Here is a 57082-nt window from a genome sequence, read left to right on the forward strand (position 1 = left end):
GGGGATCCTGATCCTCATCACGGCGCTGGGCCTGCCGCTGCTGGTGCTGCTGTATGTGATCGGGGGGCTGCGCAACAGTCTGGACAATCGGTTCCGCAGGCGCATCATGTGGCTGCGTTGGGAGGTCGAGGCCGCCCGGCGCCGGTCGTGATCGCGCAGGCTGATCGCGGAGCGTGATCCAGCAGGCAGGATCCAGCAGGCGGTGATCCAGGCCCAGGGTGCCGAGCACGGATCGGTGGGCGGGGCGACCAGACCCCGCCCGCCGGGCCCGCGGTTCTTTCAGGGACCTACTTCACTGCCACCTGCACCGGCGTGGCCAACTGATCGGCCACCGTCTGCCAGTTCTCGCGGAACGGTCCGTACGCCGTCTTGATCGGCACGCCGGTGGGCAGCTCCGGGCATTCGTTCTCACCGTTGGAGCCCCAGTTGACCCATCCGGACTGCTTGCGCTGGACGATCTGGAAGGCTCCCGACGGCAGGCCGGTCCACCAGATCATGGCACGGTCCTTGATGGTGTGGAACTCCACCGACTTCTGCACGGCGCCGGTGAAGATCGTCTCGTCGGTGACTGAGGACACATCGACCGGTTCCGCGTCGATCGTCCACGGGCGGTCCGGCAGATCCGCCAGGACATGGGCCGATGCCCTCACCCCGGCCAGACGGGCCTCGATCTCCTCGCGCGGCAGGGCCTGCTCCCAGGCGCTGAACAACCGCCAGTACAGGTCCCAGTGGGCCGATTCCATGCCGGCCAGCAACTGGGTGCGGAAGTCCTCGAACTTCTCCGAGCGTTCCGCGCTGCGCTCACTGGCCGAAATGGTCTGTTCGACCTGCTCGGCCAGTTTCATGGCGTAGGGGTCGCCGGCCCGGTACCTGGTGCCCGCCTGTGAGGCGAACCGGTCGAAGACCAGCTCACCAGGGCCACCCTCGAACTCGTCGCCGACGGTGATCTTGTTGGTGATCGACCGCCCGTTGATGACCGTCTGGAAGTCATCGACGACATAGCGGCGCTCGAAATACGGCGTCCCGAGGGTGAACACCCAGTCGATGGTGTAGCTCTTGCCGCACAACTCGTCGAGCAGCCCGTCGGGAATCCTCCCGTGCAGCCGGTAGTGGTGCAGCACGGGCCCGGCCTCCACGGTCTCCACCGAGACCACCGAGTGCTCGGGTGGGTTGATCAGGCCGTTCTCCGGGGTGAAGAATGGGCCGTAGAAGCCGCCGATGGCGTTGTTTCCCGACGGCAGCAGATCGACCCCCTCGTAGTGAGCGCTGAAGTGCCGCAGGCCCCATTTGGAGGCGCCGGTTCCCTGCCCGGTGCCACAGCACAGTTCCAGGTCGAAGTAGCCGGTGTCCAGCCGGGCCACCGCGTCCTTCTCGACCGGATTCAGTGTCCGGATACCTCGGGCCTCCTCGCTGTCGGGATCCACCGCCTCGCCGAGCTCCAGTGCCAGGTCACCGTCAAGGTCGACGACCGCGACGAAGGTGGCTGACGACTCGTCCGAGGATGCCTCGAGCCGTTGGCAGAGCAACTGTCTCCCATCTCCTGTTCTCGCCCAGTACAAGGGTGCGGGAAAACTCCCGTCGACGGTGAATCGCACCGGTTCAGCACTGCGGCTTCCCGTCAGTGGGTCGGTGATCACGATGTGAGTGGTCATGGGCTCTCTCATTCTCTGAGAAATGTCAGTGTGTCAGGGCTCAGGGTTGCAGGGCTCAGGCCGCGATCTTGGAGGCCTTGCGACGGAAGGTGAATCTCCGCTGTTTGAGGCTGTCGATCGACACGGCGATGATGATCACGATGCCCTTGACGAGCAGCTGGGTGAAGAAGGGCACGTTCATCAGGATCAGCCCGGTGGACAGCACGCCGAGGATCAGCGCACCGATGAAGGTGCCGATGATGCGTCCCTTTCCGCCTGCCAGGCTGGTGCCGCCGAGCACGACCGCGGCGATGGCGTCGAGCTCGTAGCCGTTGCCGGCGGTCGGCTGTGCGGAGACGACGCGTCCGGCGAAGATGACGCCGGCCAGGCCGGCGCAGGCTCCGGCGATCACGTAGACGGAGGTGAGGATGCCCTTGACATTGACGCCGGCCAGGTGCGCCGCCTCAGGGTTCCCGCCGACCGCATAGACGTGGCGACCGTAACGGGTGCGCTCCAGCAGAAACCAGGCGAGGACGTAGACGATCAGCATGCAGATCACCGGCGCCGGGACACCCAGGAGGTTGCCGTTGCCCAGCCCGCGGAAGCTGAGGTTGCCGTCGACGATCGGCTGGCCGCCGGTCATGGTGTAGGCCAGTCCGCGCAGGAAGGTCATCGACGCAAGGGTGACGATGAACGCGGCCAGCTTCATATAGGCGGTCAGGACGCCGTTGATGGCCCCCGCCGCTGCGCCGGCCAGCACGCCGATCAGGACGGCCAGTGGAGCCGGGACGCCGGCCATGGCCACCAGAACACTGACGACGCCGGCGACCGCCACCGTCGAGCCGACGGACAGGTCGATTCCCGCGGTGATAATGACGAATGTCATGCCGGCCGCCAAGATCGCGTTGATCGAGATGGACCGGGCGATGTTCCAGATGTTGTCGACCGACGCGAAGTTCGGCGCGATAGCGGCCATCACCAGGACCAGGGCCACCAGGACCAGCAGGATTCCCCAGCGGTCCCACCAGTGGGCGAAGTCGAAGGGCTGGCGCTCTTTGCTGGTCCGGGTTGCTGTTGCGGTACTCATTTTTCTTCCTCTCGCGTGGCGGCGGTGCCAGTGGCGTGGAGCATGACGTCTTCTTCGGTGGTGGTGGCAGAGTCGAGTTCGGCGACGATATGGCCGTGGCGCATCACCAGGACGCGGTCACTGATGCCGATGGCCTCGGGAAGATCCGAGGAGACCACGAGAATCGCCTTGCCGGCCTCGACTAGTGCGTTGATGGCGTCGTAGATCTCGCGTTTCGCGCCGATATCGACGCCGCGGGTCGGCTCGTCGAGAATCAGGACGTCGGAGTCGGCCATCAGCCAGCGGGCCAGCACGGCCTTCTGCTGATTTCCGCCCGACAGAGCTCGGACGGGCAGGTCGATCGCGTTCTCCCTCAGGTTCAGATTCTTCATCTCCTGCCGGGCGGCGGCCCGGGCCTTGTGCGCCTGCATGACGCCACCGGGGGAATAGGCCGGAAGGGTGCTGATGGAGATATTGCGCTCCACCGACTGGTCGGGGAACAGCGCCTGTTCCTTGCGGCTCTCCGGGAGCATCGCGATACCCCGACCGATGGCCTCTGAGGGGCGGCGCGGGGGAGTGGTTCTTCCTGCGACCGTGACCGTCCCGGCGGTAGCGCGGTCGGCCCCGAAGATCATCCGGACCAGCTCGGTACGGCCTGAACCGATGAGCCCGGCCATCGCGACCACCTCACCGGCGCGGACCGTCAGGCTTGCCGGGCCGGCTGCGGTTCCCTCGAGATCCTTGACCTCGAGCAGTATCTCGCCCGGTGTGCGATCCGGATGCCCGTAGAGATCGACGACGTCGCGACCGACCATCATGCGCACGACGTCGGCCGGCTCGATGGCCTCCTTGTCGCGGGTGCCAACCAGCGTCCCGTCACGGAAGACGGTGACCCGATCGGAGAGCATCCACACCTCCTCCATCCGGTGAGAGATGTAGATCAGCGCCACTCCCCGATCGCGCATCTGGCCGATCAACGCATAGAGCTGCTCCGACTCGGTGCGCGACAAGGCCGCAGTGGGCTCATCCAGGACGAGGATGCGGGCGTTCTCGCTGATGGCGCGGGCGATCTCGACCATCTGCTGGCGTCCGACAGTCAGGCGGCCCAAAGTGGTCCGGGGATCGATGTCCGAACCGATCAGCGACAGCTTCTGGCGGGCATCGGTGAGCATCCGCCTGCGGTCCAGGGTTCCCAGCGAGGCGCGCGGTTCGCGGCCGAGTGCGAGGTTCTCGGCGACGGTCATGTCGGGCACCGTGTTGAGTTCTTGGTGGATGATCGCGATGCCGTGGGCGACGGCGTCGGAGGGCGAGGAGATGGAGACGTTCTGGCCGTCGATGAGGATGCTGCCGGAGTCCATGGACTCATTGCCGGCCAGGATCTTCATCAGGGTCGACTTGCCGGCACCGTTCTCGCCCATGAGGGCATGGACCTCGCCGGGGTAGGCGTCGAAGTCGACGGCATTGAGCGCCTGGGTTGCGCCGTACCGTTTGGAAATGCCCTTCAGCTGGAGCAGAGGAACGGGTGTCCGGGGTTCGGCTGTGATTTCTGAATTGTTCTGTGAAGACATGATGGTCACCACCCTGGGTAGGTGTTAATGGTGTCCTTGGTGTACAGCTTGCTGGGAATCAGGATCTGGGAATTCTTCGGAGGTTTTCCGGCGATGATCCCCTGGGCAGCCTTGACTCCTTGACGCACCATTTCGGCCGGATTCTGTGTGGCGAAGCCGATGAAGGGACTGTTCTTCTGCTTCAACTCGGTGACTCCCTCGGGGCTGCCGTCGATTCCGGTGACGATGATCTTGTCCTGCAGGCCCGCCTGTTGGACGGCGAGGGTGGCGCCGAGCGCAGAGGGGTCATTCATCGCCCAGATGCCCGTCACGTCGCGTGCCGAGGTGAGCATGTCGGTGGTCACCGTGAGGCTCGAGGCGCGGTCGTTGTTGGACGATTGGTGGCCGGCCACCTCGATCTTCGGGTATTTCTTGAGGACGTTGTTGCAGCCCTTGACCCGGTCGCGGATGGTCTGCAGAGGGGTGCCGTCGACGATGAGGATCCGGCCCTCTCCGCCCATCTGGTCGAAGAGGTACTTGGCCGATATCTCGCCGGCCTCCACGGCATTGGTCATGACCATGGCATCGGCTCCCTCGGCCGCCGAGTCGACGGCGATGACGATCATGCCGTTGTTCTTGGCCTTCTGGACGGCGGGTGCGATGCCCTCGGAGTCGATCGCGCTGATGATGACTAGGTCGATGCCCTGGAGCACGAAGGCGTCGATCTGCGAGTACTGCTCGGCCAGGTCGAGCCGAGCATCCTGAACGTTTAGGTCGGCGCCGAGCTGAGCCGCGGCCTGCTTGGCGCCCTTCTCCATGGCGGCGAAGAACGGGTTCGACATGTCCTGCACCATGAGGCCGATGGATTCGATCTTCTTGGTGCGGGGTTTGACGGCCTCATCGCCCGTCGAGCATGCGGAAAACAGTGGTATCGAGCCGAACAGTGTGGCGGTGGCGCCGAGCATGGCGCGTCTGGATATGTTCATGACTTCCTTGTCATAGTGGTGATGCGGGCTATCGTGCCGGACGGCAGCCGCAGGATTCCCGTATGTGCAGATTCGCCTGGGTCACTATGTGGTCCGCAGGGGTGTAGATGGAATTGCCGGCACCTCCTTCCGGTCGTGATGCCGCCATCTGCCGATCGATGAGTTCGAGGGCCATGGCGGCGGCGCGGTGGCCGATGGTGGTGGCATCCTCGTCGACCACCGTCATCGGGGGATTGAGGAGAGGAGCCCACGCGAAGTCGTCGAAGGCGACCAACGCCGTATCGGTGGGGACGTGGAGACCGTTGTCTGTGAGGGCTTTCATGACGCCCTGGAGGATCGGCGCATTGCCGGCGATCAGGGCTTCGGGGAGAGGCCGGCGCTCCAGATGGGCATTGAGCGTGGCAGCGGCGGACTTCGCGTCGTTGTCGGCCTCCAGGACGGTGAGCTCGGCACCGGCGCGGTGAGCCGCGGTGCGCAGGCCGAGTTCTCGCGGCTCTCGGGTGGTCCAGCGGTCCGGATACATGAGGGCCGTCCAGGACGTGTATCCATGGCCGGCCAGATGAGCGCCGAGGTCCTCGCTGGCTCGCGCGTTGTCGGTGGTGACGCTGGCGGCGTCACGGAATCCGGGTGGGGGTGGCGAGTCGACGAAGACAACCGGAACGTCCCAGTGGCCCAGCAGTTCGAGATTGTCCTTCGACAGTGGCAGGGCGGAGATGACGGCGGCTGGGCGGGTGGCCAGGATGCTCTGGACGGTGAGGTCCTCCGCGGCTTGGGTGACTCGCCCCTCGGCGGCGATGTCGGTGACCATTCCGGTGTGCCGAGAGCCGCGGAGCTCGGCGTGGATGCCTTGGACCATATCGATGTAGTAGGCGTTGACGGTGCTGGCGGTGATGACCGAGATCCCGCTTCGGTGCGTGCGTTTGAGGTCGGCGGCGGCCTTGTTGACGACATAGCCCAGGCTGCGCGCGACCTGCTGCACCGCGGTGCGCGTGCTGTCGGCGACGCCAGGCTTGTCATTGAGCACCTGTGAGACCGTCCACAGGCTCATGCCGCTCTCACGGCTGACGTCGGCCATCGTGGGCTTCCTCATCGAAACCACCTCCCTAAGCGTTTAGGTTGAGATCAAAGGTAGGCGAGTGGAGGGGCGGCGTCAAGGGGTCGGTGCGATGAGCCCCGGCTCCAGTCGCGGTGTGTCGGGTTCGTGTCCAATGACGGACACGAACCCGACAAGTGCTCAATGCGGTGCGCCGCTGGTCCGGGGCTCGTGAGACGGGGGTTACTTGATCCAGGAGTTGATGGTCGACTCGTGGGCCGCCACCCAGTCCTTGGCGATCGTCTCGGGGGTGGCGTCGGTGTTCTGCTGGTCGGCCAGGAGCTTCTCGACGTCGGGCAGGCTGATGGTGAACTTCTGCAGCATCGCGTAGTACTTGGGTGCGCGCTCCTTGAGGTCCTTACGGGTCCCGACATAGGCGCTCAGTGTCGGGATGGCGCAGTCATTCTTGCTGCCCTGGAAGCACCCGGCCTGGTACGGGTTGGGTTCGGTGAGCTGGACCAGGTCGTACTTCTGGAAGACCCAGTGCGGATGGTAGAGGTAGGCCAGTACGGGCTCCTTGCGCTGGTAGGCGCGCTGGATCTGGGCCAGTACCGCGGCTTCGCTGGAGGGTTTGTGGGTGATGGCCAGGCCGAACCCCTTGATGCGCTTGTCGTTCTGCTGGGTGGTGACCCAGCCGGCGTCGGCGTCGTAGAGCTGGCCGCCGACGGCCTGGGCCCATTTCTTGTCCTTGAGCTGGGTGATGCTGGTCAGGCCCTGGGCCGCCCCGCCCTGGCTGACCAGGTAGCGGGGCACGAACCAGCCCTGGGTGGCCCCGCCGTAGGTCTTGGAGACCAGGGTGGTCTCGTTCTTGGCCTTGTCGGCGAAGGGTTGCTGGTTGGGCAGGTTGACCTCGGGCATGACGTCGATGTCGCCCTTCTGCATGCCGATCCAGCCCGGGGCCGGGTCCAGCTGGGTGGTCTTCACCGAGCCCACGCCCAGTTCTGGGTGTTGTTCGGCGATGAGTTTGAGGATCTGGGTCTGGACCGCGGCCGCGGTCCAGGAGAACTGGCCGATGGTGATGGAGACCCCCTTGCCGGACCCGCCGCTCGAGGATGCCTCAGAGTTGGAGTTGGAGGCCCCGCAGGCCGAGGTGACCACGAGCAGTAGGGCGCAGAGGAGAGCCGGGGCACCCCGGAGAGCCCTGGATGTGAGTGACATGGGTGGAGTCCTTCTTTCGACTGTTCGCCCGGTTCAGATGGGGCATGAAGGTGGATATCGCCCGTGGGTGAAACGCATGAGACCGGAGGCAGGACGTCCTCGCAGAGACCAAGGTCGGTGCGAACATCGGGATGGGTCCTGTCAATTCAGGGAAACTGCGGTCTCTTCGACGACCGTTCAGGCTCGAATCCGCCGGGGGATGATCACGCTGCGATCAACAACACGACAGCACCGGCACAGCGATACCCACGCGAATGGTGGATTGCCTCGGGCTGGCCATGCCGGCGCATATAGCCGTCGGCGACTCCGGGAGTCAATGGCTGGGTCGTGTCGGCGGGGAAAGCAGGACCGGCCCGGGGGGTGGAGCCGGCGCGCGGACTCATCAGTCGACGCCGGGGTAGCGCACCCCGATCTGGCGTCGGATCTCGTCCAGGGCGCCCATGACGGCGACCGTCTCGTCGATCGGTTCGAGCTCGCTGGAGGTGCGGCCCTCACGCAGATACTGCTCGGCGGCGATGGCCTCGTACTGCATGCCGCGTCCGGCGATCGGCGTGTCGTAGGACTCGATGACCTGGCCGTCGCGGCCGACCAGACGGAAGGTCGTGGCGGTGTACCAGACGGGGTCGAGGTCGATGCGCGCCACGGTGCCCAGGATGTGCGCCTCGTTGGGGCCGGCCGTCCGGGATGAGGAGATGCTGGTGGAGACTGCGCCGCCCCGATGAGTCATGGTGACGACGACCTCGGTGTCGGCGCCCGTATCGCCGAGGCGCCCGGTGGCAGTCACGGTCTGCGCCGGCCCGAGGATGTCCCATGCGAAGGAGACCGGGTAGACGCCGAGATCCAACAGTGCCCCGCCACCCAGCTCCAGGGAGTTCAACCGGTGAGAGGGATCAGTGGGGAGGGTCTGGGTGTGGTCGGCGGTGACCGCGCGGATCTCGCCCAGGGCTCCGGAGGCGACGAGCTCGCGGACCCGGATCATGTTCGGGAGGTACCGGGTCCACATCGCCTCCATGAGGAGGAGGTTCTCGGCGGCGGCAAGGTCGCGGAGACTCGCGGCCTGCGCCGCAGTGAGGGTGAAGGCCTTCTCCACCAGCACGTGCTTACCGGCCTTCAGGGCGAGCGCGGCGTGCTCGGCGTGAAAGGCGTGCGGGCTGGCGACGTAGACGATGTCGACGTCGGGATCGGCGACCAGCTCGTCGTAGGACCCGTAGGCCGCGGCGATCTCGAAGTCGCGGGCGAAGGCGTCGGCCGAGGTCTGGGACCGCGATCCGACCCCGGCGACGTCCAGGCCCGCGGTCCGCAGGTCGGAGGTGAACATGTGGGCGATGCCGCCCGTGGCCAGGATTCCCCACCTGATGTCGTTCATCCGGCAAGTGTGCCGCAGGACCTGAGTGGCGGGAGACATTGTCGAGTTGATGCCCGTCATTCCACTCACGTCGACATCGTCATCAGATAGGGCGACGACGCCGCGGGCCGGCCTCGATCCGCTATTGGGATTTTCCCAACTGTCTCGTAGGCTTGATGCATGAACGAGCAGCTGAAGGAGATCGGGAGCCGGATCCGCAGCGCAATGCCCGCCGGGATGAGTCAGGGCGAACTGGCACGTCAGGTTGACATGCCCCCCGATGCTCTGTCGCGGGCGATGAACGCGAAGCGGGGCTTCTCCGCCGCCGAGCTCACGGGCATCGGTGGCCTGCTCGGGGTGAGCCTTCACTGGCTGATCACCGGGCAGCCCGATCCGTTCGCGTTGAGGGTCGCGGCGCGTCATGCCTACGACCCGGCGACCAGACAACGGTCCAACCGCGGCGCGCGTGATGATGAACCGATCGTCGCTCTGGTGGCCCGGTGCTTCGAGGAGGCCTTCCCCGGCGGGATCCCGGCGAGCCCTGAACTGCCGGCCGGCCCTGCTGGGATCCGCGACCTGCTGGGAGAGGGGTTCGTGCGGGAGTTCTCCAAGCGCATCGAGATCAAGCTGGGCATCGACGTCGTCAGGGTCCCGCGCCTGACAACGGACTACTCGCTGACGATCGGCCCACGCAAGGTGGTCGTCCTCGCCGCCGGCCAGTGGTGGTTCCGCAGCAACTGGTCGCTGGCCCACGAGCTCGGTCATCTGGTTCTGAGCCACGACCTCGACGACGCCGCGGCGCGCGAAGAGCAGGAGAAGGAGCAGGAGGACGCCGCTGACGCATTCGCCGCCGATCTGCTGCTGCCCAGGGACGTGGTACTCAAGATGGCGTCGGAGGCCACGAGCGTCGAGGGTCTCGCACGGTTCGTCTGGGAGACCGGTGTGTCGACTCCCGCGCTGAGGAACCGTCTCGCCTATCTTCACCAGGACGTGTCGCCGGATATCCAGGAAGCGCTGGAGCTCTCGACACCGAAGCTCCTTCGGGCCGGGGCGCAAGCCATCGGTGACGGATTCGCCGGGGCCTCGGCGATCAGCGAGCGCCAGCAGGAGGCCGCGGTACGCCGCTGGCCGGCATCACTGGTGGCGGCCCTGACGGATCAGGTGGAGGCCGGGAATGCCGATCCGCAGCTTCTGGCCGACGTCCTGGATGTCGATGTCTCCGAGATCGACTACCCGGACCCGCCGAGCGAGGAAGAGGCGGCCGCGCACTATGCCGAGATGATCTCTGGCAGTCTGTGAGTGGGGCTGGGGGAGAGCGGCTTCGGGGGAAGGACGTGTCTGTGAGTGGCGTCGATGTGGTGCGGAGCCTGGTTGTCGATCGGCGGGACCTCCGCTGCCTCCAGAGCTTCTGCTGCACGACGGGCTATCCGCACGCTCCGTCGGGGCGCAGGCTCAGGCATCCCAGGCCCTGGGAGATCGAGGTCCAGTCCTACCTGCGGAACAGCCCCAAGCTGCTGGAAGGTCAGATGGTGCTGCTCGGGTGTCGTGGTGAGGAGGTCGTCGCCGTCGCGCGCCTTGATGTGAGCGACGGCGACGATGCCTGCGAGGTGTTCATCGCCTGTGCGGCGATCGCTCTGGGGTACCGGCGTAAGGACGGGAGCCTGGCCGATGCCCTGATGTGCCAGATCCGCGAGACGGCGGTGGAGATGTGTCGCGAGTCCGGGAAGTCGGAGATCCTTCTGGATGGGAAGATCCATCCGGGGAATCTGCCCAGCCAGGCAATGGTGACGCGCGCAGGGTTCGAGCCGCTGGAGGCTCCCGGTCTCAACAGCTATGAGATGTGGGGCGTCCGCTTCACGGTGGAGTGATAGCGCGAATGATGCCGGACCTGCTGAGGGCCATGCCGGGCGCCGTCATCTGAAGGTGCCCGGTCGAGCATTGTCGGATCGGTGCTCGTCTACGAGCACCGATCCGACAATGCTCCGAGGCGTCCCCGGGATGCTGCTCAACTCTTCCTGAAGGTGATGGCCTTGAAGTCCTCGGTCTGCTTCTTGATGCCGGTCTCGGCGGGGAACCGCTCGATCGACGAGGCGCCGTAGAAGCCGACGATGCCGTCGGTGTGGTCGAGCACGTACTGGGCATCCTCGGGGTTGGCGATCGGCCCGCCGTGACACAGGCACAGGATGTCCGGATTCACCGACTTGGCGGCGTCGGCCAGCTCCTGCACCTTGACCGCGGCTTCCTCGATGGTCAGCGCCGTCTGTGCGCCGATGGTGCCCGACGTCGTCAGGCCCATGTGCGGCACCAGGATGTCGGCCCCGGCACGGGCCATGTCCTTGGCCTGATCGGTGTCGAAGACGTACGGAGAGGTGAGCAGATCCAGCTCCCGGGCCGCCCTGATCATGTCGATCTCCAGGCCGTATCCCATCCCGGTCTCCTCCAGGTTCGCCCTGAAGACGCCGTCGATCAGCCCGACGGTGGGGAAGTTCTGCACCCCGGCGAATCCGGCGTCCTTGACCTGAGTCAGGAACCGCGGCATGTCGCGGAACGGATCGGTGCCGTTCACGCCGGCCAGCACGGGGGTGTGATTGACGACCGGAAGCACCTCGCGCGCCATGTCCATGACGATCTCGTTGGCGTCGCCGTAGGCCAGCAGGCCGGACAGGGACCCGCGCCCGGCCATCCGGAAGCGCCCCGAGTTGTAGATGACCAGCAGGTCGATCCCGCCGGCCTCAGCGGACTTCGCCGTGATACCGGTGCCGGCGCCGCCGCCGACGATCGGCGTCCCGGCGGCCACCTGGGCGCGGAAACGATCGAGAATCTCTTGACGTGACATTGCATTTCTCCTTGTCAGTTGGATTGAGAATCAGTTTCCCGTGATCTGCCGATGTGAGATCTCGGTGTGAAGGGCCTCGGCCATCGCCCGCCCGAATCCGGGGTCGTTGACGGCCAGATCGATCTCGGTGATCACGACCGGGCTTTCGGCCAGCCCTTCGCGCAACGCGGCGAACAGGGCCTCGTCGGCCTGCCCGTCGCGGAACGGCTGACCGTCGACGTCGATGCCGCTCACCCCGCGCAGCGGGATGAACAGCTGCGCCGGCCCGCGTGCCGCTCTCAGCTTGCGGGCGATCCGGTGGCCGAGTTCAGCCATCTCCTCGGGAGTGGTGCGCATCAGGGTGACCGTGGGGTTGTGGACATAGAGGTTCCGGCTGTCGAACTTCTCGGGCACGGTCTCACGCGGCCCGAAATTCACCATGTCGAGAGCGCCGACGCTGACCACCTGGGGGACGCCTCTGGCTCCGGCGGCCTCCATCCGGTGGGGTCCGGCGGTCAGCACGCCGCCGACCAGATCATCGGCCAGCTCGGTGGTGGTGAGGTCGCAGACGCCGGCCAGCAGGTCGGAGTCCACCAGCTTCTCCATCGCCAGGCCGCCGGCACCGGTGGCGTGGAAGACCAGCACCTCGTAGCCCAGCTCACTCAGTGTCCTGCGCGCCTCGTCGGCGGCAGGCGTCGTCAGACCGAACATCGTCACCCCGACCAGTGGCTTGTGATCGGCCTCGTCGGCGGCCAGGCGGGCCTCGTAGGACCTGGCCATGCCGGTGATCGCCGCCGCGGCGTTCCCGAGCACCATGGTGGAGATCGAGTTGATCCCGGCGACGTCGACCACCGAGTACATGATGGCGACGTCGGACTCTCCGACGTAGGGCTTCACATCTCCCGAGGCCATCGTGGAGACCAGAAGCTTCGGGAAGCCGACCGGTACGGCCTGCATGGCCGGGGCCGCCACGGACGAACCACCGGACCCGCCGATGGACATGAAGCCGTGGATTCTCCCGGAGTCGGCGAGGTCTCCGACGATGGCTGCCGCGCCGTGTCCCATCACCGCCATCATCTCGCCGCGGTCACGGCGCCGACGCAGTTGTGAGGCGTCGGCCCCGGCGGCGGCGATCACCTGATCGGATGTGACGTCGGCGAGCGGGCTCGTCGAGAAGGAGCCGACGTCGATGAGGACGACGTCCACCCCGTCGTCACGGAGCCGGTCGCTCAGCCACCTGAATTCATCCCCCTTCGTGTCAAGAGTCCCCAGCAGGGCAACAGTGGTCATGGCGCACTCCTTCGTGGTCGTTGAGCCGACCGTAGAAGCGGACGCGCGGATGTACTGGGCCAATTCGGCACAAGTGGCCCGGTCAGGGGCTGTTGTCGGCAATACTCGACGTCATGCCCGCGAAGATGGACGCCGCCGAGCTCAGCCGGATGCTCGGCGACTGGGCTCAGCCCGGGCGGTTGCTGCCCGAGGCGCTGGCCGCCGGGCTGCTGGAACTGATCGACGCCGGCTTCGCCCCGGCCGGCAGCGTCCTGCCCGCCCAGCGGGACTGCGCTGCGGCGCTCGGGGTCTCGCGCGGCACGGTGGGGGCCGCCTTCGCAGATCTGGAGGCACGCGGCTATCTGGCGTCGACGGTGGGATCGGGGACGCGGGTGCGCTCCGGGCGCGCGGCAGCCGCCACGGACGGACGGCTGTTCTCCTTCACCCACTCGGCCCCCGGCGTCATCGACCTGTCGACGGGTGCGCTCCCGGCCTCCGAGGTGGCCAGGCAGGTGCTGACTGCCGGAGTGTCGGGGCTGGATGCCTATCTGGACACTGACGGCTATTTCCCGGCCGGACTGCCGGTGCTGCGCCAGGCGATCGCCGACCGGCTCACCCGTGACGGGGTCCGCACCGTTCCGCAGCAGGTACTGGTCACCAACGGGGCCCAGCAGGCCACGTATCTGGCGCTGCGCGCCCTGGTCTGTCCGGGTGACCTGGCGATCGTCGAGGACCCGACCTATCGCGGGGGTCTGGAGGCGCTGCGGCTGCTCGGGGCCAGAGTGCAGGGTGTGCCCGTCGGCCCCGGTGGAATGGATCTGAACCTGCTCGGGCATGCGCTGGACCAGCGACCCGCGGTGCTGTACTGCCAGACCGGTATCCACAATCCGACCGGAACCACGACGGACCACGACCACCGGGCCGAGATCGGCGCGCGTGCGGTGGAGGCGGAGGTGCCGGTGATCGAGGACTGCTGCTCCTACGACCTCACCAGGGGCGGGGGAGTGGCACGGACCCTGGCAGGGCACGTCGACGACGACCTCCTGGTGATGATCGGTTCCCTGTCGAAGTTGTTCTGGGGCGGTCTGCGAGTCGGTTGGATCCGGGCCGGGCGGAGCCGGATCCGGGGGATCCTGGAGCTGCGCAAGGCCGAGGACCTGGCGACCTCGGTGATGAGCCAGCTGCTGGCCACACGGCTCCTGGGACGGGCCGAGGAGGCGCGCAAGGAGCGGCGCCGCATGCTCGCATCGCGGCTGAGCAGCACGGTGAGGGTCGTGCGAGAGGTCTTCCCGGGATGGAGATGGGAGTCGGTGCGCGGCGGTACCGGGTTGTGGATCGACTCCGGGGGAGACGTCCTGGCCCTGGCGGAGGCGGCGAAACGCGCGAAGGTGAGGCTGGCGCCCGGACCGAGCTTCTCACCCCACGACGGTCAGCGCACGATGCTGCGGCTTCCGCTGTGGCACGAGCCGGACGTGCTGGAAGAGGCGCTGGGGAGGATCAGCGCTCACGAGTGAGCCGCTCGGCTCAGTTCGCGAAGTTGGTGATCACCTTGATGCCCAGGGTGTTGAACGAGGTCATGGCGTCCAGCGGCTCGTTGACCCTCGACAGCGGGATTTCCCCGGTCACCAGCGCTCCCGGACTGAGCTTTCCGGCGGCCACCTGGGCCAGGAGCTTCGGGAATTCGACGGCGGGCATGCCCCACGAGCCCTTGAGGCTGATCTCGTTGATGATGAGCGGGTCGACGGTCAGCGGCACCTCTCCCTCGGGGCCCTGGGACAGCATGCCGATCTGGACGTGGGTGCCGCCGGGACGCAGCGAGTTGATGCCGTTGAGCATGGTCTCGCGGGCGCCCACGGCGTCGACCGTCAGATCGGCGCCGCCACCGGTGACCTCCTTGACGGCCTCCACCGGGTTGGTCCTCGTGCCGTTGATCACCGCTGCCGCGCCGACCTTGCGGGCCAGCTCGAGCTTGTCGTCATGCCTTGCGACGACCACGGGCAGCGCCCCGACACCGGCGGCGATCTGCACCGCCGCGAGCCCGATGCCGCCGGCTCCGTAGACCGCGACCCAGTCGCCGGGGCGCACCTGACCCACCTGCACCAGGCCGTGGTATGACGTCATGTACCGGCAGCCTACGCCGGCTAGGTGTAATCGCCGGACAGGTTAGGTACGCGGTCGGCGGGTGATTTGCCTTTGAGCGCGGTGTGTCCGCGGTGGTGATTGTAGTGGTGCAGCCAGCCGGGGAGTTCGGCCAGGCGGTCGGTCTCGCTGGCGTAGGGCCGTGCGTAGGCCCACTCGGCGACCAGGGTCCTGTTGAACCGCTCGACCTTGCCGTTGGTCTTGGGCGTGTAGGGCCGGGTGTACTTGTGCGTGATGTGGGTGTCTTTGAGTGCCTTGTTGAAGGCTTTGGACCGGTAGCAGGAGCCGTTGTCGGTCAGGACCCGCTTGACGGTGATGGCCTGGCTGGCGAACCAGGCCTGGGCCCTGGTCCACAACCCGGCGGCGGTGTCCTTGCGCTCATCGCTGAGGACCTCGACGTAGGCCAGGCGGGAGTGGTCGTCGACGGCGTTGTGGATGTAGTGATACCCACCCCCGCTGGCGGATCGGCCACGGTTGCGTACTCCTTGGGCGCGTCCGACCATGCGGTGGCCGCCGCCGTCGGGGATCCGGCCCAGCTTCTTGATGTCGAGGTGGACCAGTGAACCGGGGGTGTCGTGTTCGTAGCGGACGGGTGTGGGTTGGGCGCGTAGCCGGGCGCCGGTGGCCTTGTCGATCCAGGTCAGGGGTGGGCATCCGTAGCGTTGCAGGATCTTGCCGACGGTCGAGACGCTGAGGTGTTGGTGGCGTAGGTGGTAGGCGATGCGTGCTGGGCCCCACTGGTGGGTGATGCGCAATCCCACCACCCGTCGTTGCGTGCGACGGCAGACCCGTCGGGGCTGGTGGTGGGGTCGGCTGGAGTGATCACGCATTCCGGCCGGCCCGTGGGCGCGGTAGCGCTGTGCCCAGCGTTGGGCCGTGGTGACGCTGACGTTGAAGCGTTCGGCGGCCCGACGCAGGGGCCAGCCATCCTCGACGATGCAGCAGGCCAGGCGCAAACGTCCGGTTTCGGACAACGGGGCATTACGGTGGGTCATGAGGGCCTCTTGGGAGTCGTGCTTTGTGTGGTAGCAACACACTTCACCCAGAGGCCCTCGCCCGTGTCCAGCCAGAGCTGTCTCTGACCAGCCCGATGTACCTAACCTGTGTGGTGGTTACACCTAGGCTCGATTCATTCAATGAACGTCGCCTGGGTGAGGAGGGGCCATGGCAGGTGTTGATGTCGCCGGGTCTGTCCTCGAGTGGGCCGAGCGTCGGAGTGGGCGTGATGGGGAAAGCCGAAAGAAGTTCTCCCACTGGGATGACTGGGTCGCCCAACGCACCAAACCGACCGTCGCTCAAGTGGAGACGATCGCCAATTTCACCCGCGTCCCATTTGGATACTTCTTCTTCTCCGAGCCCCCGTACGAGGAGCTTCCGACTCCTGACTTCCGGGTCGGTCGTGGGCATCATGTGGAGGCCAGCGTCGATCTGCTGGAGACGATTGGCCTGAATCAGCGCAGGCAGGCGTGGTACGAGGATTACCTCACGGACTTCAACGACCCCGAGTCGCTGGATTTCGTCGGCAGTGCTCGCGGAATGGCCCCTGCTGAAGCTGCAGTTCTCATGACCAAGGTGCTGCGCTACTCCGTCAGTGAGCGCAAGGACCTACGGACGGCGGATGAGGCTCGGCGGTACCTCGTCGAGGCATTCGAGGATTTGGGCGGACTTGTCGTCATGAACTCCATGGTGGGCAACAACACACACCAGATGTTGTCCCTCGACGAATTCCGCGGGTTCACGCTCCACTCCCAGTTCGCGCCGCTGGTGTTCGTCAATTCCAACGACACCAAGGCTGGCCAGGTTTCTCCCTCCTGCATGAGTTCGCCCACGTCTGGCGGGGTGAAGGTGGGGTCAGCCAGGGCGGTGATCCATTGCGTGAACGCAACACCGACCACGAGCGCTGGTGTGACGCCGTTGCCGCGTGCATTGCAGTTCCTGCTGACGATCTACGCATGAACTTCGACCCTCACATCGAGCTGACCGAGGCACTGGCTGGCCGATCGGTATTTGTGCTCCACGCTGGTCGTTCTGCTTCGACTCAAGGAAATTGGCCTCGTTCCTCGAGAGGGATTCGACAAGATCTACGGCGACGAGGTCGCCCGACTCAGGGGATTCATTGAGGGGCAGAGGGGGAAGAAAGCCGGCGGTGGCAACTTTTACAGTAATCAGCGTTATCGTGTCGGACGAACCCTCAGCGAGGCGATCATTCGCGACACGCGGGTGGGCTCCACGCCCATGACGGAGGCCCTGCGATTTCTGGGGTTCAAGAGAGTGGACATGTTCGACCGGTATGCGTCGGCGTTGGATGAGGCGTGATCGAGATCGCAGTCTGCGTTTTCAGTGACGTGAGTCGGGCAGTTGGCTGTCAGGCGCGTTCGAGGTGACCCTTCGGGAAGCTGTCGCCACGTCTTCTCTGGCCAATTGGAGCAGCTGAGGATCACTGGTTCGAACCGCCTCTGCAAGGTGGGCCTCGACGTCGTCGCTTGTGTCGAGGTGGTCACTGGCTTCCCCGCGGCGTGTGGACACCATTGTGACGCACTCCTTCGGCGAGTGGATGTATCGCAGACTACCCGCGCTTGGTAGCGAGCTGAACGAGGAAGCGCGTATGACGATCATGGCCATCGGGGCCAGCGCCATTGAACTACTATGCAACACAAGGTACAGTGTTAACCGAGCTATTTGGTTGAGGAGGAAGACCGTGGCGGAATCACAACTGCGCAAGGGTGCGCTCGAGCTCGTCGTGCTCGGACTGCTGGCGAGCAAACCGTCCTACGGCGGGGAGCTCGTGGACCGGCTCGAGAACGAGGCGGACCTGGGTGTCTCCCAGGGGACGCTCTACCCGCTGCTCAACCGACTGCGCCGCGGTGATCTCCTCTCGACCGAGTGGCAGGAGTCGCCGTCAGGGCCTCCGCGCAAGATCTACCGTCTTACTGCCCTAGGTCGAGACCACCTGGCAGAACTCGTCGACGAGTGGTCGCGCATCGCCGCCGCTGTCGACCGTGCCATCAACGCCACCCGCAACATTTCTGACAAGGAGAAGTCATGAACATCTGGACTCGAGACGACGACGGCGTGCGTCGCCTGTTCGGCATTCCCGTCGGTGGGCCGTGGAGGAGTGATTCCCGCATCGTGCTGCGTAGTTTCGAACCCGAGAACCCGTCGCTGCTCGTGCCGCGTGCTGTGGGCATCGGGTGGGATTTCAACCTCGGCGCCGTCGCCGTGCACCTGGGGCTCATCCGTCCCGACGACTCCCTGCCCGACCTCAACGAATACGTTCCCGAGACGCTGCGTCGCGGCCTGGTTGCAGCGCCGTGGATCGGGGCCGGCGTCGCCAGCGGCATGGCACTCGGTTTCGTCAAGGCTGACCGGGTGGCGACGTCGTGGTCGCTCGGCGGCAAACCCAACCACTACATGAGCGGTGTGGCAGCAGCCCTGACGACTACCGGAATTACCACGGCGGCAGCCCTCTACCCGCGCTGGGTCGGGAAAGAGGACGGCGCTGACATCGCCGCGACGGCCCAGGCCCTGGGCATCCTGACCGTCATCGGTATGGCAAATCGGGCTGCCCGCAAGGAAATTCGTCGCCCCGCAAGCCGTCAGCCCCTCGCAGTGGCCGGAGCGGTACTCGCGCCGGTCGTCATGGGTGGAGTGCTGATCGGAACCGTCAAGGTCGCCCTCGACGGCGTCGCACAGTCACTCGCGCATGGCGGCAAGGCGGGTCAGTCTGGGGAGCGAGGCCGCAACATAGGATTCCACTCATGAAGTACCTCCGATCCGCGGCCGTGATCTCAGCGGTCCTGCTCATCGCTGTCGCGGTCGCGAGGTCCTTCAACCGGTTCATCCCGGCTGTCAACAACACCACGATCGCCATCGTCGATCTGTGTCTGGTCGCTCTGGCCGTCGAGGTCATCGCCGAGTGTGCACGCATGCCCGGACGCACGAAGGGGTGGCGCATCGGGCGGGCCATCGCGATCATCGCGGCGGTGGTGGTGAGCGGAGTCATAGGGTTCCTGGCCCTGCTGTGGAGCGCCTTCGAAGGTGACGGAGGCGGGTCGTTCACCAAGGACGGCGAGACCTACTACGTCATGAGGACGTTCCCCGACAACGTCGTCATGTACCGAAAGACGTCGCCGGTGACCATGGCGGAGTCTGCGTTCGCCGACGACTCCGGCCACGCCCTCGGATTCGTGCCGATGCCGGTCGCCCTGTCAATCAGTCTGGATGAGTACGGCGGGGAGTACTCACAGATCCTGGCTGATGTACGTCGTGATCATCCCGATTGGCTCACCGACCGGTAGCTCATGGTCCGGCGAACGGTTCATCTCGCATCCATCAGACCGCCCGTCGGTGGCCGTGTGGGCCGGATTCGTGGCCGGAATTCTCTTCCTCCTGGCGGCCGTCGCAACGTTGAGGAAACCCTCGACCGACGAGTAGCGATCATAGAGGACCCGGAAAAGGGCATGAAGAGAGCGGGCGACGGGAATCGAACCCGCGTGTCCAGCTTGGGAAGCTGGCGCTCTACCATTGAGCTACGCCCGCATGTCTTTCTGGAAGACTCGCCACAGTTTAGCGCACCTTGTCAGATCGGTGCGACTCATTCCACCGAGCCGGTCAGTAATGTTGCGGAACGCGGCCGTAGACGACCGGGGCATCGAGGCGGCGCGTCTCGGGCGGCTTCGGACGTTGCGAATCCATCCACCGGCGCACCGGCGGCAACCAGACGATGATTCCGGCGGCGATGAGGAATGGCATTCCGACCCACGCCACCCAGTTCAGGGTGACGGCGGCACATCCGACCACGACGCCACCGATGGCGCCCCGGCGCACCCAGGGACGTCCCAGCCAGGTATTGACCGCGAGGATCCCCGGCATGGCCACCATGGTCCCGGCGATGCACATCATCGCGGTCGCCAGCAGTACCGACGCCAACGATCCCGGCCTGGGATGGGTCCACGTCAGGAGGTGGGTCGCCTGGATGAAGGTGCGCATGTGAATGGACTGCCACCAAGCAACGAGGAGCGCGACGGTGGCACTGATCGCCGCGGCAAGGTAGAGCCCGGCGGCGCTCCTCCCCACCCTTGCCGACGATGCGACATGGACCTGAGGATCCTCGGGCGGGGGGAGCGTGGCGATGGTCTCGGCGCTGGCACGTGGTGGCGTGCTCGGTGAGACTCGTCGTGCCTCCGCATGGCGGGGTTGTGGGTGGGTGGGTTGCTCGGTCACGATCCTCCTGGCGACGTGTTGTTCCAGCCTAGACGTAACTGCTGACCAGGGGGCCCCAGGTGGGCAGGTTGTTGTGCCACCGCCGGGACATGTGCGCATGAATGCAGGACCGGCATGGCGCGACCCCGAAGGTGGTAGGACCATGACCATGACCATGAACCCATTGACCGCCCTGGAAACCTCCACCCGCATCGCCGCTGGTGACGTCGAGATCGTTGAGGTCGTCGACGCTGCCCTGGAAGCGGCACACGCCGATGAGTGCCATGCCTGGACCTGGATCGACGATGATGGCGCCCGACTCGCCGCGCGTGAGCTCCAGCGTCAACGTGATGCTGGACACATCCGTCCTGGTCCGCTGTTCGGCGTCCCCTGTCCGATCAAGGACCTCAACGCGTTAGCTGGCGCGCCCCGAGCCATCGGTAGTCGGGCCGTGGGTGGGGCTCTGCCAGACCACGAAGACGGCATTGTCACGCGGCTCAGGGCTGCCGGAGCCATCCCGATCGGGACGACCGCCGCTCCCGAGTTCGGACTTCCTTGCTACACCGAACCGGACGGACGCGAACCCACCGTCACCCCATGGGACCACACCCGAATGGCGGGAGGGTCCTCTGGCGGCGCCGCGGCTGCGGTTGGGGCTGGTGAGGTACCCATCGCCCAAGGATCCGATGGTGGCGGCTCGATTCGTATTCCGGCTTCTTGCTGCGGGGTCGTTGGTCTCAAGCCCAGCCGAGGCCGGGTCTCGGCCGGGCCTTACGGGATTGACGGTCCTGGGCTGGTGAGCGGCGGGGTACTGACCCGCACGGTCCGTGACACCGCTGCTGCCCTCGACGCACTGTCCGGACCGTGGCCCGGAGATCCCTACCATGCCCCCGCTCCGACTGAGTCTTATCTGTCGGCCTGCGACCGGGGCCTGAGACGGCTACACGTCGGGATCCTGCGCGAACCCGTCATTGCTGATACCGAGGTTGCCCCGGACATCCTGGCGGCGCTGGACCGGACGGCCGCCACCCTGGAGTCGATGGGTCACATCGTCGAACAGACAGGTGCCCCTTTCGGCCCCGAGGAGTGGGAATCCTTCCAGTGTGTGTGGGAGGTGGGCGCAGCTGCGATCCCGGTGCCTCCGGAACGTGAGGAATTGTGCACCCCGATGTCCAGGTGGTTACGTGCGCAGGGGCGAAGGCGCACCGGAGTCGAGCTGGCTGAGGCCTTGGCCGGCATCCAGATGGTGGCGCGTCACGTCGGGCAGCAGTGGCAGAGGTTTGACGTCATCGTCAGCCCCACGCTTGCTCAGCCACCCCTGCCGGTCGGAGCTTTGCGCAATGACAACGATCCATCGGCAGATTTCGACGCGCAATGCCGCTTCACCCCATGGACGAGCCTGTGGAATATCACTGGTCGTCCGGCGATGAGCTTGCCACTGCACACCACACACGTCGGCGGTGTCGAGCTGCCGGTCGGCATCATGATCGGCGGTCAGATGTACGACGAAGCCACTCTGCTGGCGCTCGGATGCGCCCTGGAAGCTGCGCGCGACGACAATCCTCGGTGAGCACACTCTCCGGGTGAACAAAACTCCCGCTTCACCCATGCTGTCAGCACCACGGTGCCTGCCCACCGGGTGAAGCGGGAGTTTTGTCACCGAGTTTGAGACGCTTGCTGCCGTACAGCGGCCTACGTGGTGGCGCCTGGCCCACACCTTGTCCGGCGTGACAAAATCGTCACCTGCTACACGCACCGCGCACAAAGATCGCCCCAGAACCACGATGGTCCCGGGGCGATCGTAGGGTCAGCGAGCTCAGCTCTCCTTCATAGTGCCGGTCTCGAGGAACCGGGTGTGCCACGAGTACGCCTCGCCGAGGAGGTGCGGGGTGTGCTTGAACTTGCAGTCACGCAGTGCACGCTCGTAGTAGTCCATCAGCATCGGACGGTAGTCCGGGTGGGCGCAGTTCTCGATGATCTTCGGGGCGCGCTGACGCGGTGCCAGACCACGCAGATCGGCGATGCCCTGCTCGGTGATGATGACCATGCCGTCGTGCTCAGTGTGGTCGACGTGAGAGACCATCGGCACGATCGCCGAGATGGCGCCGCCCTTGGCCGTCGACGGAGACACGAACGCCGAAATGTAGGCGTTGCGGGTGAAGTCGCCGGACCCACCGATGCCGTTCATCATGCGCGAGCCCATGACGTGGGTCGAGTTCACGTTGCCATAAATGTCGGCCTCGATCATGCCGTTGGCGCCGATGACACCCAGACGACGGATCACCTCGGGATGGTTCGAGATCTCCTGGGGGCGCAAGATGATGTGATCGCGGTAGAAGGCCGCGTTCTCGTTCATCTTGTGGGCGTAGTCCGGCGACAGTGAAAAGGCCGTCGCGGAGGCCACGTCGAGCTTGCCGGCGTCGATGAGGTCGATCATGCCGTCCTGAATCACCTCGGTGTAGGAGGTGAGGTGCTCCAGGTCGGAGTGCAGCAGACCGTCGAGCACGGCGTTGGGAATGTTGCCCACGCCCGACTGCAGCGGCAGCAAGTTCTTGGGCATACGTCCCTGCTTCACCTCGTTGCCGTAGAAGTCGAGCAGGAAGCCGGCAATCTTTCGGGAGTCGTCGTCGATCGGCTTGAACGGCGAGTTGCGGTCGGGGCCTTCGGTCTCGACGATCGCAACGACCTTGCTGGCGTCGATTTCCAGGAACGGGGTGCCGATGTGGTCGCCAGGATGGGTGATCGGGATGGGCTTGCGGTTGGGGGGCAGCGCGAAGCCCTGGTAGACGTCGTGCATGCCCTCGAGATCCTCGGACTGCCACGAGTTGACCTCGATGATGATCTTGTCGGCGACCTCGCAGTAGGCGGAGTTGTTGCCGACCGATGAGGTGGGGACGATCTTGCCGTCCTCGGTGATGCGGGTGGCCTCGATGACGGCGAAGTCAACCTTGCCGAAGAATCCCTGACGCACCATCATGCCGGACTCCGACAGGTGAATGTCGGTGTAGTAGCTGGTGCCGTCGTTGATCTTGCCTCGCATCTGGGGATCGGACTGGTAGGGCATGCGCCAGCCGATGCCATCAACGGCGGCAAGCTCGCCGTCGAGCTCAGGAGCGGTCGAGGCTCCGGTGAAGACGTTGACGGTGAACTTCTCGCCGCGATCGTGGGATTCCTTGATGCGCTTGGCCAGTGCACCTGGAAGTGCCTTGGGGTAGCCCGACCCAGTGAATCCACCGAAGCCGATCTGGTCACCGTTATGGATGAGGGCAGCCGCGTCGTCCGCGCTCATCACTTTCTGACGCAAGGTTGCGTTGGCAATCCGCTCTGACATCTGTCCTCCTGCCGCCGTGCGGCTGGTTGTCGGTGACGGCGCACAGCACTACCCGTGAGCCGTCGAAGAAACACTGCTTCGTTCCCGTTGAAGGCGATCCGAAACCTTGGCAACACCTTATATGGGGGTGCGTGACGGGGTACGCGACACCCCTACTTTTTCATGTTCATCAAGCACCGTTGCTCGCCCATGAATGAGGGCAGAGCACAGCTGTTCAACGTTGGGCGTCCGCATCCGTGGTCGCAAAGTCCTCAGCCAGCGGCTTACCCGATCATGATCGCAAGGACGTGACGGTGAGTGGCGCCGGCCACGACGAGGAGTGTGGGTTCCAGATCACCGTGCTGGGGATCCTGGTCATTGTTAGGGCCGCGACCACGCCACGGGGCACAGATCGGTATCCCTCCCCGGATTACCACGTCGGACTCGCCGGCGTGCTCGGTGTCGAACCAGATGCCGGTCTTGTCGTCTCCCTGCCACGTCAGCACCTGGCAGCCGTGCTCCACGACCTGTCATGCACCAGCGGTGTGGAGGGTTCGGGAGAGGTCGATCATGCCTCCATGATCGTGGTCATCGTGCCCACACCGCGCGAAGCGCGTCGATTCGCTGACAACGGATGGTGTTTCGTGCAGCCTCGACGGCGACCGGCTTGGCGCAGAAGGCGACCGCCAGCCCGGCAACGGCGAACATGTCGAGGTCGTTGGCCCCGTCTCCCACCGCGATCGTTCGCTCGAGTCCGACCCCGCATTCCTCGGCCCAGCGACGCAGCCAGGTCGCTTTGGCGGCCCGATCGACGATGTCCCCGATGACCCGACCGGTGAGGTGGTCGTCGACGATCTCGAGCTCATTGGAGGCTGAAAAATCGGCGTCGATCTGCGTGGCCAGCGGATCAACAAGAGCCGTGAACCCTCCTGACACCAACCCGACGGCTGCCCCGACCTGGTGCGCCGCAGCCATCAGTTCCGTCGCTCCCGGGGTGATGACAGTGGCCTTGCGGGCCTCCTCCAGGGCACCGACGTGCAGACCCTCCAGACACTTCACCCGCTCATGAAGGGACTCGGCGAAGTCGAGCTCCCCGGCCATCGCCCGGGCCGTCACCTCGCTGACCTCGTCGGCCTTCCCGGCGCACTCGGCGAGCAGGTCGATGGCCTCGGTGCGGGTGACCGTCGAGTCGACGTCACAGACGATGAGACCGGGCGGTTCGACGGCCAGGGCCCCGTGGGGATGCAGGACGCCCGCACCGGTCTGGGCGGCCAGCTCGCGCACCTGCGTCATGTTGCCCTCGAAGGACAGCGCGTACTCAAAGATGTGCGCGGCCCAATCACCCGTGTGTATGCCGCGCATGCAGGCGGCGGCAGGCCAGAGAGGAGTGCCGGGGGAGCGGAGACCGGAGCGATCGTCACTGACGAGGATGACGCGAGAGTTCATGACACCACGGTAGGTCGGTTTCGGCTCGTTGGGTGAGGGTCCCGCTCCTCGGCACGATCGACTATCCGCGGACGGTCCGCGTGACGGTGTACTGGCGGTTCCGCGTGACCTGGCGAGTCGTCCCGACCGTGCGCCGTAGATGGGATGCCCACGGCAGGTGATTGTTGTGGACGCACCAGAGGCTGCCGCCGGGGCGCACCACGCGAGCGGCGTCGGTCAACATGGCCAGGGTCGGGGCGTGGTCCTGGGCGGTTCCGCGATGGAAGGGCGGATTGGTGACGACGACGTCGACGCTTTGATCGGGCAGGTCCGACAGCCCGTCACACCAATGGGTGACGACATCGAGTCCATTCGCCGCGGTGGTCAGACGGGTGGAATCGACGGCTTGCCATGACACGTCGGTGGCGTGAACCCGGGCGTGGGGAAGCCGTTGCGCCAGATGGGCGGAGATGACGCCATTGCCGCACCCCAGATCGACGGCATCCGAGCTGACGTCGGCAGCAATGTCGTCGAGGTGATCGAGGAGCAAGGAGGTTCCGGCGTCGAGTCCGGTGGTATGGAAAACACCGCCGTGGGCTCGGATCGTCAGGCCGTTGACGGTGTTGGTGCGCGGCCACTCGCCGGTGATGGCAGGGCGCTTGCGAGGAGACGAGAAGTGCAGCACGCGAGCCTTGCGGACGCCAAGGCTGGCATGGACGTCATCGAACCAGCGGGCTGCGACATCGTTCATGGACCGGGTCATGTGCTTGATGCGTCCACCGGCGACGATGTGGGCCTCAGGCCCAAGGATGCGCCAGAGGTTTCCGAGCAGTTCGTCGAGCTCGTCGAGGCTGGTTGGCAGGCCCATCCACACCACGGGGTTGGTGGACACAGCGGGTGCGGCCAAGGGGTTGAGGCGGATGGCTCGGGGAATGGCGGTGAGATCGCGGCAGTCGTCGGTCCACGCCATGACCTTTCCCCCAGCCACTGGCACCAGGGACGGGCGCCCCAACACCCACACCGAGTCGGTGTGTGGTGACTCGGCGACGACAAGTTCGTCGACGGGGTCCCGGGTGGCAGCGTCCATGGCGGCAGTCTCTCAGATGAGGAGGAGTGCCTCGCACCGCAGTGGCCTTAGGATGGCGGTATGGCAGAGTCGCCCCTGGAAGTTCACGTCATCGCCGATTCGACGGGTGAGACCGCCGTTCGTCTGGCTCGGGCTGCCCGAAGCCAGTTCGAAGGGGTCCATTGGCACATCGTTCGCCATCCCATGATCGGCACCGTTCAGGACATGGTTGCGGCCTTGGAAGCCGTTTCCGAAACTCACGAGGCAGGGCAATGGGTGTGCGTTGTGCACACCTTGGTGTTGCCCGACATGCGCCGAATGGTCTCCGACGCGTGCGAGGAGATGGGCATCCGCGAGGTCAACCTCATGGGGCCGATGCTCGAGGCGATGGAGGAAGCATCTGGCCTGGACGCTGACGCGGTTCCGCGTCGCCCAGTGGGGGTCGAGGCCGACTACTTCACTCGGATTTCCGCGATGGAGTTCGCGGTCCGTAACGATGATGGTGCTATTCCCGACCGCCTCACCGAGGCTGACATCTGCCTGGTGGGTGTGAGCCGCTCAGGTAAGACCCCACTGTCGATCTATCTGGGGTACCTGGGCTACAAGACGGTCAATGTGCCGTTGGTCCCTGGAATCGCGCCACCCGCCGAACTCGATGCGGTGGATCGGTGGCGCATTGTCGGCCTGACGATCGACGCCCAGCGGCTGCTGGAGATTCGTGGACGTAGGGTGCGCGGACTCGGCGGCTTCGGTAATGAGGACGGATACGCTGACCTCGCCGCGATTTATGAGGAGCTTGACGAGGTTGGCAAGATTCAGCGCCGACTGGGATGCCCGATCATTGACACGACGGGCCTGGCCCTGGAGGAGTCGGCAACGAAAGTTATTGACGTCGTCGATCAGCGGGCCAAGACGGCCGGCACCAGACTCCGCAGGCCGGCAGGGTCATATCGCACACGTCCTTGACGACGAGCACCCCATGGTCGTGAGGTCAATTGAGTACTCTTGGATCGGGATCCGTCCTGTGACGAAACCGGGGTGACGAGACGGTCCGTCACCATCCCAGCTTGTCTGGATGCGTCACCCACGCCGTTGCGAAGCGGGAATCCTTGGTTTCGGTACTCGGTAGGTTCCTGCCGAGATTGCTGGTGCGCTCGGATGTGCTGTGCTTACGGGCGCCAGTACCATTCGTCGTGGTTGGTAGTCACTACGAGTGAAAATGCGCCGCGAGCGTGAAAGAATGGCCACACCGATCCAGTTGAGGGTTGGGCCTCGGACCCGCGGCGCAGTCGTACGGGTCCGAACGCCGTGAATCGCTGAACAGGCTGACACAGATCGAAGGAGATCCGTCATGACTGACCGTTACGTGTACGACTTGTCCGAGGGCAGCGCGCAGATGAAGTCGCTGCTCGGTGGCAAGGGCGCAGGAGTTGCCGAGATGATGCGTCTCGGCGTGCCGGTGCCTGACGGCTTCACCGTCACCACCGAAGCCTGCGTGGACACCATGACGAGGAAGGGAGAGTGGCCGGAGGGCCTCGACTCCCAGGTGTGGGATGGACTCAAGCGCCTGGAGGAGCGCACCGGCCGTGGCCTGGGCGACGTTGACAAGCCGCTTCTCATCTCGGTCCGCTCCGGCGCCGTCATCTCGATGCCCGGAATGATGGACACGATTCTCAACCTCGGTATCTCCGACGACACCGTCGAGGCCATCGCCGAGGAAGCCGGCAGCGAGCGTTTCGCATGGGACTGCTACCGCCGCTTCATCCAGATGTACGGCGAGGTCGTCGAGGGTATCGACGCTCACGTCTACGAGGATGCGCTGACCGCCCTCAAGGAGGGTAAGGGCGTCGAGGCCGACACCGACTTGACCGCCGATGACCTCAAGGGCTTGGTCGACACCTTCAAGAAGCTGTCCAACGAGCAACTTGGTGGCAACTGGACGACGGATCCGCGCGAGCAGCTGATGCGTGCTGTTGACGCTGTCTTCCGTTCCTGGCTCAATCCGCGTGCCTTCGTCTACCGCAAGGCCAACAAGATTCCGGACGACCTGGGCACCGCCGTCAACATCATGCAGATGGTGTTCGGCAACCGCGGCGACACCTCTGCCACCGGCGTCTGCTTCACCCGTAACCCCGCCACCGGCTCCAAGGAGCTCTACGGCGAGTTCCTCGTGAACGCTCAGGGTGAGGACGTCGTCGCTGGCATACGCACCCCGCGTTCCCTCGCTGAGATGGAGGAAGTGCTGCCGGACGCCTACCACGAACTCATTGACACCATGAAGAAGATGGAGGCGCACTACCGCGACATGCAGGACATGGAGTTCACCGTCGAGAACGGCAAGCTCTACCTGCTGCAGACCCGTAACGGCAAGCGCACCGCCGCTGCCGCACTCAAAGTGGCTCGCGACCTCGTCAACGAGGGTGTCATTACCAAGGAGGAGGCCCTCATGCGGATCGAGCCCGCTCAGCTCGATCAGCTGTTGCACGAGGCCATCGATCCGAGCCACACCGAGCAGCCGGTTGCCGAGGGCCTGCCCGCCTCCCCTGGTGCCGCCGTTGGTGAGGCCGTCTTCGACGCCGACGTCGCCGCCGAGTGTGGCGCCAAGGGTGAGAAGGTCGTTCTCGTCCGCTTCGAGACCACTCCTGATGACATTCACGGCGTCATCGTCAGCCAGGGCGTTCTCACCGCCCACGGGGGCATGACCTCCCATGCAGCCGTGGTCGCCCGTGGCATGGGCAAGCCCTGTGTCGCTGGTGCCCGTGGCATCAAGATTGACGCCAAGGCCGCCACCCTCACGATCGGCGACACTGTCATCCACGAGGGTGACATGATCACCCTCGATGGCTCAACCGGTGAAGTCTTCGGTGCCGGCCTGCCCCTCATCCCGCCGCAGATCAACGCTGACTTCGAGGAGGTCCTCTCCTGGGCCGACGAGATCCGCCGTCTGGGCGTCGAGGCCAACGCCGACAACGCCACCGACGCCGCCAAGGCTCGTGAGCTCGGTGCCGAGGGCATCGGTCTGTGCCGTACCGAGCACATGTTCTTCGGTGCTGATCGTCTGCCGGCCATGCACGAGATGATCACTGCGGACACCCCGGAAGAGCGCCAGGCTGCCATCGACAAGATCCTGCCCATGCAGCAGGACGACTTCGAGGGTATCTTCACCGCGATGAAGGGCCTGCCCGTCACCGTCCGTCTGCTCGACCCGCCGCTCCACGAGTTCCTGCCGAGTCTCGTCGAGCAGTCCGTCAAGGTGCAGAAGCTGGAGGATCAGGGTGCCGATCCGAACGAGCTCGACAAGGAGCGTCGTCTGCTGGCCCAGGTCAAGAAGCTGCACGAGCAGAACCCGATGCTCGGTACCCGTGGATGCCGTCTCGGCATGCTGTACCCGGAGATCCCCGACATGCAGGCCCGCGCCATCATTCGTGCCGTCCTGGCGGTGCTCAAGAAGGAGGGTGAGACCGTCCAGATCAATATCATGATTCCGCTGGTCTTCACCCCGGTCGAGCTCGCGACCCATCGTCGCATCGTCCAGCAGGCCATTGACGAGGAGTTCGAGGCCGCAGGCACCAAGGTGGACGTCAAGATCGGCACCATGATCGAGCTGCCGCGTGCCGCCCTGATCGCCGACAAGATCGCCGAGGTCGCCGACTTCTTCAGCTTCGGCACCAACGACCTGACCCAGACCACCCTGGGCATCTCCCGTGACGACGCCGAGAACGGCTTCCTCACCGAGTACCTGCGTACCAAGGTCCTCAAGGACAATCCGTTCGCGTCGATCGACCAGGAGGGTGTCGGCCAACTCGTCGCCGGAGCTGTCGAGAAGGGTCGCACGACCGACCCTCAGCTGAACCTGGGTGTCTGTGGTGAGCACGGTGGCGATCCGGAGTCGATCCACTTCTTCAACAAGACCGGGCTTGATTACGTGTCATGCTCGCCGTTCCGCGTGCCGATCGCGCGGTTCGCTGCCGCCCAGGCGGTCATCTCCCAGAAGGAGAACTGAGTCTGAGGACTCCACCACGTCACCGACGTGACTGTGCGGCCCCTCCATTGCAATGGAGGGGCCGCAGAACGTCTGTACATACTCCCCGATCCGCTTCCGATTGGGGAGTTTTGTCGACGTCAAGGCCTCGGGCGCGGAATAATGGCCGCAATCGTGCCTCGACTTCTGGAGGATCAATGTCCCAGACTTTCGGCGCCTGGCGTGCCACTTACACCCCTGGTTCCTGGGTGGTGCTGGCCGGGCCGAGTAGCCTTGTCGTGATGCAGCCAGCTGCCCCGCGTCATTCCGGATTGGTGTCGTCCATCTGGCGGCAGGTGGCCGAGGCTGATGATCCCCAGTCACTCGTGGAGACCCTGTCGATCATCGGGCTTGCGAAGATGCCGAGCCTGGGACTGTTCTTCTGGGTCGATGGCGAGATGTACTCCATGGCTCGCGGCCAGGTCGTCGTCAAGGATGCCTCCACCGGTGAGGTCGTCAACCATGGTGACGGTCTGCTGACATGGAGCGAGAAAAAGCTCGATCCTTCGACCGTCGTCGTCGAGATGGACCAGGCCGAACAGGGGCTGTCCATGCCGTTGCTGCTGGGCGTTGCCCAGGCGAGCAAGATCATCATCGACGCGACCGGCAAGGTTGAGCCTTTCGTCGTCCGGGAGGGCGGCGAGGCCCACCGTCCGCGGGTGTTGGCGAGTTCCGACGACGCCCTCGAGCCGTGGACCCCCAAGCCCCGGGAGCAGCAGGTCGACGACTCGGATACCGCCGAGGAGGCCCGCGAGCTCACTGATGAGGAACGGCGGCCAGCTGACGAGGGTGCCCCCGGATTCGTCGAGGTTCCGGCCCCGGGCGAGGTTTCTGACCCAGTTGTCGAACCGGAACTGGTTGCCGAGTCCGCGCCTACCGGAGTTCCGATTCCGACTGAATCGGTCGTGGTGGACGAGGACGTGGTGAGTGGTATTGACGGGGTCTCCCCTGATGCTGAGGAGCCTGTGAGTCCCGTTCCGGCCCGAGCTGCCGAGCCGGAATCCGTTGAGACCGTGGTCACTGATGAGGACATTGCGCCAGTGCGCGCTCGCGACGAAGACTTGAGTGGCTATCAGGTACCTGCTCGTGCTGACGGTGACGAAGCCCACACTGGTACTCAGCTGGAGGGAGTTCAGCCCGAGGCGGAAAACGTCGTGTCCGCCCTTGCCCCGGGGGCAGCGCCCCAGCAGACTCAGGGCGATTCGCGCTACGACGGGGGCTCCACATCGACGATCCGTGGACTTTCCTCGCCGTCAGATCCCGTGGCTGCGACCTTGGTCTCGACGACCGGAGAGGTCGCCCATCTCGGGGGTGCGGTCCTCGTCGGGCGTGCCCCGCGAGCCGATGATGGCGAGGACATCATGCGCGTGCCGTCGCCTGGGCAGGACATCAGCCGCACCCACGTAAAATTCGCTCCGGGCCAGTGGGGGATCGAGGTTACTGACATGCATTCCACGAACGGCACCGTCGTTCACCGCATTGGCCAGGACTCGCTGCGACTGGAGAGTGGTCAGACGATCGACCTGGCCATCGGTGATGCCGTGGACCTGGGTGACGGCGTGGTCATCACCATCGAGGCATACCAGGGTTGACGAACGAGTCCGTCAGACGGCAGGACCCCGGCGAGGAATCGTCGGGGCCCTTGCCATAGGTGTGAATGGTGATGTGCGTGACCGGGGGTCGAAAACACGAGACATCGTTGTGCTGAGGCTGGAGGCGATGTCGAAAAACAAGTCGTGACGTCACCGAGTTCGTCCTCGGCGGGTTGGTCTCCTAATGTGATCCTTTGGGTTCACCCAGGATCAGGAAGGACATCCGATGGGACACATTCTTGTTTTGTCGGGGGCTGGGCGTTATGCCGACGGCATCCACGACTTCGACGCGACCTCCGAGGCCGTCTCCCAGATCTTGACCGAGCGTGGTCATCAGGTGGAGGTGAGGCGTTCCGAGCCGGAGGCCTTGGATCACCTCGCTGACGCGGATTTGCTCATCGTCAACACCGGTGGTGGCGACCCGGAGGAAGAATGGGACTACATCCCCGAGTGGTCCCGTGCTCACAACAAGATCATCGAACACCACGAGGCTGGCAAGCCGATCCTCGGTCTACACACCGCATGCAACACCTTCTGCGACTGGGACCTGTGGCCGTCCATTCTCGGTGGCACGTGGCTGTTGGGGGTCAGCGGGCATCCAGAGCGGTCCTTCGCCGTCTTTGAGCCGGTGCCAGAGGCCGTTGACCATCCGATTCTGCGCGGCCTCGAGCAGGTGGTCGTCTACGACGAGCGCTACTCCGACTTGGACATCAACCCGCTCGCGACCCCGCTGCTCTTCCACGAGACCGGCGAGGAGTTCCACGTGATGTGCTGGGCGATGGGCAACAGCGTTGTCTACGACGGTCTGGGCCACTCGTCGAGGTCGTACTACTCGGAATCACGACGTCAGCTGCTGTGCAACGAGGTGTCCTGGTTGCTGAACTGGAAGCGTCGGGAGGACGCTGCCCAGGTGAACCCGGAGCTCCAGAAGGTCTGACGGGCTCAGATGTCGGCCCGGACGTGGCAGGGGCCGGATCCCACGGACCCGGCCCAGCCAGCAGCGCGAACACACCGCGCGTCGTCACTCCTTGGGAGCTCCGGCGATGATCGTGGCGGTCGACGAGACACCGAGACGAGTTGCACCGGCCTCGATCATGGCGCAGGCCGTCTCGTAGTCGCGGATTCCACCGGAGGCCTTGACCCCCAGACGATCACCGACGGTGTCGGCCATGAGCGTGACGGCTTCGGCACTTGCCCCACCCCTCGGATGGAATCCCGTCGAGGTCTTGACGAAGTCGGCGCCAGCCGCTTCTGCGGCCTTGCACGCACGAACGATCTCATCGGCGGTCAGCACGGCCGACTCGATGATGACCTTGAGGACCTTCGGATTCGCGACAGCCTGCTTGACGTCGGCGATGTCAGCGGTGACATCCTCCCAACGTCCCTCCTTCGCCATGCCGAGGTTGATGACCATGTCGACCTCGTCGGCACCGGCGGCAATGGCGTCACGAGCCTCGGCCACCTTCACAGCACTGGTGTGCGTGCCCGACGGGAACCCGCACACCACAGCCAGCTTCACGTCACCCATGTCGAGGTCCAGTGGCAGCATTGACGGTGAGACGCACACCGACCAGGTTCCGTACTCCTTGGCCTCGTCGACCAGCTTGGCGACGTCTTCGTGAGTGGCCTCCGGCGTGAGCAGGGTGTGGTCGATGATTCGTGCCAGGGCGGCAGCTGAGGGTTGTGCAGTCATGGTCGGTCCTTCCGGCGATGATGAGGCCAGGATACGGGGTTGCCGCTGATGCGTGTGGAGGGGTCACCATCGGCAGTGTTGACGTGATCGGCTCCCGCGCACCAGCAGATGGCCACTGTGCCCATCAAACCTATGCGGTGCTCACCCAGACGGTGGAGACGCCACAGAACACGGTGACCCACAAGGACGACAACTGAGCGGCCGCACAACCTTCGAGCACGTATTCCGTCTGGGGCGATGGATCACTGACCTGCGGCGGGCTGTTCCTCACCTGTCGTCACCCCTGTGACCATTGGTCTCGTGACTGTTCGCAACGTCACGAAGCGCACCAGGGTTGCCACGGCATTGGCCGCCAGCAGCCCACTGAGCTGGTCCCTGACCATGCCCTTCCTGGTGCGTACCCCAAAGGTGTGGCGCCGGTTCGCGCTTGTGTTCCACACCTGGGTGATGGGTAGCGACAACAGGTTGGAAGGTTGTGGGCCCATGATGAGTCGACACGCCAGGTAGAGGACGTAGTACGCGACCGTGCTCACCACTCCGACGACTCCGAAGCTCACGATCTGGTGCGACAGATCGCGAGGCGACGATGTCTGGAGTGGCCGGTCCCTGCTGGTGTCGGTGTCACGTTTCAACTCTTCACGGACGATGTCCACGGGGATCGATCCGGTGGCGAATCCCCCGAGAAGTCGGATGGTCCAGCCAGGTGGTGGGGTGATCGTCGGGTACGGCGTTGACGGGCGTGCTGATGCGGCGGGTGTGACGTCGGCGCATGGCGTCAGGCGGTGGGACGCAGCACGTAGCCGGCACCTCGCATGGTGTGGATCATCGGCTCACGATCCTTGTCGATCTTCTTGCGCAGGTAGGAGATGTAGAGCTCGACGACATTCGCCTGGCCGCCGAAGTCGTAGTTCCACACCCGGTCGAGGATCTGGGACTTCGACAGCACTCGCCTGGGGTTGCGCATGAGGTAGCGCAGCAGCTCGAACTCGGTGGCGGTCAGGTGGATCTCCTCCCCGGCGCGTCTGACCTCGTGGGAGTCCTCGTCAAGGATGAGGTCACCGACGGTCAGCGTTGAGTCGGACTGTGGTTCGGTGGCACCGGACCGTCGCATCAATGCCCGCAACCGGGCGATGAGCTCCTCTAGGGAGAAGGGTTTGGTGACGTAGTCGTCACCTCCGACGGTGAGCCCGTTGATGCGGTCCTCGACGGCATCCTTGGCGGTGAGGAAGACGACTGGCACGTCGGGTTGATCCATACGGATACGTCGCATGACCTCCAGACCGTCGAAATCCGGCAGCATCATGTCGAGGACGATGGCGTCGGGACGGGTCTGTCTGGCCGCGCGCACGGCCTGCATGCCGCTGTCGGCCGTGGTGACGTCCCAGCCCTCGTAGCGCATAGCCATCGACAGCAACTCGGTGAGATTCGGCTCGTCATCGACAGCGAGGACCCGCAATGGTGAGCCGTCGGCATGGGTGAGTCTGGGGACATGGGTTGAGGCTGTCATGGTCAAAGGATCCCACAGGAGAGTTCGTTGTCGCTGTGACTGTGCTGTGTGGACCTCGTGGGGTGGGGAAGGATCGGTGGACCGCGGCTAGCGTAGGGGCTCAGTAAACTCTTCGTGAACTTTGCTGGCACACGACATGTCGACGAGCTCCAGCTGCTGGCTGAAATGCCTGGTCAACTCCTTGTTTCTGGAGTCGAACCGGATCGTCCAAGGGGTCATGGACAGTGAGATCGTTCACCTCAACGTCACATGAGCCGGGGACGGCAAGCGAGCGGTGCCCGATGTGGCATAACGTGTCCCTTGGTCAGCAGCGCTCCCGAGCTCTGATCGTTTCCCTGCCCTTGCGTCCAGCGGTGAAGAACCAAGTTCTTCGCATCCGGAGGGGAACACCACGGTCCGCACGAAGGATCACGAAGGATTCTGCATGAGTTCAACACTGCTCATCGTCGTCATCGTCGTTGTCACGGCCCTGGCGTTCGACTTCACCAACGGCTTCCACGACTCGGCCAACGCGATGGCGACGTCAGTGGCAACCGGAGCACTCAAACCCAAGGTGGCCGTCATCATCGCTGCCGTCCTCAATGTCATTGGTGCCTGCCTGTCGACCGAGGTCGCCAAGACGATCTCCGGTGGCATCGTCAATGACCAACTCGTCACTGTTCCGATGGTCTTCGCCGGTCTGATGGGTGCGATCATCTGGAATCTTGCGACCTGGCTGTTCGGTCTGCCGTCCAGCTCTTCCCACGCTCTCTTCGGCGGTCTCATCGGTGCTGTCCTCGTCGAGGCTGGCATGAGCGGCATCCACGTCGGCAAAATCATGAGCAAGATCATCCTGCCAGCTCTCGTCGCCCCCTTCGTGGCGGGTGTTGCGGCCCTGCTGGCCACCTGGCTGGCCTACCGCATCACCGACCACACCGCCCATCACTCCTCGCGGATATTCCTCAATGGTCAACGGGTGTCGGCGTCGATGGTTGCTCTGGCTCACGGCACTTCTGACGGGCAGAAGACGATGGGCATCATCACGCTGGTTCTCATCGCTGCTGGCTACCAGGTCTCGGGTAGCGGCCCGTCATGGTGGGTGATCCTTGCCGCTGGCTGTGCCATCGGTCTGGGCACGTACTCCGGTGGCTGGCGCATCATGCGCACCATGGGCAAGGGCCTGTGTGACATCGAGTCCCCGCAGGGATTCGCTGCCGAGACGGCCTCGACGGCCGCCATCCTGGCTTCGTCCCACCTGGGCTTCGCACTGTCGACCACCCACGTCTGCTCTGGTTCGATCCTCGGTTCGGGAATCGGACGCCGCACCGAGGTGCGTTGGGCCACCGCCGGAAAGATGGTTATCGCGTGGTTGGTCACCTTGCCCGCTGCTGCCCTTGTCGGCGCCATCGCCTCGGCCATCGCCGGCGTGGGTACCTGGGGCGTCATCATCGACCTCGTCCTGCTGGGTGTGATGGCTGGCCTCATCGTCCGCCAGGGCAACCACCATAAGGTTGACCACAACAACGTAAACGACTCCACCCAGGTCGGCGTCCGCAAGGGCTCGGCCATTGCCGGAGGGACTGCAGCATGAGCATTGACTGGGCTTCACTCGGACTTGTGTCCATCGTCACCGTTGCGACCACCGTCCTCATTGTCTCTGTCGTCTCGGGTGGTGCGGTGATGCTCGATCGAGCTCATGCGCGCACTGAAGCGGGAAGCGACGGGGCTGCTGGGCTCGTCGCCCTGGGGTGGACGGCCATCGTCGTCGCAGGCCTCATCGTCTTGTATGGCCTCTACCTGCTCATTCCGTACTTCCATTGATCCTTGGCCTGCGCTGACAAATGCGGCGGAGGGTGCCGGACGGTTCCGCCGTCCGGTATTTGTCATGCCCGGACTGCTGTTCAGGGATGGTGTGCCCATGGGTGGCTGGTGTCGGGACAGTGTGGGGTGGTGGGAATAAATCCCTCCTGAGATGGGGTTGAGCCTGGTGAACTCAATCTCAGTGGACAAGGAACGAACCCCGACTTGAGCGATAGCGACTCAGGGTCTAAGGTTGAGTCGAACTCGCTCAAGGGGACGCTCTCCCAGAGTATTCATCCATCAGGAGGAAAAACCATGGCCCGTTCAGTCGGTATCGACCTGGGAACAACCAACTCGTGCGTCGCCGTCCTCGAGGGCGGCGAGCCTACCGTCATCCCGAACGCCGAGGGTGCCCGCACCACCCCTTCGGTGGTCGCGTTCACCAATTCCGGAGAGACCCTCGTTGGTGAGGTCGCCAAGCGTCAGGCCGTCACCAACGTTGATCGCACCGTCCGTTCCGTGAAGCGTCACATGGGCGAGTCCTGGACGATTGACGTCGACGACAAGACCTACAAGCCGCAGCAGATCAGTGCTTTCACCCTGCAGAAGCTGAAGAGGGATGCTGAGGCGTACCTCGGTGAGCCGGTCACCAACGCCGTCATCACCGTCCCGGCCTACTTCTCCGACGCCCAGCGTCAGGCTACCAAGGAGGCCGGTGAGATCGCCGGTCTGACCGTTGATCGCATCGTGAACGAGCCCACCGCTGCTGCCCTGGCCTACGGCCTCGACAAGGGCGACAAGGAGCAGACCGTCCTGGTCTTCGATCTCGGCGGCGGTACCTTCGACGTCTCCCTGCTCGACATCTCCGATGGTGTCTTCGAGGTGAAGGCCACCAACGGTGACAACCACCTCGGTGGTGACGACTGGGATCAGCGAATCGTCGACTGGCTGGTCACCCAGTTCAAGAACGCCAACGGCATCGACCTGTCTGCCGACAAGATGGCCAAGCAGCGTCTGCAGGAGGCCGCCGAGCGAGCCAAGATCGAGCTGTCTCAGGCTTCCGAGACGCACATCAACCTGCCGTACATCACCGCTGGCGCTGCTGGCCCGCTCCACCTCGACGAGAAGCTGACCCGCGGTGAGTTCCAGCGCCTCACGTCCGATCTTCTCGAGCGTTGCCGGACCCCGTTCAATGCCGTCATGAAGGACGCCGGCCTCAACGTCTCGCAGATCGACGAGGTCATCCTCGTCGGTGGCTCGACCCGTATGCCCGCCGTCTCCGAGCTTGTCAAGGAGCTCGCTGGCAAGGAGCCGCACAAGGGCGTCAACCCCGATGAGGTCGTGGCCCTCGGTGCCTCCCTGCAGGCTGGCGTGCTGAAGGGCGAGGTCAAGGACGTGCTACTGCTCGACGTCACCCCGCTGAGCCTTGGCATCGAGACCAAGGGTGGGGTCATGACGAAGATCATCGAGCGCAACACCACCATCCCGACCAAGCGTTCCGAGGTGTTCACCACCGCCGAGGACAACCAGCCGTCGGTCATGATCCAGGTCTTCCAGGGCGAGCGCGAGTTCGTTCGCGACAACAAGTCGCTGGGCAACTTCGAGCTGACCGGCCTGATGCCTGCACCACGCGGTATCCCGCAGATCGAGGTGTCGTTCGACATCGACGCCAACGGCATCGTCCACGTCCACGCCAAGGACATGGCGACCGGCAAGGAGCAGTCGATGACCGTCACCGGTGGCTCGGCCCTGGGCAAGGACGAGATCGACCGCATGGTCAAGGAGGCCGAGGCCAACGCCGAGGCTGACAAGAAGCGTCGCGAGGCTGTCGAGATGCGCAACGAGGCCGACGCGTTGGCCTTCCGTACCGAGAAGCTGCTCGACGAGAACTCCGACAAGATCCCCGAGGACACCAAGACCCCGGTGACCGAGGCCATCGCCAAGTTGAAGGAGACCCTCAAGGGCACCGACAACGACGACGAGGTCAAGGCGGCCATGGACGACCTGAACCAGAAGGCGTCGGCCATGGGTCAGGCGATCTACGCGGCCGCCCAGCAGGCCCAGGAGTCGCAGGGTGAGGGAGCTGAGTCGGCCAGCTCTGAGCCCGGCGACGACAACACCGTCGTGGACGCGGAGATCGTGGACGACGAGGACGACAAGCAGTGACCGGGGCCACGGCCTGATCCCAAGCCCCGCCCCGACCGCCGGGTCGCCAGTCATGACGGCCCGGCGGTCGGCATCCACGTGGAGGAAGACAGATGACTGACAAGAACGTCAATCCCGACGACAACCAGGGTGACGGGAACGCCGACGAGCGGTTCGCCGACATCGTCGATGGTTTCGACATCGACGCCGACCAGGCGACCGAGGACTCGCAGGATCCCGAGGAGATGTCCAGGCAGGCCCAGCTTGAGGCCATGCTGGCCGAGCGCACCGAGGACCTGCAGCGCCTTCAGGCCGAGTACGTCAACTACAAGAGGCGCGTCGACCGTGACCGTGCGTTGTCGCGTCAGTCCGGCGTCGACAAGGTCATCACCGATCTCATGCCGGTCCTGGACTCAATCGCAATCGCCCGGCAACACGGCGAGGTCGAGGGCGGTTTCAAGCTCGTCGTCGACGAGTTGCAGAAGGTGGCCAATACCCACGGCCTGACCAGCTTCGGTGAGGTGGGCGACGCCTTCGACCCCAACCTCCACGAGGCTCTCATGCAGATGCCGCTGGAGGGGGTCACCGTCACCTCCGTGAGCCAGGTGATGCAGCCGGGTTACAAGCTCGGTGACCGGGTCCTGCGCCCTGCCCGCGTGGCGGTCTCCGATCCGGATCCGAACGCCAAGCCCGCAAAGCCGGAGGATGAGGAGCTGGGGGAGAAGACCCCCGAGGCTGACGACGAGTGAGCCGACACCACCGACGAGGGCGGCCATGACCGCAGAGCCGAAGAATGCATGATGACCAGGGAGGGAGGAACACCATGAGCGCCAAGGACTGGGCCGAGAAGGACTACTACAAGGTTCTCGGTGTCTCGAAGGACGCGAAGCCCGAGGAGATCAAGAAGGCCTTCCGCAAGATCGCCCGGGACAACCATCCCGACTCCCACCCCGGTGACAAAGCTGCCGAAGCTCGCTTCAAGGAGGCCTCCGAGGCCAACGACGTGCTGTCGAGCCCCAAGAAGCGTAAAGAGTACGACCAGGCTCGCAGCCTGTTCGGAGCATCTGGCAGGTTCGGGTTCCCGCGCGGCGGTGCCCAGTCGAGCGTCAACGTCGAGGACGTCATCCGTACCGCCTCCAACGGGGATGGTTTCGGAGATCTCTTCGGCAACCTCTTCGGAGCCACTGGCGGACGCCGCACCACCACCAGGGCCGCCCGTCGCGGTGCTGACGTCGAGGCAGAGACCACGATCTCCTTCGATGACGCCGTTTCCGGGACGACCGTCACCATGGATATGGTCTCTCAAGCCCCCTGCCAGGCGTGCCGGGGGACCGGCGCCCGCGCCGGGACCGTGCCTCGAGTGTGCTCGACCTGTCAGGGGTCGGGAATGCACGCGACGTCTGCCGGCGGCGTCTTCGAGATGACCGAGCCGTGCCCGGATTGTCACGGGCGAGGCATGGTCGTCGAGGATCCCTGCCAGGTCTGCCACGGGTCAGGTCGCGCCAAGTCCACAAAATCCATGCAGATCCGCATCCCGGCTGGTGTGGAGGATGGCCAGCGTATCCGCATCAAGGGCAAGGGTTCCCCGGGAGAGAACGGTGGCCGCGCCGGCGACCTGTATGTCAAGGTGACCGTGCGTCCGCACAAGATCTTCGGGCGTGACGGCAACAATCTCACCCTCGATGTGCCGGTGACCTTCGCCGAGGCTGCACTCGGCGCTGAGGTTGACGTGCCAACCCTGACGGGAAGCACTGTTCGGCTTCGGATCCCCGCCGGTACCCCGAATGGCCGTACCTTCCGGGTGCGCGGCCGTGGTGTGCCGCGGTCCGACGGCAGCAAGGGAGACCTGCTCGCCACTGTCGAGATTGCCGTCCCCGAAAAGCTGGACGACGCCGCCCGACATGCCTTGGAGGGGTTCCGTGACGTTGCTCGGCAGCCCAGTCCGAGGCCGTGGGAGGTGAAGTGAGATGGCGCGGCGCAGCAGGACGCTTTCCGATGGTGTCGATGTGGCGGTGATCGACCAGGACGCCGCCATCTTCGCCATATCGGTGGCCGCTGAGCTTGCTGGGATGCATCCGCAGACCCTGCGCACCTACGATCGGCTTGGACTGGTCGTCCCGGAGCGCACCCGTGGGCGGGGCCGTCGGTACTCCATGCGTGACGTCGCTGCCCTGCGGATGGTTCAGCACCTGTCACAGGAAGAGGGAATCAACCTCAACGGGATTCGACGCATCCTCCAGATGGAGCGTCGCATCGAACAGCTGTCAGACCAGGTCGAGCAGCTCACCGGCACCGTGCGGGACATGCAGGCTGCCAGGTTCCAGGGCCGCGAGGATCCGCGGGTGTTCACCGCCGAGCCCACCGGGCGGGTCCACATGGGTAGGACGGTTGTCCACGCCCAGTTGGCATTGCCTGCACACCGCGGCTGAGGGTCCGGTCATGAGGGCAGCCGCCACCAGGCATTGTGAATCCACTGACTCAGACCAGGATTCCGCTGTGAGAGGCAGACAGTCCGGCATCGCCAAGGCATGATGAGATCGTGAAGAGAGTTCTCAGGATTCTCAGTGTCGGGATCGCCGCGGCCATCGTGGTCGGGGTCGCCCTCGGGCTGCAGCCTGAGGCGCACACTCATGGATGGGCCTTCGACCGACATCGCAAACCAAGCGTGGCCACCGCGCCAGCCCCGGCATCCTCCATCACGATGCGGTCCGCCCCAGGACCGACGGGGCATGGCGGAACCCTCGTCACCGCCGGTTTTGGTGACTCAGTGCCGCAGGGGAATGCCTGCAGCCAGTGCACCACCTTCATCGAGCGGGTCGGGACTGACGTGGCTCGCCGCGCCGGGGTACGAGCCTGTGTCGACAACGAGTCGGTGTCGGGCTACAAGACCACAGACGTCCTCACTCAACTCGAGGCTCGCAACACGAAGACACTGCTCCAGACCGTCGATCTGGCCATCGTGACGATCGGCGCCAACGATTTTGACGTCGACACGATCGTCGCCAGGTGTGCCCGCGCTGATCAGTCATGCGTCAAGGGCGACGTCGATGCGGTCACGCGACGGGTGCGCACCATCCTGCAACGCATCAAAGCCGGGATGCCGACGCCCGGGGCGACCGTCGTCGTCACCGGGTACTGGAATGTTGGGATGGACGGCAAGGTCGGACGTCAACAGGGCGACGACTACGTCCATGTCACTGACACGATCACCACGGTGTTCAACGCTCAGGTCGAGGACATCGCGGACGAGGTCGGGGCGGTCTACGTCGATGTGCGGACTCCGTTCAAGGGTGCCGACGGCACGCGCGACGACACCGGGCTCCTTGCCGACGACGGAGACCATCCGTCGCAGGAGGGGCATGCCGTGTTGGCCAAGGCCGTGGAGGCCGAGCTGTCCTGATGGCGGTGTCGCGTGCCGTCGTGATCTCTCGCGGGATGGTGACGAAATCTTAGAATGACACCGTGAACAGGCACGAGTTCTTTCAGACCAGTCTCATATCCTCTCTCATGGACGGGGTGTACGAGGACGAGCTGACGATTGGCGAGCTGTTGTCCCACGGGTCGTTTGGTCTGGGGACGTTCAACGCCCTCGACGGCGAGATGGTCATCCTTGACGGTCATTGCTACCAGTTGCGCGGTGACGGGGCGAGTCACCCTGCGCCGCTGGGGGCCAGGACCCCGTATGCGACGGTGACGAACTTCGTGCCCTCGCACCAGGTGGAGGTTGGCTCCCCGGTGACTCGCGCCGAGGTCTCCACGCTCGTCGACGAGGTGTTGCCCAGTGCGAATTACATGTATGCGCTGCGGATCACGGGGCACGTCGACTGGGTGACGACGAGGACCGTCGTCCAGCAGTCGAAGCCGTATCGGCCCATGGTGGAGGCCACTGACGGTGAGGAGGTCGTGCGAACCGAGGATGTCAGTGGGGTGTTTGCCGGGTTCCGGACGCCGGTGTACCAGCAGGGGATCTCGGTGCCGGGGTGCCACGTACACTTCATCACCGACTCGCGGGATCATGGCGGTCACGTCGTGGACTTCCAGCTCGGGAACGGACTCGTCGAGGTGTGCGTCGGGACGGACCTGCGACTGAGGCTTCCCACCAGTACCGAGTTCGCCCATGCCGAGTTGGCCCCGGAGAACCTTGCCGCTCAAGTTGCCAGGACCGAGCACGCGGTAGGGCAGTGACGGCGCACTGACATCGCTGAGCCGACACAACCACCGGCCCAGATTGCGCTCATGGCCAAACCCGTGACGTCATCACACTGATAGTGTGACATATGTCACATGATACCCCGATTTTCGGGTGCTTCCTCCTCTCATTCGTCATAGCCTGAACATCAGTAGCGTCGGCAACGAGGTCGACGCGCTGACAAGGGATCAAAGATGACAGAAACCATGCTTGCCGAACGTTTCCACGCCGCAGATCGGTCCATCACCCTCGAGGACATCCCGATCCCGCACCCAGGGCCCGGTGAGGTGCTCATCAAGGTTGCCTACTGTGGAATTTGCCATTCCGACCTGAGCCTCATCAGCGGCGCGTTCCCGGCGCAGCGTCCCGTTGTCACCCAGGGTCACGAGGCCTCCGGCACCATCGTTGAGCTCGGCGCCGGCGTCACTGGATGGAAGGAGGGTGACCGTGTGATCCCGTCCGCTGGTCGTCCCTGCCTCAAGTGCCGCAAGTGTCGCCGTGGCGCCTTCACCGACTGCCTGAGCGTGAACCTGATGGCCTTCGTCTACGACGGCGCATGGGCCGAGTACCATCTCGCCCAGGCCTCCGGAATGACGAAGATTCCGGACAACGTCCCGATGGACCAGGCCGCCCTTCTTGCTGACGCCGTCTCCACCCCGTACGCCGCCGTCGTCCGCACCGGCAAGGTACACATGGGCAATGCCGTCGCCGTCTGGGGTGTCGGTGGTGTCGGAACCCACTTGGTCCAGCTCGCCAAGCTGGCCGGTGGAGTCCCCGTCATCGCCATCGACCTCAACGATGCAGTCCTCGAGCGCGCCAAGCGACTCGGTGCCGACCACACCCTGCACAGCGACGACCCCGACCTCATGCAGAAAATCGAGGACATCACCAACGGCCGCATGATCGACGTCGCCTTCGACGCTGTCGGCATCAAGCCCACCCTGCGCGCCTGCGTTGATTCCCTCGACGTCGACGGCAAGGCGGTCTCCGTCGGTCTGTCCGCCCAGAACATCGACGCCGGCCCGTTCCTGGACTTCAACCTGCACCGTAAGCAGGTTCTCGGCCACCTCGGCTACAAGTCCCAGGACATCGCCATGCTGGCCGAGATGTTGTCGTACCACCGCCTTGACCTCTCGGAGTCGATCTCCAAGGTCATTCCGCTGACGGACGTCAAGAGCGGTATTGAGGAGCTGGAGTCCCATCAGGGCAACCCGATCCGCATCCTCGTCCAGCCCTGACGCCGTTCAGCCCTGAAATAAGGCCCCTGGACGCAGCTCACCGCACACGCTCAGCGCACGGGCTCGATACACGACTGGGTGTCGTCGTGATTTGTCGCAACGGCGGCCGTGCGTTTTCAGTGTGAGGCCACGGACGTGATCGTCCGTGTCCGAGCGAGGCCCTACAATCCAAGGGTTGAACCCCGGACCTCCCGGGACTGCTGCGCCGACGCATCCCGTCGTCGGGGCGGGATGCGTCGGCACGACGTCAGGAGTTTCATGACAGTACTGACCGACTTTCTCGCCACGCATCAGCTGCTGACGATCCTCATCGTCCTGGCCTCCGGTGCCCTGCTGGGTCAGATCAAGTTCGGCCCGCTGAGGTTCGGTGCCGCCGGAGCCCTCTTCATGGGGCTCGTCGTGGGTGCCCTCGACCCACGTTTCGGCCAGGATCTGGGCATGATCAAGGGCTTCGGCGTCGTGCTGTTCTGTTACACCGTCGGCCTGGCTGCGGGATCGACGTTCCTGTCCGACCTCAAACGTCAGTGGAGCCTCATGCTCGCAGGCGTCGTCGGGCTTGCTGCCATGGCAGCCGCTGGGCTCGGGTTGGGACGAGTGTTCGGACTGAGCCCGGCCCACGTTGCCGGCCTGTACGCCGGCGTCCTCACCTCACCGGCCATCGACGCCGCGTCGACCGCCACTCACGGTGCCGGGGACACCCTCGTCGGCTATGCGTTGTCGTACCCGGTCGGCGTCATCGTCGGACTCATCATGGTCGCCCTTGTTGCCAAGCGGCACTGGCCGTCCATCAAGGACAACACCTCCATGGCCGAGGCCGGGCTGACCTCGGTGTCGACGGTCGTCGATCGCGAGACCTCCATCCGCGAGACCCCCGGTTTCAGCGATGACCAGATCCGGATGTCCTACCTGCTGCGCGACGGCGAGATGCGGCTGGCCACCCCGGACGACGACCTCCATGTCGGCGATCAGGTTCTCGTCGTCGGCAACCCGGACGACGCCAACCGGGCCGTCGAGCACCTGGGCCACGTCTCGGATCGCGCCCTCACCGACGAGCGCCACGAGATCGACTTCCGCCGTTTCCTGGTGTCCAACCCTGCCTTGGTCGGGCACACCCTCGGCAGCATCGACGTGCGAGGCCGTACCAGTGGCAAGGTGACTCGGGTGCGTCGTGGCGACCTCGACATGCTGGCCCGCGATGACATCGTCCTGCAGGCGGGCGACCGGGTGCTGTGTGTGGTGCCGGCGAATCGACTGTCCGACGCAGCCGACCTCTTCGGTGACTCCGAGGCACGCGTCTCCCAGGTCGACGCCCTGTCCCTGGGGCTCGGCGCTGCCCTTGGTCTGCTGCTAGGAGCTCTCATGGTGGCCTTGCCCGGCGGCTTGCGCTTCGAGCTGGGAACCGCAGCCGGACCGCTCGTCATGGGCATGATCCTGGGGTCGGTGCATCGCACCGGTCCACTGCGGTGGCAGCTGCCGCGCGCCACCAACGCGATCCTGCGTCAGCTCGGTCTGATGATCTTCCTGGCCTGCGTCGGGCTGGCGTCCGGACCCGCTTTCCTGTCCCAGGCTGCCAGCTGGACGGGTCTGGCCGTCATCGGCGTCTCGGCCCTCACCCTGGTCCTCGGGGGAGCGATCGTCATTGCCTCGGCCTGGTTCATGAAACTGTCGGCCCAGCGCGCCACCGGTGCCTTCGCCGGTTTCGTGGGTCAGCCGGCCATCCTCAGCTACGCCAACTCCTTGGTCAACGACGAGCGCATCGAGTCGGCTTACGGCGCCCTGTTCGCGCTGGGAACCATCGTCAAGATCCTGCTGGTGCAGGTCATCGTCCTAGTTTGAGCGTACGGGGCCCTTCCAAGCCTGACGACGCCGTGACAGCCACCACCCGAGTGTCAGCACAGCCAGCCAGATCGGGCCGATGGCCACCGCAACCTGGTACGGCGGCATGATCGCCATGACGACGACCATGAGTGCCAGAAAGGCCAGCACGATCCAGTTGGTCACCAGTGCTCCCGGCATCTGGAACTTGAGGTGTGCGCGGATCTCGGGGTCCAGATGACGACGGAAGAGCATCTGGGTGATGATGATCGTCGCCCAGTTGATGATACCGGCGATCGTGGCGATCGACATGATGTACATGAACGCCTGTTCCGGAAGCAGCCCGACGATGACCACCGCGATGGCCGTCACCGCGCTGGAGACCAGCACGCCCACCCACGGGGATCCGGCCCTGTTGACCTTGCCGAGGATCTTGGGGGCGTCACCCTGGTGGGCCAGGGCGTGCAGCATCCGTCCGTTGGCGTAGAGGCCTGAGTTGTACGCCGATATTGCCGCGGTGAGCACGACGAGATTGAGGATGGCAGCCGCTCCCCGGATGCCGACGAGGTCGAAGATCTGGACGAAGGGGCTGGCGGTGCCGTCGATCTTGGTCCACGGGACGATGGCAAGCATGACGGCGAGGGCGCCGACGTAGAAGATGAGGATTCGCCCCACGACCCGGTTGATGGCCTTCGGGATCGAACGTTGCGGGTCCTCGGCCTCGCCGGCGGTGATGCCGATGAGCTCGGTGCCGCCGAAGGAGAACATGACGACGATGATGCCTGCGAGCATGCCGGCGACACCGTGAGGCATGAATCCACCGTTGCGCCACATGTTGCTGAATCCGGTCGCCGGGGTGGAGGGGGACCCGAAGACGATGATCCACAGTCCCAGGATGATCATCGCGACGATGGCGACGACCTTGATGATGGCGAACCAGAACTCCACCTCGCCGTAGGCGCGCACGTGGAGCAGATTGACGGTGGTGACGACGACGAGGAGGACAGCCGCCGATAGCCAGCGAGGTACGGCTGGAAACCAATAGTTGACGTAGATTCCGACCACCGACAGCTCGGCCATCGACACGAAGATGTAGTTGAACCAGTAGTTCCAGCCGGAGATGAAGCCGGGAAGGTCGCCCCACCATCGGTGCGCATACTCGCTGAAGGCACCCGAGGTCGGGTGGTGGACGCTCATCTCGCCCAGGGCACGCATGATGAGGTAGATCACCGCGCCACCCACGAGGTAACTGATGACGATGGCTGGGCCGGCGGCAGAGATCGAGTCGGCAGCTCCGTAGAACAGGCCGGTTCCGATGGCGCCACCCAGGGCGATGAGCTGGATGTGTCGGTTGCGCAGACTGCGGTGCAGTTGCTGGTTGGGTTCGGTCACGGCGGTGAGTTTAGGGGGTAGGCCGGGGGTATCGATACCTTGACCAGGTGATGTTCAACCTCTCCGCCGTGTGCCTGATGCGAAGCCGAACTTGTCTCAACGTGCGCAAGCGGGGAGCCGATCATGTCATCCTTCCCGGCGGCAAGATCGAGCCCGGCGAGACCGCTGTCGAGGCAGCCATCCGGGAGGCCAGGGAGGAGACCCGTCTCGTCCTCGACCCCGAAGACCTCACCCATCTGGGAACCTTCGACGCCCCTGCCGCCAACGGTGACGCCGACGGCATTCGCTGCGCGGTCTACGTGTGTGACTGGCAGGACTCCTGGCCCGAGCCCGTCCCCGACTCGGAGATCGTCGAGTACGAGTGGACCGACCTCGACCACTGCCACGATGACGCGAGACAGGCCCCGCTGCTGCTCGAGCGGGTCATCCCGGCTCTGCAACAGCGAGGCCTGCTGTGAACCTCGCGGTGTCGTCAGCCCTGCGAGCTCACTCCTCAGCCAGGGCGATGGCGGGTTTGATCCTCGCTCCCCGGCGACCGGGGATCACGGAGGCCAGCAATCCAGCCAGCACCGAGACGACGGCCACCACGAGCATTTGAACCCACGGCACGGACGCCTGAACGGTCATGATCGAACTGAAGAGGGCGTGGGACCCGGCGATGCCGTAACCGATACCCAGCGCGATGCCGAGGATTGCCGCGATGCCCGAGAGGATGAGCGCCTCCTTGCCGAACATCGACCGCACCTGGTTGCGCGTCAGTCCGAGGGCGCGCAGCAACCCGATCTCGCGGGTGCGCTCCACCACCGACAGGCCAAGGGTGTTGGCGACGCCGACCATTGCGATGATGACCGAAATCACCAGCAGACCGACGACCATACCGAGCAGGATGTTGATCACCTTGTCCATCTGGGCCTTCTTGTCAGCGGTCGAGGTAACCGTCACTCCTTGGTGGGCCGACATCGACGTGGACAGCGCCTGGGTGGCCTTGGACTGATCGGTGCCGTCTTTGTAGCGCACCAGCATTTGGGTGGGCTCGGCCTTAGGAGCCAGCTTGTGGACGACGCCTTGGGTGACGACGAGCCCCTCACCCTCCTCACCCTGGCGCACCAAGGTCAGCTCGGCCTTGTTCCCATTGACGGTGATGGTGACCTTGCTGCCATCGGCGACCCCAGGCAGAGCACCCACGGCGTGGTTGTCGTCGAGCCCCGTGGCGGCTGACTCGTCACGGACGGCCTTGGGAAACTCGGGGGACACTCCCCGGACGGCAACGCTGGTGGCATCTCCACCGGCCTCAACCGTGCCGGAAACCGTCGTCACAGTGGCAACCTGGGAGACCCCGGTGGAGGTCCTTGCGTCCCGGATGGTCGCCTTGTCCAGCCGGCCCTGCCCCTGCACCATGGCGTCAACCGGGAAGTGATCATTCATGAGCTTGTCGATGGAGGCACGCCCGGTGGCAGCTCCGGTTGCGACGGTGGCGATGAGAGTGACACCGATGAGCAGGGCAGACGTCGTAGTGGCGGTACGGCGCGGGTTGCGCTGGGTGTTCTCGACGGCCAACTCCCCCGGAACCCCACCGAGGTGAGCGGAACCGATGGCTCGGCTCAGCCCACCGATGAGGACTGGGGCCAGCACCAGCACACCGGCAAAACTGACGAATCCACCGACCACCCCGCACAGCACGGCGACATTGGTCTGCATGCTAGCGGTCGCGCAGACGACGACGAGGGCGGCACCGGCGATGAGGAGCAGGGCTCCGAGCACGATGCGGACACGACCGATCCTGCGGGTGGGCGTCTCGGTCATGGGCTGCAGAGCAGCGACCGGAGCCACCTTGGTGGCGCGACGTGCCGGTGTCAGGGCAGCCAACGTCGTCACGACGACTCCGACAATGAGCGGGATGATGCACGACATCACGGTGACGCTGACCGAGGTGTCGACCGGGGAACCCGCAGCCTTCAGCCCCATGAGCATGAGCTGGGTGACGCCAATACCCAGGGCCGTTCCGGCGGCTGATCCGATGAGGCCGGCGGTGAGGGCCTCGCCCAACACCGAGCGACGCACCTGTTTGCGGGTGGCACCGATACAGCGGGCCAAGGCCAGGGTGCGGGTGCGCTGGGCCACGAGGATGGTGAAGGTGTTGACGATCACCATCGCCGCGACGGCCAAGGCGATGACGGCGAAGGCACCCATGAAGGCCGTCATGGCCGCGAATCCGTCGGAGGCATGCTCGGCCTGGTGGGCCCGCTCGTCGTCGGCAGTACGGACGGTGGCGGTACCACCGATGACCTCGGAGACATCCTTGACGACCTCGGAGGCTGGGCGGTCGGAATTGACGTAAAGGACGTCGGCACCCTCCTGGCCGCTGATGCTGGCCAGGGTGGCGGCAGTCAGGTAGATCTCCGGAGAGGTTGGGGTGCTCGTGGTCCGAGCGCTCGGATTGAGCACGCCCACCACGGTCAGGGTGGTGGACTTCAGCTTCTTCCGGGAGACGTCACTGACCGTGATCCGGGAGCCGACCCCGGCCTTGTTGTCCGCAGTGGCCTGGTTGACGACGACCTCGTTCGGCCCCGACGGGGCGCGTCCCTTGACCACGTCAGGACGGGCTGGCACGAGGCGACCGGAGACATAGGCGGATTGCCCGTTGTCGGTGCGCTCCAGGAAGACGTTGCGGGTGGCCTCGACCGAGGTCACACCATCAACCTTGGTGACCTTGTCAACGGTGGCCTGGGCAATGATCGTGTCCTTGCTGGTCACGACTACGCTGGCATCCCCGACGGCTGCCGCCTGGGTACGTAACGTGGAAGCCTTGATCGAATCCATCAACATCAGGGTGCTGGCCATGAAGGCCACCCCGATGATGACGGCGATCATCGTGGGGATGAGACGACGACGCTCATGGATCATGCCGACACCCCCTGCCCACGAGCGGTGGACACCTGACCGTCGGCGACGGTGACGATGCCGTCGGCCCTGGCGGCGGCATCGCGGTCGTGGGTGACCATGACGACGCTCTGATCGAGGTCGTCGACGCAGTGGCGCAGGAAGCTGAGCAGGTCGTCGCTGGCCTGCGAGTCGAGGGCACCGGTGGGCTCGTCGGCGACGATGACGTCCGGGCGGGTCACGAGGGCGCGGGCGACGGCGACACGCTGTTGTTGGCCTCCCGACAGCTCCGACGGCTTGTGACCAAGACGCTCGGTGAGGCCGAGCATCTCGGTGATGTGGTCGAGCCACTCCTCGTCGACCTTGCGGTGGGACAGCCGCAGCGGCAACGTGATGTTGTCGGCGGCTGTCAGCGTCGGCATGAGGTTGAAGGACTGGAACACGAATCCGACGTGGTCGCGACGCAGCTGGGTGAGGGCATCGTCGTTGAGGTGGGTGATCTCGGTGTCGCCGATCCACACCCGTCCGGAGGTGGGGGAGTCCAGACCCGTTATGCAGTGCAGCAGGGTTGACTTGCCCGATCCCGACGCCCCCATGATGGCAGTGAAGCGCCCGGCAGGGATGTCAAGGGTCACCGAGCGCAGCGCCCGCACCAAGGTGGCTCCTGACCCGTAGGTCTTGGTGAGGTCAAGGGTGCGGACCGCGCTGGGGACAGTCGTCGAGGATGTGGTCGGTGCGTCCGGCACTGAGGCAGACATGGAATCTCCTGTATCGAGGTTCAACAACGCTGTTGACGCTATGGGTGTTGTTCCTCGTCACACATCAGCCCCGAGAATGGTTCCGACTCTCCTACTGCAGGAGGATCCAGGCCGTTGGTAGCCGGGTTGGCATCGCTCATTCGAATGGTCAGCGACCGGGCCGAACCAGTCCGGCGTCGTAGGCAGTGATGACCATGGAGACCCGGTCGCGCAGGCCGAGTTTGGACAGGATGTGCCCGATGTGGGTCTTGACGGTCGTCTCGGCCAGGTAGAGCCGCTCGGCGATCTCGGCGTTCGTCAGCCCCTCGCCGATACAGGTGAGCACCTCGCGCTCCCGGTCCGAGAGGGTTTCTACGAGCTCGGGATCGGTCATTGCCGGCGCACCCTCCCCGTGGCGAGGGATGAAGCGTTCGATGAGACGACGGGTGGCCGACGGGGCCACGACCGAGTCGCCGTCACGAACCGCTCGGATGGCGGTCAGCAATTCCGTCGGGCCGGCGTCCTTGAGCATGAATCCGGACGCTCCAGCACGCAGGGCAGCATGGACGTACTCGTCAAGGTCGAAGGTCGTCAGGACGAGGATCCTCGCCTCAGGGTGGTTCGTCATGATGCTCTCGGTGGCTCCCAAGCCGTCAAGAACGGGCATTCGGATATCCATGAGGACGACGTCGGGGGACAGTTCATCAACGAGGGTGACGGCTTCGGTGCCGTTGTTGGCCTCCCCGACGACGGTCATGTCGGGCTGGGCGTCGAGGACCAGACGGAATCCGGCGCGGACCATCTGCTGGTCATCGGCCAGGAGGAGTCGGATCGGATCGGTCATGGCATGGTCCTTCGGGGCTGGGACTGACGAGTACTGATGATTGATGCGTGGGGATGACGGCGTGGACTCGGAACCCGTGGCCCGGGCGACTCCCCACCTCAAGGGTGCCACCCCAAGCGGACAAGCGTTCGTGCATTCCCACCAGGCCATGCCCTGCCCCGTCGGCCCGCTCGATGCCAGCCACTCCGGCTCCTCGTCCGTCGTCGAGGACCTCCACGGTGACGTCGTCGGGACGATGACTGACGATGACCTGGGCAGTGGCGGCAGGACCGCCGTGCTTGAGGACGTTGGTGAGGGCTTCCTGGACGACGCGGTAACAGGCCAGCTGGGCGCCCTGGGACAGAGGTGCGTGGCATTCCGGGTCACCCTCAACCTTGAGGTCGATGGACAGCGCGCCCGTCAGCTCCTCGACCAGACGAGGAATGTCGTCGAGGCCTTGGGTGGGGGCCAACTCGGGGCCGGAGTCGTCGTCGCGCAGTACACCGACGAGGCGTCGGGTCTCGTCGAGGGCGTGGCGGGCGGTCGTGGCGATGGTGTCGAGAGCCTGGGCGCTGGCCGCCAGGCGGGTCTCGGTGTCGCCGACCTCCTCGTGGTGGGCGAGGTAGGAACCACCGTCGGCCTGCACCACGATGACGGCCAGGGAGTGGGCGACGATGTCGTGCATGTCGCGGGCGATCTTGGCGCGTTCTTCCTGAGTGGCCAACCTGATGCTCTGGTCACGCTCGCGTTCCAGGTCGATGGCTCGCTGACGCAGTGCCTCCATGGTTTGGCGACGATCTCGGGCCGCGCTTCCGGCGAACCAGGCTGCCAGGCAACACGCCATGCACCCGACCGCGATGATGCCGGAGCGCAGCAGCGTCGAGTGCGTGTCTGCGTTGAGTCTGGGGTCGAATCCCCAACTCACTGCGGCTGCGATGGGTGCGATGAAGCACAGTGCCAACCAGAAGCTGCGCCGTGGTCTGTCGGTCTTCAGCGAGAGCTGGTACATGATGATCGGTACCAGGGCGTTCTGGGGCCACGGGTTGGCCGTCACGGCAAGCTCGATGAGATGCGAGATGACGAGCACTGACGCCGTGATCTCCGGCTTCGATCGTGCCCAGACCCACGAGGTCGCGACCACGAGGACCAGCACGAGGATCCACATCTCATGGGCAGTGACATGGTCTTGTGGGGCCCAGGACACCACGGTGACGACAACGACGAGGAATGCGAACACCGAGTCCAGGATCATCGGACGCGCGTGCAGCCACCGGTAGCCACGACGCAGACGTCCTGGGGGACGACGGCCGGGGACGGAAGTGCTGGTCACTCTCCTGACCCTACGGCCACAACGGGTGAGGTACATCCTCCCGTCGGTGGATCTTGCAGGGATTCAGTCAGCGTGGCTGTTCAGCTTTTTTCGAAACCGGGCGCGTTGGCCGTGGAGCTGTTGGGAGGTTCTTGTCCGAGGGGACAATGATGGCGGTGTGCGGAACCATTCCCGACTGATACGCCTCATGGGACCGGCATTCGTTGCGGCTGTGGCGTACGTCGATCCCGGGAACGTTGCCGCGAACCTGTCGGCAGGGGCCGGCTATGGCTACCTGCTGGTGTGGGTGCTCGTCATCGCCAACGTCATGGCGACACTGGTGCAATATCTGTCGGCCAAGCTGGGACTCGTCACTGGCCATTCCCTTCCTGAGCTCGTCGGTGACGCTCTACCACGTCGAGGCAGTCGGCTGGCTTTCTGGTTCCAGGCCGAGCTGGTCGTGGCCGCGACGGACCTGGCCGAGGTCATCGGTGGGGCAGTGGCCTTGCAGTTGCTCTTCGGTCTACCGCTGCTCGTCGGAGGTCTCATCACTGGGGCGGCGTCCCTGGCGATCCTGGCAATCCCGTCTCGTCACGGGCAGCGCGCTTTCGAGATCGTCATCATCGGGATGCTCGTCGTCATCACCATTGGTTTCACGGCGGGACTGGCTTTCGTCCCGCTGTCGTGGAGTGGGGTTGCCTCCGGCATGGTTCCCAGGTTTGAGGGCACCGAGACGGTCATGTTGGCCACCTCGATGCTGGGGGCGACCGTCATGCCCCACGCGGTGTACATGCACTCCTCGCTGGTGCGCGATCGCCATGGGGCCGACGAGCGACCCAGCCGGATGGCCAGACTGCTCAGGGCGACGCGGTGGGACGTCGCGGTCTCCCTGGTGCTGGCTGGATCGGTGAACATCGCGATGCTGGTGCTGGCCGCGGCAAGCCTGCAGGGGGTCGAGGGGATCGACGGCATCGCTGAGGCCCACGCCGCCATCGGCAATTCGCTGGGGCCGACGATCGGATTCATCTTCGCGATCGGACTGCTCGCGTCGGGACTGGCGTCGACGTCGGTAGGTGCTTATGCCGGGGCTGAGATCATGGCAGGGCTGCTCCACGTGAGCATACCCATGGTGGTCCGCCGACTCGTGACGATCATCCCGGCCCTCGTCATCCTGGCGTTGGGGATGAATCCGACCAGGGCCCTCGTCCTCAGCCAGGTTCTCCTGAGCATGGGGTTGCCACTGGCCCTCGTGCCACTGGCTCGGTTCACGGGGGACCGAGGCCTGATGGGCCAGTGGGCGAATGGTCGCGTCATGGCCGTCATCGCATGGACGGTCGTCGTTGCGGTGTCGGCCCTCAACGTCGTTCTCGTCGTCGCGACGATCATGGGGTGAATGATCCCTCCTGACGACGACGGGTACAGCGGGGCGGAGGGCCCCGTCGTCGCAACTGAGGGGATACCCAGCACTGAGGGAGCTGCGCAGCTGAAAACCCCGGGCCCGGTTCGTACGAAATACTTCCGCAGGCTCACCTCCCCAAGCTTTGGTGGGCGGCTTTTTCGGGTACCGTGGAAGACGTCATCGAAGTCAAAGGAGATGTCGCCATGACAGGTACTGATGCGCGCGCCCAGCAGACTGAACGTATGGGGACTGCGCCCGGATTCATTGCCGCTCTGGACCAGTCTGGAGGCTCCACCCCGAAGGCTCTCAAGGCATACGGGGTGGAGCCTGGGATCTACGGCGACGACAAGGACGAGATGTTTGATCTGGTCCACGAGATGCGGGCCAGGATCATCACCAGCCCGTCGTTCACCAGCGACCGCATTCTCGCCGCGATTTTGTTCGAGATGACGATGGATCGTGAGATCGAGGGAATTCCCACCGCCGATTTCCTGTGGCAGAGGAAGGGCATTATCCCCTTCCTCAAGATCGACAAGGGCTTGGCCGACGAGGAGTCCCACGTCCGCGTCATGAAGCCGATCCCCGGTCTTGACGAGCTCCTTCATCGCGCTGCCGAGGAGAAGCACATCTTCGGCACCAAGGAGCGCTCGGTCATTCTTGATGACGACAAGGACGGCATCAAGAAGATCGTCGATCAGCAGTTCGAGCTCGGTGAACAGGTCCGCGCCGCTGGTTTGGTTCCGATCCTTGAGCCCGAGGTCGACATCCATGCCCCGAACAAGCAGAAGGCCGAGGAGAGGCTGCACAACCTCATTCGCGAGCACATCGATGCTCTGCCTCTCGACACCAAGATCATGCTCAAGCTGACGATCCCGACCACCGACGACCTGTACGCCGATGTCATCGCGGATCCGAAGGTTCTCCGTGTTGTGGCTCTGTCCGGTGGCTACTCCCGTGAGGAGGCCAACGAGAAGCTGGCTCGTAACCACGGACTGATCGCGAGCTTCTCGCGTGCTCTCGCCGAGGGGCTGAGCCACAGCCAGTCCCAGATGGAGTTCGACGAGACCCTCCGCAGCTCCATCGATTCGATTTACGCCGCTTCGGTGTCCTGACCCCTCGGTGTACGACGGGCCTGCGAGGAGACTTGCGGGCCCGTCGTCATGCCTGGGGATCCCCGGCCCCGATCTCACAGCACACGGCATCATGACGCAGTCAACATTCGTGCGTAAGCCCATCCGCCTTGTACAGTGGCCCCGTGATCCCCAAACTCGTCGCGTTCGATCTGGACGACACCCTGGCCCCCTCCAAGTCCCGGCTACCGCAGCCCATGGCGCACATCCTGGCGCGGCTGCTGGGGCGCACCAGCGTCTGTGTCATATCCGGTGGCCAGTTTGGGCAGTTCCGCACCCAGGTCGTCGAGGCCCTTGATGACGTCAATGCCTCCCACCTGGATCGTCTGCACCTGCTGCCCGCCTGTGGCACCCAGTACTACCGCTACGTTGACGGCCAGTGGCAGCGCATCTACCTCGAGGCACTGACCGAGGATGAGAAGTCCCGTGCGACCGAGACCGTTGAGGCCTGCGCCCGTGACCTGGGTTTCTGGGAGGAGCACACCTGGGGGCCGGTGCTGGAGGATCGCGAGTCCCAGATCACCTTCTCCGCCTTGGGCCAGCAGGCCCCAGTCGATGCCAAGACGGCGTGGGATCCCAGCGGTGAGAAGAAGCTCAAGCTGCGCGAACTCGTCGCGGCGAAACTTCCCGACCTCGAGGTGCGTGCTGGCGGATCCACCTCGGTCGACATCACTCGTGTCGGCCGCGACAAGTCCTTCGGGATGGGCAAGCTGCTCGAGATGACGAACCTGGCCAAGGAGGACGTCCTCTTCTATGGCGACCGTCTCGACGAGCACGGCAACGACTACCCCGTCAAGGTCATGGGCATCCCCTGTGTCGCCGTCAAGGATTGGCAGGACACGGCCGACAAACTTGAGACCCTCTTGTCTGGCTGACACGTTCCGTTCCTTCACGAAACTGTTTTCACACGAGCATCACACAGCGTCATATCGCCACATGAAGACCCCCTTGTATCGCACAAGGGGGTCGTTTCAGTGGTCGTACCAACACTGTGACACAAGAGTTCATCTTGGGGTCTCGTCGGTGTCACCTGAGTATTGGGATGACGACACCACGGCTTCCTAGTGTCCTTCCTCGGCGCTGCCTGTGAGAGGGCGGCAATGAAATCCTGAGGAGGACGGGTGAACACCGGAGTCGACGAAGCCGTGCCGGTGGGTGCGACGTCGTCTGGAGTGGTGGCGTCACCGTCACCGGATCCTGCGCTGCAGGTCAGGTCGTCACAAGTCACGTCCACGGCATGTCGAGTACCCAAACGCCGCCTGAGCCGCAGAATGCGGCGGGAGGGATTGCTCTTCCTGGCCTTCGTGGCCCCGAACGCGATCCTCATTGCGCTCTTCACCTACCGGCCGTTCTTTCTGAACATCTACTACTCGGCTCTTGA

Annotated in this window: 51 protein-coding genes, 1 tRNA gene and 2 pseudogenes (2 of these 54 cut by a window edge); 29 read left to right on the forward strand and 25 right to left on the reverse strand. The window is 64.9% G+C overall.

What is annotated here, in order from left to right:
• Positions 1-151, forward strand: the final stretch of a protein-coding gene (locus ACUCCZ_RS00510; protein WP_435918504.1) for a hypothetical protein. Its footprint begins 422 nt before the window's first position; the window shows 151 of its 573 coding nt (coding positions 423-573); its start codon lies beyond the left edge, outside the window; the stop codon is at positions 149-151.
• 136 nt (positions 152-287) lie between these two features.
• On the opposite strand, the gene ACUCCZ_RS00515 is transcribed toward ACUCCZ_RS00510, so the two are convergent.
• From ACUCCZ_RS00515 to ACUCCZ_RS00545, 7 genes are all read right to left on the reverse strand, one after another.
• Positions 288-1652, reverse strand: a complete 1365-nt coding sequence (locus ACUCCZ_RS00515) for a hypothetical protein (protein WP_435918505.1) — start codon at positions 1650-1652, stop codon at positions 288-290.
• Between the two features lie 55 nt (positions 1653-1707).
• Entirely contained in the window at positions 1708-2718 is a 1011-nt protein-coding gene (locus ACUCCZ_RS00520; protein ID WP_435918506.1) for an ABC transporter permease subunit, read from the reverse strand.
• Positions 2715-4265: a sugar ABC transporter ATP-binding protein gene (locus tag ACUCCZ_RS00525; protein ID WP_435918507.1), complete on the reverse strand. Its 1551-nt coding sequence runs from the start codon at positions 4263-4265 to the stop codon at positions 2715-2717. Before ACUCCZ_RS00525 ends, ACUCCZ_RS00520 begins: the two co-directional genes overlap by 4 nt.
• Positions 4266-4270: 5 nt before the next feature.
• A complete protein-coding gene (locus tag ACUCCZ_RS00530) occupies positions 4271-5230 on the reverse strand; it encodes an ABC transporter substrate-binding protein (protein ID WP_435918508.1) in 960 nt (319 codons plus the stop codon).
• 28 nt (positions 5231-5258) lie between these two features.
• Entirely contained in the window at positions 5259-6320 is a 1062-nt protein-coding gene (locus ACUCCZ_RS00535) for a LacI family DNA-binding transcriptional regulator (RefSeq protein ID WP_435918509.1), read from the reverse strand.
• Between the two features lie 186 nt (positions 6321-6506).
• Complete coding sequence (locus tag ACUCCZ_RS00540; RefSeq protein WP_435918510.1) at positions 6507-7481, reverse strand: glycine betaine ABC transporter substrate-binding protein; 975 nt, start codon at positions 7479-7481, stop codon at positions 6507-6509.
• A gap of 382 nt (positions 7482-7863) precedes the next feature.
• On the reverse strand, positions 7864-8847 hold the full coding sequence (locus ACUCCZ_RS00545) for a Gfo/Idh/MocA family protein (protein WP_435918511.1): 984 nt from the start codon (positions 8845-8847) through the stop codon (positions 7864-7866).
• A gap of 159 nt (positions 8848-9006) precedes the next feature.
• On the opposite strand from ACUCCZ_RS00545, the gene ACUCCZ_RS00550 reads away from it, so the two are divergent.
• Entirely contained in the window at positions 9007-10125 is a 1119-nt protein-coding gene (locus ACUCCZ_RS00550) for a helix-turn-helix domain-containing protein (RefSeq protein ID WP_435918512.1), read from the forward strand.
• A 41-nt stretch (positions 10126-10166) separates the two neighbouring features.
• Complete coding sequence (locus ACUCCZ_RS00555) at positions 10167-10694, forward strand: N-acetyltransferase (RefSeq protein ID WP_435918513.1); 528 nt, start codon at positions 10167-10169, stop codon at positions 10692-10694.
• Between the two features lie 137 nt (positions 10695-10831).
• Here the strand turns inward: ACUCCZ_RS00555 and ACUCCZ_RS00560 are convergent, their stop codons facing one another.
• Together ACUCCZ_RS00560 and ACUCCZ_RS00565 are read right to left on the reverse strand one after the other, a co-directional pair.
• Entirely contained in the window at positions 10832-11662 is an 831-nt protein-coding gene (locus ACUCCZ_RS00560; protein WP_435918514.1) for a phosphoenolpyruvate hydrolase family protein, read from the reverse strand.
• Positions 11663-11692: 30 nt separating this feature from the next.
• A complete protein-coding gene (locus ACUCCZ_RS00565) occupies positions 11693-12931 on the reverse strand; it encodes a Tm-1-like ATP-binding domain-containing protein (protein WP_015069171.1) in 1239 nt (412 codons plus the stop codon).
• 92 nt (positions 12932-13023) lie between these two features.
• Here ACUCCZ_RS00565 and ACUCCZ_RS00570 point away from each other — a divergent pair, with 92 nt between their 5' ends.
• Positions 13024-14424, forward strand: coding sequence for an aminotransferase-like domain-containing protein (locus ACUCCZ_RS00570; RefSeq protein WP_435918515.1), 1401 nt, complete (start codon positions 13024-13026; stop codon positions 14422-14424).
• Between the two features lie 10 nt (positions 14425-14434).
• Here ACUCCZ_RS00570 and ACUCCZ_RS00575 read toward each other — a convergent pair.
• A pseudogene (locus tag ACUCCZ_RS00575) lies at positions 14435-15052 on the reverse strand (zinc-binding dehydrogenase); the annotation flags it as partial.
• Positions 15052-16044, reverse strand: a complete 993-nt coding sequence (locus ACUCCZ_RS00580) for an IS481 family transposase (RefSeq protein ID WP_435916977.1) — start codon at positions 16042-16044, stop codon at positions 15052-15054. The pseudogene ACUCCZ_RS00575 and the gene ACUCCZ_RS00580, both read right to left, overlap by 1 nt.
• 169 nt (positions 16045-16213) lie before the next feature.
• Between ACUCCZ_RS00580 and ACUCCZ_RS00585 the strand changes: the two genes are divergently transcribed.
• The 5 genes from ACUCCZ_RS00585 to ACUCCZ_RS00605 all read left to right on the forward strand — a co-directional run bounded on the left by ACUCCZ_RS00585 (position 16214) and on the right by ACUCCZ_RS00605 (position 19347).
• Positions 16214-17005 carry a hypothetical protein gene (locus ACUCCZ_RS00585; RefSeq protein ID WP_435918438.1) on the forward strand — a complete coding sequence of 264 codons (792 nt, stop codon included), beginning with the start codon at positions 16214-16216 and terminating at the stop codon, positions 17003-17005.
• Between the two features lie 51 nt (positions 17006-17056).
• The gene (locus tag ACUCCZ_RS00590) at positions 17057-17365 is read left to right on the forward strand and encodes a hypothetical protein (RefSeq protein WP_435918437.1); all 309 of its coding nucleotides are present in this window, start codon (positions 17057-17059) and stop codon (positions 17363-17365) included.
• 382 nt (positions 17366-17747) lie between these two features.
• Entirely contained in the window at positions 17748-18095 is a 348-nt protein-coding gene (locus ACUCCZ_RS00595) for a PadR family transcriptional regulator (RefSeq protein WP_435918436.1), read from the forward strand.
• Positions 18092-18811: a DUF5808 domain-containing protein gene (locus tag ACUCCZ_RS00600; RefSeq protein ID WP_435918435.1), complete on the forward strand. Its 720-nt coding sequence runs from the start codon at positions 18092-18094 to the stop codon at positions 18809-18811. The genes ACUCCZ_RS00595 and ACUCCZ_RS00600 overlap by 4 nt, the downstream gene beginning before the upstream one ends.
• Positions 18808-19347, forward strand: a complete 540-nt coding sequence (locus ACUCCZ_RS00605) for a hypothetical protein (RefSeq protein ID WP_435918434.1) — start codon at positions 18808-18810, stop codon at positions 19345-19347. The genes ACUCCZ_RS00600 and ACUCCZ_RS00605 overlap by 4 nt, the downstream gene beginning before the upstream one ends.
• A gap of 170 nt (positions 19348-19517) precedes the next feature.
• Here ACUCCZ_RS00605 and ACUCCZ_RS00610 read toward each other — a convergent pair.
• Positions 19518-19588: transfer RNA gene (locus ACUCCZ_RS00610), tRNA-Gly, on the reverse strand.
• A 72-nt stretch (positions 19589-19660) separates the two neighbouring features.
• Complete coding sequence (locus ACUCCZ_RS00615) at positions 19661-20272, reverse strand: hypothetical protein (protein ID WP_435918433.1); 612 nt, start codon at positions 20270-20272, stop codon at positions 19661-19663.
• 148 nt (positions 20273-20420) lie between these two features.
• Between ACUCCZ_RS00615 and ACUCCZ_RS00620 the strand changes: the two genes are divergently transcribed.
• Complete coding sequence (locus tag ACUCCZ_RS00620) at positions 20421-21821, forward strand: amidase (RefSeq protein ID WP_065673553.1); 1401 nt, start codon at positions 20421-20423, stop codon at positions 21819-21821.
• Positions 21822-22067: 246 nt separating this feature from the next.
• Here the strand turns inward: ACUCCZ_RS00620 and ACUCCZ_RS00625 are convergent, their stop codons facing one another.
• From ACUCCZ_RS00625 to ACUCCZ_RS00640, 4 genes and pseudogenes are all read right to left on the reverse strand, one after another.
• On the reverse strand, positions 22068-23582 hold the full coding sequence (locus tag ACUCCZ_RS00625; RefSeq protein ID WP_435918432.1) for an acetyl-CoA hydrolase/transferase family protein: 1515 nt from the start codon (positions 23580-23582) through the stop codon (positions 22068-22070).
• Between the two features lie 335 nt (positions 23583-23917).
• A pseudogene (locus ACUCCZ_RS00630) lies at positions 23918-24085 on the reverse strand (aldose epimerase family protein); the annotation flags it as partial.
• A 64-nt stretch (positions 24086-24149) separates the two neighbouring features.
• The gene (gene serB / locus ACUCCZ_RS00635; protein WP_435918431.1) at positions 24150-25007 is read right to left on the reverse strand and encodes a phosphoserine phosphatase SerB; all 858 of its coding nucleotides are present in this window, start codon (positions 25005-25007) and stop codon (positions 24150-24152) included.
• A gap of 61 nt (positions 25008-25068) precedes the next feature.
• On the reverse strand, positions 25069-26073 hold the full coding sequence (locus ACUCCZ_RS00640) for a class I SAM-dependent methyltransferase (RefSeq protein WP_435918430.1): 1005 nt from the start codon (positions 26071-26073) through the stop codon (positions 25069-25071).
• 60 nt (positions 26074-26133) lie between these two features.
• Between ACUCCZ_RS00640 and ACUCCZ_RS00645 the strand changes: the two genes are divergently transcribed.
• From ACUCCZ_RS00645 to ACUCCZ_RS00660, 4 genes are all read left to right on the forward strand, one after another.
• On the forward strand, positions 26134-27018 hold the full coding sequence (locus ACUCCZ_RS00645) for a pyruvate, water dikinase regulatory protein (RefSeq protein WP_435918429.1): 885 nt from the start codon (positions 26134-26136) through the stop codon (positions 27016-27018).
• A gap of 385 nt (positions 27019-27403) precedes the next feature.
• On the forward strand, positions 27404-30055 hold the full coding sequence (gene ppdK / locus ACUCCZ_RS00650) for a pyruvate, phosphate dikinase (protein ID WP_435918428.1): 2652 nt from the start codon (positions 27404-27406) through the stop codon (positions 30053-30055).
• Between the two features lie 176 nt (positions 30056-30231).
• Positions 30232-31665: an FHA domain-containing protein gene (locus tag ACUCCZ_RS00655; protein WP_435918427.1), complete on the forward strand. Its 1434-nt coding sequence runs from the start codon at positions 30232-30234 to the stop codon at positions 31663-31665.
• 226 nt (positions 31666-31891) lie between these two features.
• Positions 31892-32602 carry a ThuA domain-containing protein gene (locus ACUCCZ_RS00660; protein ID WP_435918426.1) on the forward strand — a complete coding sequence of 237 codons (711 nt, stop codon included), beginning with the start codon at positions 31892-31894 and terminating at the stop codon, positions 32600-32602.
• An 84-nt stretch (positions 32603-32686) separates the two neighbouring features.
• Here ACUCCZ_RS00660 and deoC read toward each other — a convergent pair whose 3' ends face one another.
• The 3 genes from deoC to ACUCCZ_RS00675 all read right to left on the reverse strand — a co-directional run bounded on the left by deoC (position 32687) and on the right by ACUCCZ_RS00675 (position 34865).
• Positions 32687-33358 (reverse strand): deoxyribose-phosphate aldolase, encoded by a 672-nt coding sequence (gene deoC, locus ACUCCZ_RS00665; RefSeq protein ID WP_435918425.1) that lies wholly within the window; start codon positions 33356-33358, stop codon positions 32687-32689.
• A 242-nt stretch (positions 33359-33600) separates the two neighbouring features.
• Positions 33601-34011: a GtrA family protein gene (locus ACUCCZ_RS00670; protein WP_435918424.1), complete on the reverse strand. Its 411-nt coding sequence runs from the start codon at positions 34009-34011 to the stop codon at positions 33601-33603.
• A gap of 122 nt (positions 34012-34133) precedes the next feature.
• Positions 34134-34865, reverse strand: a complete 732-nt coding sequence (locus ACUCCZ_RS00675) for a response regulator transcription factor (protein WP_435918423.1) — start codon at positions 34863-34865, stop codon at positions 34134-34136.
• Positions 34866-35289: 424 nt separating this feature from the next.
• Between ACUCCZ_RS00675 and ACUCCZ_RS00680 the strand changes: the two genes are divergently transcribed.
• The 10 genes from ACUCCZ_RS00680 to ACUCCZ_RS00725 all read left to right on the forward strand — a co-directional run bounded on the left by ACUCCZ_RS00680 (position 35290) and on the right by ACUCCZ_RS00725 (position 46052).
• A complete protein-coding gene (locus ACUCCZ_RS00680; protein WP_435918422.1) occupies positions 35290-36435 on the forward strand; it encodes an inorganic phosphate transporter in 1146 nt (381 codons plus the stop codon).
• Entirely contained in the window at positions 36432-36665 is a 234-nt protein-coding gene (locus ACUCCZ_RS00685) for a hypothetical protein (RefSeq protein ID WP_435918421.1), read from the forward strand. Before ACUCCZ_RS00680 ends, ACUCCZ_RS00685 begins: the two co-directional genes overlap by 4 nt.
• Before the next feature lie 294 nt (positions 36666-36959).
• Entirely contained in the window at positions 36960-38810 is a 1851-nt protein-coding gene (gene dnaK, locus ACUCCZ_RS00690) for a molecular chaperone DnaK (protein ID WP_435918420.1), read from the forward strand.
• A 92-nt stretch (positions 38811-38902) separates the two neighbouring features.
• Positions 38903-39538: a nucleotide exchange factor GrpE gene (gene grpE / locus ACUCCZ_RS00695; protein ID WP_435918419.1), complete on the forward strand. Its 636-nt coding sequence runs from the start codon at positions 38903-38905 to the stop codon at positions 39536-39538.
• 74 nt (positions 39539-39612) lie between these two features.
• Positions 39613-40755, forward strand: coding sequence for a molecular chaperone DnaJ (gene dnaJ, locus ACUCCZ_RS00700; protein WP_435918418.1), 1143 nt, complete (start codon positions 39613-39615; stop codon positions 40753-40755).
• A 1-nt stretch (position 40756) separates the two neighbouring features.
• Positions 40757-41218, forward strand: coding sequence for a heat shock protein transcriptional repressor HspR (locus ACUCCZ_RS00705; RefSeq protein WP_435918417.1), 462 nt, complete (start codon positions 40757-40759; stop codon positions 41216-41218).
• Positions 41219-41328: 110 nt separating this feature from the next.
• Positions 41329-42189 carry an SGNH/GDSL hydrolase family protein gene (locus ACUCCZ_RS00710; RefSeq protein WP_435918416.1) on the forward strand — a complete coding sequence of 287 codons (861 nt, stop codon included), beginning with the start codon at positions 41329-41331 and terminating at the stop codon, positions 42187-42189.
• A 62-nt stretch (positions 42190-42251) separates the two neighbouring features.
• Positions 42252-42974 (forward strand): acetolactate decarboxylase, encoded by a 723-nt coding sequence (gene budA / locus ACUCCZ_RS00715; RefSeq protein WP_435918415.1) that lies wholly within the window; start codon positions 42252-42254, stop codon positions 42972-42974.
• A 198-nt stretch (positions 42975-43172) separates the two neighbouring features.
• On the forward strand, positions 43173-44216 hold the full coding sequence (locus ACUCCZ_RS00720) for a zinc-binding dehydrogenase (protein ID WP_435918414.1): 1044 nt from the start codon (positions 43173-43175) through the stop codon (positions 44214-44216).
• Between the two features lie 258 nt (positions 44217-44474).
• Entirely contained in the window at positions 44475-46052 is a 1578-nt protein-coding gene (locus ACUCCZ_RS00725) for an aspartate:alanine exchanger family transporter (RefSeq protein WP_435918413.1), read from the forward strand.
• On the opposite strand, the gene ACUCCZ_RS00730 is transcribed toward ACUCCZ_RS00725, so the two are convergent.
• Positions 46044-47423: an amino acid permease gene (locus tag ACUCCZ_RS00730; RefSeq protein ID WP_435918412.1), complete on the reverse strand. Its 1380-nt coding sequence runs from the start codon at positions 47421-47423 to the stop codon at positions 46044-46046. The two genes, ACUCCZ_RS00725 and ACUCCZ_RS00730, sit on opposite strands and share 9 nt — an antisense overlap.
• A gap of 77 nt (positions 47424-47500) precedes the next feature.
• Here ACUCCZ_RS00730 and ACUCCZ_RS00735 point away from each other — a divergent pair, with 77 nt between their 5' ends.
• Positions 47501-47881: an NUDIX hydrolase gene (locus ACUCCZ_RS00735; protein ID WP_435918450.1), complete on the forward strand. Its 381-nt coding sequence runs from the start codon at positions 47501-47503 to the stop codon at positions 47879-47881.
• Between the two features lie 28 nt (positions 47882-47909).
• Here the strand turns inward: ACUCCZ_RS00735 and ACUCCZ_RS00740 are convergent, their stop codons facing one another.
• The 4 genes from ACUCCZ_RS00740 to ACUCCZ_RS00755 all read right to left on the reverse strand — a co-directional run bounded on the left by ACUCCZ_RS00740 (position 47910) and on the right by ACUCCZ_RS00755 (position 53115).
• The gene (locus ACUCCZ_RS00740; protein WP_435918411.1) at positions 47910-50327 is read right to left on the reverse strand and encodes an ABC transporter permease; all 2418 of its coding nucleotides are present in this window, start codon (positions 50325-50327) and stop codon (positions 47910-47912) included.
• Positions 50324-51061 carry an ABC transporter ATP-binding protein gene (locus ACUCCZ_RS00745; RefSeq protein WP_435918410.1) on the reverse strand — a complete coding sequence of 246 codons (738 nt, stop codon included), beginning with the start codon at positions 51059-51061 and terminating at the stop codon, positions 50324-50326. Before ACUCCZ_RS00745 ends, ACUCCZ_RS00740 begins: the two co-directional genes overlap by 4 nt.
• Positions 51062-51209: 148 nt before the next feature.
• Positions 51210-51884, reverse strand: coding sequence for a response regulator (locus ACUCCZ_RS00750; RefSeq protein WP_435918409.1), 675 nt, complete (start codon positions 51882-51884; stop codon positions 51210-51212).
• The gene (locus tag ACUCCZ_RS00755; RefSeq protein ID WP_435918449.1) at positions 51850-53115 is read right to left on the reverse strand and encodes a sensor histidine kinase; all 1266 of its coding nucleotides are present in this window, start codon (positions 53113-53115) and stop codon (positions 51850-51852) included. Before ACUCCZ_RS00755 ends, ACUCCZ_RS00750 begins: the two co-directional genes overlap by 35 nt.
• A 265-nt stretch (positions 53116-53380) precedes the next feature.
• On the opposite strand from ACUCCZ_RS00755, the gene ACUCCZ_RS00760 reads away from it, so the two are divergent.
• The 4 genes from ACUCCZ_RS00760 to ACUCCZ_RS00775 all read left to right on the forward strand — a co-directional run.
• Positions 53381-54565, forward strand: coding sequence for an Nramp family divalent metal transporter (locus ACUCCZ_RS00760; RefSeq protein WP_462981543.1), 1185 nt, complete (start codon positions 53381-53383; stop codon positions 54563-54565).
• A gap of 173 nt (positions 54566-54738) precedes the next feature.
• On the forward strand, positions 54739-55683 hold the full coding sequence (locus ACUCCZ_RS00765) for a fructose bisphosphate aldolase (RefSeq protein ID WP_435918407.1): 945 nt from the start codon (positions 54739-54741) through the stop codon (positions 55681-55683).
• 143 nt (positions 55684-55826) lie between these two features.
• Positions 55827-56576, forward strand: coding sequence for an HAD-IIB family hydrolase (locus ACUCCZ_RS00770; protein WP_435918406.1), 750 nt, complete (start codon positions 55827-55829; stop codon positions 56574-56576).
• A gap of 246 nt (positions 56577-56822) precedes the next feature.
• Positions 56823-57082 carry the 5' end (the start) of a carbohydrate ABC transporter permease gene (locus tag ACUCCZ_RS00775; RefSeq protein WP_435918405.1) on the forward strand. 754 nt of this gene lie beyond the right edge of the window, so the window shows 260 of its 1014 coding nt (coding positions 1-260); the start codon lies at positions 56823-56825; the stop codon falls past the right edge of the window.

Source organism: Cutibacterium nasicola (assembly GCF_052654715.2).

What these genes read in the sequence shown, in the direction of transcription:
- ppdK (WP_435918428.1), top strand. Translation starts at nt 27,404, where the DNA reads ATGACTGACCGTTACGTGTACGACTTGTCCGAGGGCAGCGCGCAGATG.
- dnaJ (WP_435918418.1), top strand. Translation starts at nt 39,613, where the DNA reads ATGAGCGCCAAGGACTGGGCCGAGAAGGACTACTACAAGGTTCTCGGT.
- ACUCCZ_RS00565 (WP_015069171.1), bottom strand. Translation starts at nt 12,931, where the DNA reads ATGACCACTGTTGCCCTGCTGGGGACTCTTGACACGAAGGGGGATGAA.
- ACUCCZ_RS00585 (WP_435918438.1), top strand. Translation starts at nt 16,214, where the DNA reads ATGGCAGGTGTTGATGTCGCCGGGTCTGTCCTCGAGTGGGCCGAGCGT.
- ACUCCZ_RS00705 (WP_435918417.1), top strand. Translation starts at nt 40,757, where the DNA reads ATGGCGCGGCGCAGCAGGACGCTTTCCGATGGTGTCGATGTGGCGGTG.
- ACUCCZ_RS00680 (WP_435918422.1), top strand. Translation starts at nt 35,290, where the DNA reads ATGAGTTCAACACTGCTCATCGTCGTCATCGTCGTTGTCACGGCCCTG.
- ACUCCZ_RS00685 (WP_435918421.1), top strand. Translation starts at nt 36,432, where the DNA reads ATGAGCATTGACTGGGCTTCACTCGGACTTGTGTCCATCGTCACCGTT.
- grpE (WP_435918419.1), top strand. Translation starts at nt 38,903, where the DNA reads ATGACTGACAAGAACGTCAATCCCGACGACAACCAGGGTGACGGGAAC.
- ACUCCZ_RS00745 (WP_435918410.1), bottom strand. Translation starts at nt 51,061, where the DNA reads ATGTCTGCCTCAGTGCCGGACGCACCGACCACATCCTCGACGACTGTC.
- ACUCCZ_RS00640 (WP_435918430.1), bottom strand. Translation starts at nt 26,073, where the DNA reads ATGGACGCTGCCACCCGGGACCCCGTCGACGAACTTGTCGTCGCCGAG.
- ACUCCZ_RS00750 (WP_435918409.1), bottom strand. Translation starts at nt 51,884, where the DNA reads ATGACCGATCCGATCCGACTCCTCCTGGCCGATGACCAGCAGATGGTC.
- dnaK (WP_435918420.1), top strand. Translation starts at nt 36,960, where the DNA reads ATGGCCCGTTCAGTCGGTATCGACCTGGGAACAACCAACTCGTGCGTC.
- ACUCCZ_RS00600 (WP_435918435.1), top strand. Translation starts at nt 18,092, where the DNA reads ATGAACATCTGGACTCGAGACGACGACGGCGTGCGTCGCCTGTTCGGC.
- ACUCCZ_RS00655 (WP_435918427.1), top strand. Translation starts at nt 30,232, where the DNA reads ATGTCCCAGACTTTCGGCGCCTGGCGTGCCACTTACACCCCTGGTTCC.
- ACUCCZ_RS00645 (WP_435918429.1), top strand. Translation starts at nt 26,134, where the DNA reads ATGGCAGAGTCGCCCCTGGAAGTTCACGTCATCGCCGATTCGACGGGT.
- ACUCCZ_RS00560 (WP_435918514.1), bottom strand. Translation starts at nt 11,662, where the DNA reads ATGTCACGTCAAGAGATTCTCGATCGTTTCCGCGCCCAGGTGGCCGCC.
- ACUCCZ_RS00605 (WP_435918434.1), top strand. Translation starts at nt 18,808, where the DNA reads ATGAAGTACCTCCGATCCGCGGCCGTGATCTCAGCGGTCCTGCTCATC.
- ACUCCZ_RS00535 (WP_435918509.1), bottom strand. Translation starts at nt 6,320, where the DNA reads ATGAGGAAGCCCACGATGGCCGACGTCAGCCGTGAGAGCGGCATGAGC.
- ACUCCZ_RS00725 (WP_435918413.1), top strand. Translation starts at nt 44,475, where the DNA reads ATGACAGTACTGACCGACTTTCTCGCCACGCATCAGCTGCTGACGATC.
- ACUCCZ_RS00540 (WP_435918510.1), bottom strand. Translation starts at nt 7,481, where the DNA reads ATGTCACTCACATCCAGGGCTCTCCGGGGTGCCCCGGCTCTCCTCTGC.
- ACUCCZ_RS00515 (WP_435918505.1), bottom strand. Translation starts at nt 1,652, where the DNA reads ATGACCACTCACATCGTGATCACCGACCCACTGACGGGAAGCCGCAGT.
- ACUCCZ_RS00735 (WP_435918450.1), top strand. Translation starts at nt 47,501, where the DNA reads ATGCGAAGCCGAACTTGTCTCAACGTGCGCAAGCGGGGAGCCGATCAT.
- ACUCCZ_RS00520 (WP_435918506.1), bottom strand. Translation starts at nt 2,718, where the DNA reads ATGAGTACCGCAACAGCAACCCGGACCAGCAAAGAGCGCCAGCCCTTC.
- ACUCCZ_RS00720 (WP_435918414.1), top strand. Translation starts at nt 43,173, where the DNA reads ATGACAGAAACCATGCTTGCCGAACGTTTCCACGCCGCAGATCGGTCC.
- ACUCCZ_RS00530 (WP_435918508.1), bottom strand. Translation starts at nt 5,230, where the DNA reads ATGAACATATCCAGACGCGCCATGCTCGGCGCCACCGCCACACTGTTC.
- ACUCCZ_RS00620 (WP_065673553.1), top strand. Translation starts at nt 20,421, where the DNA reads ATGACCATGAACCCATTGACCGCCCTGGAAACCTCCACCCGCATCGCC.
- ACUCCZ_RS00545 (WP_435918511.1), bottom strand. Translation starts at nt 8,847, where the DNA reads ATGAACGACATCAGGTGGGGAATCCTGGCCACGGGCGGCATCGCCCAC.
- ACUCCZ_RS00740 (WP_435918411.1), bottom strand. Translation starts at nt 50,327, where the DNA reads ATGATCCATGAGCGTCGTCGTCTCATCCCCACGATGATCGCCGTCATC.
- serB (WP_435918431.1), bottom strand. Translation starts at nt 25,007, where the DNA reads ATGAACTCTCGCGTCATCCTCGTCAGTGACGATCGCTCCGGTCTCCGC.
- deoC (WP_435918425.1), bottom strand. Translation starts at nt 33,358, where the DNA reads ATGACTGCACAACCCTCAGCTGCCGCCCTGGCACGAATCATCGACCAC.
- ACUCCZ_RS00550 (WP_435918512.1), top strand. Translation starts at nt 9,007, where the DNA reads ATGAACGAGCAGCTGAAGGAGATCGGGAGCCGGATCCGCAGCGCAATG.
- ACUCCZ_RS00755 (WP_435918449.1), bottom strand. Translation starts at nt 53,115, where the DNA reads ATGATCCTGGACTCGGTGTTCGCATTCCTCGTCGTTGTCGTCACCGTG.
- ACUCCZ_RS00660 (WP_435918426.1), top strand. Translation starts at nt 31,892, where the DNA reads ATGGGACACATTCTTGTTTTGTCGGGGGCTGGGCGTTATGCCGACGGC.
- ACUCCZ_RS00675 (WP_435918423.1), bottom strand. Translation starts at nt 34,865, where the DNA reads ATGACAGCCTCAACCCATGTCCCCAGACTCACCCATGCCGACGGCTCA.
- ACUCCZ_RS00625 (WP_435918432.1), bottom strand. Translation starts at nt 23,582, where the DNA reads ATGTCAGAGCGGATTGCCAACGCAACCTTGCGTCAGAAAGTGATGAGC.
- ACUCCZ_RS00580 (WP_435916977.1), bottom strand. Translation starts at nt 16,044, where the DNA reads ATGACCCACCGTAATGCCCCGTTGTCCGAAACCGGACGTTTGCGCCTG.
- ACUCCZ_RS00760 (WP_462981543.1), top strand. Translation starts at nt 53,381, where the DNA reads ATGGGACCGGCATTCGTTGCGGCTGTGGCGTACGTCGATCCCGGGAAC.
- ACUCCZ_RS00525 (WP_435918507.1), bottom strand. Translation starts at nt 4,265, where the DNA reads ATGTCTTCACAGAACAATTCAGAAATCACAGCCGAACCCCGGACACCC.